At 75.1% G+C, this 55150-nt stretch carries 58 protein-coding genes (2 of these 58 only partly in view); 39 read left to right on the top strand and 19 right to left on the bottom strand.

The genetic code is table 11. The annotated features are described in order from the left end of the window. The 4 genes from MODMU_RS23160 to MODMU_RS23145 all read left to right on the top strand — a co-directional run. Positions 1 to 903: the 3' portion of a DNA-directed RNA polymerase subunit alpha gene (locus MODMU_RS23160; protein WP_014742831.1), read on the top strand. 165 nt of this gene lie to the left of the window's left edge; 903 of the gene's 1068 nt are visible here — the last part of the coding sequence; its start codon lies off the left edge, out of view; it ends in the stop codon at positions 901 to 903. A 166-nt stretch (positions 904 to 1069) separates the two neighbouring features. Beyond that, the gene (gene rplQ / locus MODMU_RS30400; protein ID WP_014742830.1) at positions 1070 to 1864 is read left to right on the top strand and encodes a 50S ribosomal protein L17; all 795 of its coding nucleotides are present in this window, start codon (positions 1070 to 1072) and stop codon (positions 1862 to 1864) included. 28 nt (positions 1865 to 1892) lie between these two features. Continuing rightward, the gene (gene truA, locus MODMU_RS23150) at positions 1893 to 2738 is read left to right on the top strand and encodes a tRNA pseudouridine(38-40) synthase TruA (protein WP_014742829.1); all 846 of its coding nucleotides are present in this window, start codon (positions 1893 to 1895) and stop codon (positions 2736 to 2738) included. 52 nt (positions 2739 to 2790) lie between these two features. Further along, positions 2791 to 3186: a hypothetical protein gene (locus MODMU_RS23145; protein ID WP_014742828.1), complete on the top strand. Its 396-nt coding sequence runs from the start codon at positions 2791 to 2793 to the stop codon at positions 3184 to 3186. Between the two features lie 9 nt (positions 3187 to 3195). On the opposite strand, the gene MODMU_RS23140 is transcribed toward MODMU_RS23145, so the two are convergent. Both MODMU_RS23140 and mobA read right to left on the bottom strand, forming a co-directional pair. Next, a complete protein-coding gene (locus tag MODMU_RS23140) occupies positions 3196 to 3858 on the bottom strand; it encodes an NAD(P)H-binding protein (RefSeq protein ID WP_014742827.1) in 663 nt (220 codons plus the stop codon). A gap of 46 nt (positions 3859 to 3904) precedes the next feature. After that, positions 3905 to 4498 (bottom strand): molybdenum cofactor guanylyltransferase, encoded by a 594-nt coding sequence (mobA, locus tag MODMU_RS23135; RefSeq protein ID WP_014742826.1) that lies wholly within the window; start codon positions 4496 to 4498, stop codon positions 3905 to 3907. Positions 4499 to 4539: 41 nt separating this feature from the next. Between mobA and fdhD the strand changes: the two genes are divergently transcribed. From fdhD to MODMU_RS29190, 3 genes are all read left to right on the top strand, one after another. Then, positions 4540 to 5367, top strand: coding sequence for a formate dehydrogenase accessory sulfurtransferase FdhD (fdhD, locus tag MODMU_RS23130; protein WP_041795563.1), 828 nt, complete (start codon positions 4540 to 4542; stop codon positions 5365 to 5367). A 128-nt stretch (positions 5368 to 5495) separates the two neighbouring features. After that, positions 5496 to 6059, top strand: coding sequence for a hypothetical protein (locus MODMU_RS29195; RefSeq protein WP_014742823.1), 564 nt, complete (start codon positions 5496 to 5498; stop codon positions 6057 to 6059). Beyond that, on the top strand, positions 6014 to 6658 hold the full coding sequence (locus MODMU_RS29190; protein WP_197537362.1) for an integrase core domain-containing protein: 645 nt from the start codon (positions 6014 to 6016) through the stop codon (positions 6656 to 6658). The genes MODMU_RS29195 and MODMU_RS29190 overlap by 46 nt, the downstream gene beginning before the upstream one ends. A gap of 85 nt (positions 6659 to 6743) precedes the next feature. Here the strand turns inward: MODMU_RS29190 and MODMU_RS23120 are convergent, their stop codons facing one another. From MODMU_RS23120 to moeA, 3 genes are read right to left on the bottom strand one after another with little or no spacing between them, the layout of a single operon-like run. Continuing rightward, positions 6744 to 7238 carry a MogA/MoaB family molybdenum cofactor biosynthesis protein gene (locus tag MODMU_RS23120; protein WP_014742821.1) on the bottom strand — a complete coding sequence of 165 codons (495 nt, stop codon included), beginning with the start codon at positions 7236 to 7238 and terminating at the stop codon, positions 6744 to 6746. Continuing rightward, positions 7235 to 7708: a cyclic pyranopterin monophosphate synthase MoaC gene (gene moaC, locus MODMU_RS23115; RefSeq protein ID WP_014742820.1), complete on the bottom strand. Its 474-nt coding sequence runs from the start codon at positions 7706 to 7708 to the stop codon at positions 7235 to 7237. The genes MODMU_RS23120 and moaC overlap by 4 nt, the downstream gene beginning before the upstream one ends. Beyond that, positions 7705 to 8910, bottom strand: a complete 1206-nt coding sequence (moeA, locus tag MODMU_RS23110; protein ID WP_014742819.1) for a molybdopterin molybdotransferase MoeA — start codon at positions 8908 to 8910, stop codon at positions 7705 to 7707. The genes moaC and moeA overlap by 4 nt, the downstream gene beginning before the upstream one ends. An 80-nt stretch (positions 8911 to 8990) precedes the next feature. Here moeA and MODMU_RS23105 point away from each other — a divergent pair, with 80 nt between their 5' ends. The 11 genes from MODMU_RS23105 (at position 8991) to tsaE (ending at position 19287) form a co-directional block, all read left to right on the top strand. Then, on the top strand, positions 8991 to 9545 hold the full coding sequence (locus MODMU_RS23105) for a beta-class carbonic anhydrase (protein ID WP_014742818.1): 555 nt from the start codon (positions 8991 to 8993) through the stop codon (positions 9543 to 9545). Positions 9546 to 9697: 152 nt separating this feature from the next. Further along, the gene (gene rplM / locus MODMU_RS23100) at positions 9698 to 10141 is read left to right on the top strand and encodes a 50S ribosomal protein L13 (RefSeq protein ID WP_014742817.1); all 444 of its coding nucleotides are present in this window, start codon (positions 9698 to 9700) and stop codon (positions 10139 to 10141) included. Next, a complete protein-coding gene (gene rpsI, locus MODMU_RS23095; protein ID WP_014742816.1) occupies positions 10138 to 10557 on the top strand; it encodes a 30S ribosomal protein S9 in 420 nt (139 codons plus the stop codon). Before rplM ends, rpsI begins: the two co-directional genes overlap by 4 nt. An 11-nt stretch (positions 10558 to 10568) precedes the next feature. Then, positions 10569 to 11912, top strand: a complete 1344-nt coding sequence (gene glmM / locus MODMU_RS23090; RefSeq protein ID WP_014742815.1) for a phosphoglucosamine mutase — start codon at positions 10569 to 10571, stop codon at positions 11910 to 11912. 58 nt (positions 11913 to 11970) lie between these two features. Further along, positions 11971 to 13833 carry a glutamine--fructose-6-phosphate transaminase (isomerizing) gene (gene glmS / locus MODMU_RS23085; protein ID WP_041795561.1) on the top strand — a complete coding sequence of 621 codons (1863 nt, stop codon included), beginning with the start codon at positions 11971 to 11973 and terminating at the stop codon, positions 13831 to 13833. 89 nt (positions 13834 to 13922) lie between these two features. Continuing rightward, on the top strand, positions 13923 to 14300 hold the full coding sequence (locus tag MODMU_RS23080; RefSeq protein WP_014742813.1) for a holo-ACP synthase: 378 nt from the start codon (positions 13923 to 13925) through the stop codon (positions 14298 to 14300). After that, a complete protein-coding gene (locus tag MODMU_RS23075; RefSeq protein WP_014742812.1) occupies positions 14297 to 15727 on the top strand; it encodes an NAD(P)H-hydrate dehydratase in 1431 nt (476 codons plus the stop codon). The genes MODMU_RS23080 and MODMU_RS23075 overlap by 4 nt, the downstream gene beginning before the upstream one ends. A gap of 26 nt (positions 15728 to 15753) precedes the next feature. Next, positions 15754 to 16905: an alanine racemase gene (gene alr / locus MODMU_RS23070; protein ID WP_014742811.1), complete on the top strand. Its 1152-nt coding sequence runs from the start codon at positions 15754 to 15756 to the stop codon at positions 16903 to 16905. Beyond that, on the top strand, positions 16905 to 18098 hold the full coding sequence (locus MODMU_RS23065) for an alpha/beta fold hydrolase (protein WP_014742810.1): 1194 nt from the start codon (positions 16905 to 16907) through the stop codon (positions 18096 to 18098). Before alr ends, MODMU_RS23065 begins: the two co-directional genes overlap by 1 nt. Before the next feature lie 113 nt (positions 18099 to 18211). Continuing rightward, complete coding sequence (locus MODMU_RS23060; RefSeq protein WP_014742809.1) at positions 18212 to 18835, top strand: uracil-DNA glycosylase; 624 nt, start codon at positions 18212 to 18214, stop codon at positions 18833 to 18835. Next, positions 18832 to 19287 (top strand): tRNA (adenosine(37)-N6)-threonylcarbamoyltransferase complex ATPase subunit type 1 TsaE, encoded by a 456-nt coding sequence (gene tsaE, locus MODMU_RS23055; protein WP_014742808.1) that lies wholly within the window; start codon positions 18832 to 18834, stop codon positions 19285 to 19287. The genes MODMU_RS23060 and tsaE overlap by 4 nt, the downstream gene beginning before the upstream one ends. A gap of 27 nt (positions 19288 to 19314) precedes the next feature. Here the strand turns inward: tsaE and MODMU_RS23050 are convergent, their stop codons facing one another. Then, positions 19315 to 20280 carry an ABC transporter substrate-binding protein gene (locus MODMU_RS23050; RefSeq protein ID WP_014742807.1) on the bottom strand — a complete coding sequence of 322 codons (966 nt, stop codon included), beginning with the start codon at positions 20278 to 20280 and terminating at the stop codon, positions 19315 to 19317. 96 nt (positions 20281 to 20376) lie between these two features. Between MODMU_RS23050 and MODMU_RS23045 the strand changes: the two genes are divergently transcribed. From MODMU_RS23045 to tsaD, 6 genes are read left to right on the top strand one after another with little or no spacing between them, the layout of a single operon-like run. Next, positions 20377 to 21372 carry a FecCD family ABC transporter permease gene (locus tag MODMU_RS23045; protein WP_014742806.1) on the top strand — a complete coding sequence of 332 codons (996 nt, stop codon included), beginning with the start codon at positions 20377 to 20379 and terminating at the stop codon, positions 21370 to 21372. Continuing rightward, positions 21369 to 22436 carry a FecCD family ABC transporter permease gene (locus tag MODMU_RS23040; RefSeq protein ID WP_014742805.1) on the top strand — a complete coding sequence of 356 codons (1068 nt, stop codon included), beginning with the start codon at positions 21369 to 21371 and terminating at the stop codon, positions 22434 to 22436. Before MODMU_RS23045 ends, MODMU_RS23040 begins: the two co-directional genes overlap by 4 nt. Then, entirely contained in the window at positions 22433 to 23251 is an 819-nt protein-coding gene (locus MODMU_RS23035) for an ABC transporter ATP-binding protein (protein WP_014742804.1), read from the top strand. The genes MODMU_RS23040 and MODMU_RS23035 overlap by 4 nt, the downstream gene beginning before the upstream one ends. A gap of 11 nt (positions 23252 to 23262) precedes the next feature. Then, complete coding sequence (gene tsaB, locus MODMU_RS23030) at positions 23263 to 23922, top strand: tRNA (adenosine(37)-N6)-threonylcarbamoyltransferase complex dimerization subunit type 1 TsaB (RefSeq protein ID WP_014742803.1); 660 nt, start codon at positions 23263 to 23265, stop codon at positions 23920 to 23922. Positions 23923 to 23939: 17 nt separating this feature from the next. Next, complete coding sequence (rimI, locus tag MODMU_RS23025; RefSeq protein WP_166503590.1) at positions 23940 to 24368, top strand: ribosomal protein S18-alanine N-acetyltransferase; 429 nt, start codon at positions 23940 to 23942, stop codon at positions 24366 to 24368. Beyond that, a complete protein-coding gene (gene tsaD / locus MODMU_RS23020) occupies positions 24365 to 25399 on the top strand; it encodes a tRNA (adenosine(37)-N6)-threonylcarbamoyltransferase complex transferase subunit TsaD (RefSeq protein ID WP_014742801.1) in 1035 nt (344 codons plus the stop codon). The genes rimI and tsaD overlap by 4 nt, the downstream gene beginning before the upstream one ends. 16 nt (positions 25400 to 25415) lie before the next feature. On the opposite strand, the gene MODMU_RS30170 is transcribed toward tsaD, so the two are convergent. Continuing rightward, positions 25416 to 26672: a THUMP-like domain-containing protein gene (locus tag MODMU_RS30170; RefSeq protein ID WP_014742800.1), complete on the bottom strand. Its 1257-nt coding sequence runs from the start codon at positions 26670 to 26672 to the stop codon at positions 25416 to 25418. A gap of 188 nt (positions 26673 to 26860) precedes the next feature. Between MODMU_RS30170 and groES the strand changes: the two genes are divergently transcribed. The 3 genes from groES (at position 26861) to MODMU_RS23000 (ending at position 30707) form a co-directional block, all read left to right on the top strand. Further along, on the top strand, positions 26861 to 27169 hold the full coding sequence (groES, locus tag MODMU_RS23010) for a co-chaperone GroES (protein ID WP_014742799.1): 309 nt from the start codon (positions 26861 to 26863) through the stop codon (positions 27167 to 27169). A 110-nt stretch (positions 27170 to 27279) separates the two neighbouring features. Then, positions 27280 to 28920, top strand: coding sequence for a chaperonin GroEL (gene groL, locus MODMU_RS23005; RefSeq protein ID WP_014742798.1), 1641 nt, complete (start codon positions 27280 to 27282; stop codon positions 28918 to 28920). Between the two features lie 212 nt (positions 28921 to 29132). Continuing rightward, on the top strand, positions 29133 to 30707 hold the full coding sequence (locus MODMU_RS23000; RefSeq protein WP_231851711.1) for a GGDEF domain-containing protein: 1575 nt from the start codon (positions 29133 to 29135) through the stop codon (positions 30705 to 30707). Between the two features lie 91 nt (positions 30708 to 30798). Here MODMU_RS23000 and MODMU_RS22995 read toward each other — a convergent pair whose 3' ends face one another. Beyond that, positions 30799 to 31098 (bottom strand): WhiB family transcriptional regulator, encoded by a 300-nt coding sequence (locus tag MODMU_RS22995; RefSeq protein WP_014742796.1) that lies wholly within the window; start codon positions 31096 to 31098, stop codon positions 30799 to 30801. Between the two features lie 380 nt (positions 31099 to 31478). Here MODMU_RS22995 and MODMU_RS22990 point away from each other — a divergent pair, with 380 nt between their 5' ends. After that, complete coding sequence (locus tag MODMU_RS22990; RefSeq protein WP_014742795.1) at positions 31479 to 32240, top strand: response regulator transcription factor; 762 nt, start codon at positions 31479 to 31481, stop codon at positions 32238 to 32240. Positions 32241 to 32324: 84 nt separating this feature from the next. Here MODMU_RS22990 and MODMU_RS22985 read toward each other — a convergent pair whose 3' ends face one another. Continuing rightward, positions 32325 to 32747 (bottom strand): DUF5319 family protein, encoded by a 423-nt coding sequence (locus MODMU_RS22985; protein WP_014742794.1) that lies wholly within the window; start codon positions 32745 to 32747, stop codon positions 32325 to 32327. Positions 32748 to 32932: 185 nt separating this feature from the next. Between MODMU_RS22985 and guaB the strand changes: the two genes are divergently transcribed. The 3 genes from guaB (at position 32933) to guaA (ending at position 37251) form a co-directional block, all read left to right on the top strand. Continuing rightward, a complete protein-coding gene (guaB, locus tag MODMU_RS22980) occupies positions 32933 to 34453 on the top strand; it encodes an IMP dehydrogenase (protein WP_014742793.1) in 1521 nt (506 codons plus the stop codon). A gap of 63 nt (positions 34454 to 34516) precedes the next feature. Continuing rightward, positions 34517 to 35686: a GuaB3 family IMP dehydrogenase-related protein gene (locus tag MODMU_RS22975; RefSeq protein WP_014742792.1), complete on the top strand. Its 1170-nt coding sequence runs from the start codon at positions 34517 to 34519 to the stop codon at positions 35684 to 35686. Then, on the top strand, positions 35683 to 37251 hold the full coding sequence (gene guaA, locus MODMU_RS22970) for a glutamine-hydrolyzing GMP synthase (protein ID WP_014742791.1): 1569 nt from the start codon (positions 35683 to 35685) through the stop codon (positions 37249 to 37251). The genes MODMU_RS22975 and guaA overlap by 4 nt, the downstream gene beginning before the upstream one ends. A gap of 208 nt (positions 37252 to 37459) precedes the next feature. Here the strand turns inward: guaA and MODMU_RS22965 are convergent, their stop codons facing one another. From MODMU_RS22965 to MODMU_RS22955, 3 genes are all read right to left on the bottom strand, one after another. Then, a complete protein-coding gene (locus tag MODMU_RS22965; protein WP_014742790.1) occupies positions 37460 to 37756 on the bottom strand; it encodes a hypothetical protein in 297 nt (98 codons plus the stop codon). Beyond that, the gene (locus tag MODMU_RS22960; RefSeq protein ID WP_014742789.1) at positions 37749 to 38681 is read right to left on the bottom strand and encodes a PspC domain-containing protein; all 933 of its coding nucleotides are present in this window, start codon (positions 38679 to 38681) and stop codon (positions 37749 to 37751) included. The genes MODMU_RS22965 and MODMU_RS22960 overlap by 8 nt, the downstream gene beginning before the upstream one ends. A gap of 128 nt (positions 38682 to 38809) precedes the next feature. Continuing rightward, positions 38810 to 39064: a PspC domain-containing protein gene (locus MODMU_RS22955; protein WP_014742788.1), complete on the bottom strand. Its 255-nt coding sequence runs from the start codon at positions 39062 to 39064 to the stop codon at positions 38810 to 38812. A 133-nt stretch (positions 39065 to 39197) separates the two neighbouring features. Between MODMU_RS22955 and MODMU_RS22950 the strand changes: the two genes are divergently transcribed. Together MODMU_RS22950 and MODMU_RS22945 are read left to right on the top strand one after the other, a co-directional pair. After that, positions 39198 to 40433: an ATP-binding protein gene (locus tag MODMU_RS22950; protein ID WP_014742787.1), complete on the top strand. Its 1236-nt coding sequence runs from the start codon at positions 39198 to 39200 to the stop codon at positions 40431 to 40433. Then, positions 40430 to 41089 (top strand): response regulator, encoded by a 660-nt coding sequence (locus MODMU_RS22945; RefSeq protein WP_014742786.1) that lies wholly within the window; start codon positions 40430 to 40432, stop codon positions 41087 to 41089. Before MODMU_RS22950 ends, MODMU_RS22945 begins: the two co-directional genes overlap by 4 nt. Before the next feature lie 9 nt (positions 41090 to 41098). On the opposite strand, the gene MODMU_RS22940 is transcribed toward MODMU_RS22945, so the two are convergent. The 4 genes from MODMU_RS22940 to MODMU_RS22925 all read right to left on the bottom strand — a co-directional run bounded on the left by MODMU_RS22940 (position 41099) and on the right by MODMU_RS22925 (position 44579). Further along, complete coding sequence (locus MODMU_RS22940) at positions 41099 to 42475, bottom strand: acetamidase/formamidase family protein (protein WP_014742785.1); 1377 nt, start codon at positions 42473 to 42475, stop codon at positions 41099 to 41101. A 110-nt stretch (positions 42476 to 42585) separates the two neighbouring features. Next, on the bottom strand, positions 42586 to 43320 hold the full coding sequence (locus tag MODMU_RS22935; protein WP_051144259.1) for a PIG-L deacetylase family protein: 735 nt from the start codon (positions 43318 to 43320) through the stop codon (positions 42586 to 42588). A 27-nt stretch (positions 43321 to 43347) separates the two neighbouring features. Then, positions 43348 to 44238 (bottom strand): RNA polymerase sigma-70 factor, encoded by an 891-nt coding sequence (locus MODMU_RS22930; protein ID WP_041795559.1) that lies wholly within the window; start codon positions 44236 to 44238, stop codon positions 43348 to 43350. A 62-nt stretch (positions 44239 to 44300) separates the two neighbouring features. Then, the gene (locus MODMU_RS22925) at positions 44301 to 44579 is read right to left on the bottom strand and encodes a chorismate mutase (RefSeq protein ID WP_014742782.1); all 279 of its coding nucleotides are present in this window, start codon (positions 44577 to 44579) and stop codon (positions 44301 to 44303) included. Between the two features lie 256 nt (positions 44580 to 44835). Here MODMU_RS22925 and pcrA point away from each other — a divergent pair, with 256 nt between their 5' ends. Then, entirely contained in the window at positions 44836 to 47127 is a 2292-nt protein-coding gene (gene pcrA, locus MODMU_RS22920; RefSeq protein ID WP_014742781.1) for a DNA helicase PcrA, read from the top strand. 61 nt (positions 47128 to 47188) lie between these two features. Here pcrA and MODMU_RS22915 read toward each other — a convergent pair whose 3' ends face one another. From MODMU_RS22915 to MODMU_RS22905, 3 genes are all read right to left on the bottom strand, one after another. Then, positions 47189 to 47584, bottom strand: a complete 396-nt coding sequence (locus MODMU_RS22915; protein ID WP_014742780.1) for a VOC family protein — start codon at positions 47582 to 47584, stop codon at positions 47189 to 47191. A gap of 31 nt (positions 47585 to 47615) precedes the next feature. Then, positions 47616 to 48572, bottom strand: coding sequence for a M23 family metallopeptidase (locus MODMU_RS22910; protein WP_014742779.1), 957 nt, complete (start codon positions 48570 to 48572; stop codon positions 47616 to 47618). Between the two features lie 262 nt (positions 48573 to 48834). Next, complete coding sequence (locus MODMU_RS22905; RefSeq protein WP_014742777.1) at positions 48835 to 49746, bottom strand: esterase/lipase family protein; 912 nt, start codon at positions 49744 to 49746, stop codon at positions 48835 to 48837. Positions 49747 to 49899: 153 nt separating this feature from the next. Here MODMU_RS22905 and MODMU_RS22900 point away from each other — a divergent pair, with 153 nt between their 5' ends. The 5 genes from MODMU_RS22900 to MODMU_RS22880 form a co-directional block, all read left to right on the top strand. Continuing rightward, a complete protein-coding gene (locus MODMU_RS22900) occupies positions 49900 to 50967 on the top strand; it encodes a hypothetical protein (protein WP_231851710.1) in 1068 nt (355 codons plus the stop codon). Between the two features lie 107 nt (positions 50968 to 51074). Beyond that, a complete protein-coding gene (gene sucC / locus MODMU_RS22895; RefSeq protein WP_014742775.1) occupies positions 51075 to 52238 on the top strand; it encodes an ADP-forming succinate--CoA ligase subunit beta in 1164 nt (387 codons plus the stop codon). 30 nt (positions 52239 to 52268) lie between these two features. Then, positions 52269 to 53147, top strand: coding sequence for a succinate--CoA ligase subunit alpha (gene sucD, locus MODMU_RS22890; RefSeq protein ID WP_014742774.1), 879 nt, complete (start codon positions 52269 to 52271; stop codon positions 53145 to 53147). Positions 53148 to 53277: 130 nt separating this feature from the next. Beyond that, positions 53278 to 53940: a hypothetical protein gene (locus MODMU_RS22885; protein WP_041795558.1), complete on the top strand. Its 663-nt coding sequence runs from the start codon at positions 53278 to 53280 to the stop codon at positions 53938 to 53940. A 52-nt stretch (positions 53941 to 53992) separates the two neighbouring features. Continuing rightward, positions 53993 to 55150, top strand: partial view of a cell division protein PerM gene (locus MODMU_RS22880; RefSeq protein ID WP_014742772.1) — the 5' portion only. 39 nt of this gene lie beyond the right edge of the window; only the first 1158 of its 1197 coding nucleotides appear in the window; the start codon lies at positions 53993 to 53995; its stop codon lies beyond the right edge, outside the window.

The raw sequence follows: 55150 nt of genomic DNA, 5'->3' as shown, positions 1-55150 counted from the left end.
ATCGAGGGCACCCTGCACGAGTTCACCACCGTGCCGGGCGTCAAGGAGGACGTCACCGAGATCATCCTGAACCTCAAGGGCCTCGTGGTCAGCTCCGACTCCGACGAGCCGGTGACCATGTACCTCCGCAAGCAGGGCCCGGGTGAGGTCACCGCCGCCGACATCGCGCCCCCGGCCGGTGTCGAGGTGCACAACCCCGACCTGCACATCGCCACGCTGAACGCGAAGGGCCGGCTCGAGATCGAGCTGGTCGTCGAGCGCGGCCGCGGCTACGTGCCGGCCACCCAGAACAAGCAGCCCGGCCAGGAGATCGGTCGCATCCCCGTCGACTCGATCTACTCCCCGGTGCTCAAGGTGACCTACGCGGTCGAGGCGACCCGCGTCGAGCAGCGCACCGACTTCGACCGCCTCGTGGTCGACGTCGAGACCAAGCCCTCGATGGAGCCCCGGGACGCGATCGCCAGCGCCGGGTCCACCCTGGTGGAGCTGTTCGGCCTGCTGCGCGAGCTGAACGTCGACGCCGAGGGCATCGAGGTCGGGCCCAGCCCGTCCGAGGCCGCCGACATCGCGAACTTCTCGATGCCGATCGAGGACATGGACCTCACCGTCCGGTCCTACAACTGCCTCAAGCGCGAGGGCGTGCACACCGTCGGGGAGCTCGTCACCCGCTCGGAGGCCGACCTGCTCGACATCCGCAACTTCGGTGCCAAGTCGATCGACGAGGTCAAGCTGAAGCTCGCGGCGATGGGCCTGGCGCTCAAGGACAGCCCGCCCGGGTTCGTCCCCACCTCGGTGGAGAGCTACGACGAGGGCTACGAGACCGACGCCTACCAGGGCGACGCCAGCTACGGCGACCCGGCCACGTACGACGAGACCGCGTACCAGGAGACCGAGCAGCTCTGAGCAAGGACCCCGCTGCCCCCACCGCTCGCACGCTCGCGGAGGGCCCCTGCAGCGGGGCCGTCCCGGGGCCAGTCACACTGGCCCCGGGACACACCAGCACGACGCAGCACCGCGATGGACGACGCAGCCGGCACACGCCCGCCCGGCCGCCTGAGGAAGGACCGACATGCCCACCCCCACCAAGGGTCCCCGTCTCGGCGGGTCCCCGTCGCACGAGCGGCTGATGCTGGCCAACCTGGCCACCTCGCTGTTCGAGCACGGGCGGATCACCACGACCGAGGCCAAGGCCAAGCGGCTCCGGCCGTACGCCGAGAAGCTGGTGACCTTCGCCAAGCGCGGCGACCTGCACGCCCGTCGGCAGGTGATGACGGTGATCCGCGACAAGGACGTCGTCCACCACCTGTTCGCCGAGATCGGCCCGCGCTACGAGAACCGGCCCGGTGGCTACACGCGCATCGTCAAGGTCGGTCCCCGCAAGGGCGACAACGCGCCGATGGCCGTCATCGAGCTCGTCGAGGCCCTGACGGTGGCCCAGCAGGCCGTCGGCGAGGCTGAGCGCGCCCGTGGCACCCGGTTCGCCGGGGCCTCCGCCGTCGGTGCCGGTGCCGCCTCCGCCGCCGGTGAGGTCACCGCCGACGCGACCGAGCCCGGCCTGACCGACGACGACGTCACCACCGGCCCCGGTGGCGACACCAGCCCGGCCGTCGTGGCCGACGCCGAGGGGCTCGAGGAGGGGCAGGCCGTCGTCACCGACGTCTTCAACCCCGACGGCGAGCGCCAGGACGACGGCGACGTCACCCCGGAGCCGGCCGCCGAGAACCTGGCCGTCGTCGACGACCCGTCGCTCAGCCCCGACGTGGCCGCCGCGGCCGCTGCCGAGGTCGAGGCCGCCGAGCTCAGCGACGCCGCGACCGCCGGCACGCACGCCCCCGGCGGCGAGCCCGATGTCGACCCCAAGTGACCTCGACCGTCTCCTGACGGTCCGCTCCGTGGAGCACCCGCACGTCGACGAGCCCGCCACCGCTACCGGTGGCGGGCTCGTCCGCGTCCGGCTGGAGATCAGCTACGACGGCACGGCGCTGCACGGCTGGGCCCGCCAGCCCGGTCAGCGCACCGTCCAGGGCGAGCTGGAGCTCGGGCTGGCCACGGTGCTGCGGCACGACGTCGACCTGACCGTGGCCGGCCGCACCGACGCGGGCGTGCACGCCGTCGGCCAGGTCGCGCACACCGACCTGCCGGCCGAGCTCTTCGCGGCGCACGAGAGCCGGTTGCTGCGCCGGCTGCGCGGGGTCCTGCCGCCGGACGTGGCCGTGACCGGCGCCCGCGTGGTCCGCCCCGAGTTCGACGCCCGGTTCGCCGCCCTGGCCCGGCACTACGTCTACCGGCTGACCGACGCCGACTCCGGACCACCACCCCTGCGCCGGGCGGACACGGCCGCCTGGTCACGCCGGCTGGACGCCTCCGCCATGCGGGTGGCCGCGGCGCTGCTGCTCGGCCAGCACGACTTCGCCGCCTTCTGCCGGCGGCGCGAGGGTGCCACGACCATCCGCACCCTGCTGGACCTGGACGTGCGCCGCGCGGGCCCGGTCATCGAGGTGCGCGCCTCGGCCGACGCGTTCTGCCACTCGATGGTGCGCAGCCTGGTGGGCGCGCTCATCGCGGTGGGCGAGGGACGCCGTCCGGCCGGCTGGCCCGCCTCCCTGCTCAGCATGACCAGCCGGGCGAACGACGTCCCGGTGGCACCGGCCGGCGGCCTCACCCTCGTCCGGGTCGACTACCCGCCGGACGACGAGCTGGCCGCCCGCGCCCTGGTCACCCGGGCCAAGCGGAGCTGACCCGGGTGCGGCGACCGCCGGCGCGCCGGTCAGCGCCCTAGGGTCCCCGGTCATGACCGCACCGCGTGCCGCCGGCACGGCCCTGCCCGTGCTGCTGCTCTGCCTGGCGGCGCTCGCCGGGTGCGGGTCGTCGGACGGCCCCCGCGTGCAGCTCGTGGCCTACTGCCAGGGCACCTCGAGCGACGGCCCCGACGGCGACCCGGTCCGGGTGGAGTTCCGCCAGGGTTCCACCGTGGTCGCCAGCGGGGTCGTGGACCGGGGTGCCGCCTTCACCGCCGAGGTGCCGCTGGGCGGGGTGCAGATCTACGTGGACGGCGTCCGGCGGGGCGCCGCCAACGAGGGCGTCCCCACCGACGGGCCCTACCACCCGCCCGCGCCGGACGAGTACGTCTACGTGGCGAACGAGGAGGGCTGCCCGGCCACCCCGCCACCCTGGCCGGGCGGGTGACCGAGGCGGTCAGGTGAGGGAGGCGACGGCGTCGGCGATCGGGGTGTCCCCGCTGACCAGCTCGACGACCTCGCCCCACTTGTCGGCGGCCAGCACCTCGGCCAGCACGGCGGCGACGTCGTCCCGCGGCACCTGCCCCCGCTCCACACCGTGCCGCAGCGTCACCCGGCCGGTGCCCGGGTCGTCGGTCAGCCCGCCGGGTCGCACGATGGTCGTGTCCAGACCGGGGCGCGGCAGGATGTGGTCCTCCGCGGCCAGCTTGGCCTGCAGGTAGGCGGCGAACTGCGGGTCCATGCCCGGCGGCGTGCCCTGGCGGGCCTGCTCGACCCCGATCGAGGAGACCAGCAGGTACCGGCGGACCCCGGCGGCCTCCGCCGCGTCGGCCAGCAGCAGCGCCGCGCCGCGGTCGACCGTGTGCTTGCGCTCGACCCCGCTGCTGGGGCCGCCGCCCGCCGCGAAGACGACCGCGTCGGCTCCCCGGACCACGGCGGCGACGTCCTCGACCGACGCCTGCTCCAGGTCGAGCACGACCGGCTCGACGCCGTCGGACTCGAGGTCCGCGCGGTGGTCCGGGTTGCGGACGATGCCGGCGACGGAGTCGCCCCGGCTGCTGAGCAACCGGCCCAGACGGCGGGCGACCTGACCATGGGCTCCTGCGATGACGACGCGCATGACAGCGGGCTACCCCACCGGCGCCCGGTGCCACACCCGGCAACGCTCAGCCGTGCGCGGGCGGCCGGACGGCCCGGGCGCGGGCGACCCCTGAGGGGGTGTCGCAGTCGGTCCACGGGGCGGGGGAGCCCCCCTTGACGACGGGTCGGTAGCGGCGGACCGCCAGCGGGGCGAGCACCCCGCGCAGCGGGGCGTGCGGCCGGGCGCCGGCGGTGGCTGCGCGGAGCACGGCGGTGCGCCAGACGCCGAGCAGCAGCTGGTCCCGGCCCGTGTCGTCGACGACGAGCACCCCGTCGCCGGTCAGCCGCTCGCGCAGGGCGGTGACCACGTCGACGGTCACGAACGGGAGGTCGGCGGCGAGCACCGCGACGACCTCGGCGTCCCCGGCAGCGACCAGCCCCGCGGCCAACGCCGGCACCGGTCCTCCACCGGGCGGGGACTCGCGCACCAGCAGCACGCCGGCCGGCACCGGCTGCGGCGGCCCGACGACGACGCGGGGCGCGGCGCCGTCCAGGGCGGCCAGGACGCTGTCGAGCATCGTGCGCCCACCGACCTCCAGCTGCGGCTTCGGCCGGCCGCCCAGCCGGGCCGCCTTGCCGCCGGCCAGGACGACCGCGGCGAAGGGTGGCAGCGAGCTCATGCCGGAACGGTAGGTCGCTACCGGTGAGTACCGTCTGCCGCGTGGGAAGAGTCACCAGCCGCACCCCGGTGCTGCGGATCCGTGGACCCGTGCACACCCGACGCCCGGACACGGTCGCCTCCGAGGAGCCGCTGGAGATCCGGCTCGGCGGCACACCGCTCGCGGTGACGATGCGCACCCCGGGTGACGACTTCGACCTGGTGCACGGCTTCCTCGCCACCGAGGGCGTGATCTCCTCGGCCGCCGACATCGCCGGGCTCCGGTACTGCAACTCGGTCGACGACGAGGGGCGCAACACCTACAACGTGGTCGACGTCGACCTGGCCCCCGGCGTCGAGGCGCCGGACACCGCGCTGGACCGGAACTTCTACACCTCGAGCTCCTGCGGGGTGTGCGGCAAGGCCAGCATCGACGCGATCCGCACGAAGACCGCCTACGACGTGGCCGCGGACGGCACCCGGCTCACGCTGGAGACGCTGCTCGGCCTGCCCGACCGGCTGCGCGCCGCCCAGCAGGTCTTCGACAAGACCGGCGGACTGCACGCCGCGGGGCTGTTCACCGCGGGCGGCGAGCTGGTCGCGCTGCGCGAGGACGTCGGCCGGCACAATGCGGTGGACAAGGTCGTCGGTGACGCCGTCCGCGAGGGGCGCGTCCCGCTCGCCGGGCACGTGCTGATGGTCAGCGGGCGGTCGTCGTTCGAGCTGACCCAGAAGGCGGCGATGGCGGCGGTGCCGGTGCTGGCCGCGGTGTCCGCCCCCAGCTCGCTGGCCGTGGAGCTGGCCGCCGACGTCGGCATCACCCTGATCGGCTTCCTCCGCGGCGACGGCTGCAACGTCTACACCCACCCCGAACGCCTCGTCCTGGACTGAGTGGAGTGCCACGGGCGCGGGAACCGCGTGTTCAGTCTCAGGACATGTGTCAGTCCAGGAGTCTCATGACATCTGTCGCTTGATCATCACGCTGCCGTTGAGGTGGTGTGGGGAAGCGAGCGGCAGTCATGAAGCTGCTGGATGCGACGTTGCAGGTCGGGATGCCGATCGAGAACGTCGCCGAGTGGTGTCGGCTCAACGGTGTGAACGAGCGGACGTTCTACCGGCATCGGGCGCGGGTGGTCGCCGAGGGCGCGTGGAGTGAGCGTTCTCGGCGGCCGCTGAGCTCACCGGCGGGCACACCGGAATGGCTGGTCACCCGGATCGTGGCGCTGCGCGAGGAACTCAAGCCCGACAACGGGGCGGACAACATCCACGCCGCCCTGGTCGCGGCGGTTGCGCTGCCGGGGTGGCCGACCGGGGCGGCGGTGCCGGCGCGGGCCACGATCAACCGCGTACTGGGCCGCCAGGACCTCCTGGCGCGCAACCCGGTCAAGCGGCCTAAGTCGTCCTGGCGGCGGTTCGCCTACCCCCGGCCGCAGGACTGCTTCCAGATCGATGGGACCGAGCACACCCTCGCCGATGGCAGCGTGGTGGTGGCCATCGACATCATCGATGACTGCTCCCGGCTCTGGGTGGCCTCCCATTGGCGCCCGCGCTTGAGACCACCGCGGCCGCGATCACCGCGCTGACCGGCGCGATCACCGAGTTCGGTGCACCCGGGCTGGTGCTGGCCGACAACGGCTCGGCGTTCACCGGCCGGATCGGGCAGGCCAACCTGACCCGGCCGGGCCGGTTCGCCGCCACCGTCATCGCCGCCGGATCCCGGTTGATCCACTCCAGCCCCTACCACCCCCAGACGCTGGGCAAGTGCGAGCGGCTGCACCAGACCGCGGACAAGCTGCTCGGCCACTTCTTCACCGGCCCCGCCGCCTCAGCGGCGGAGCTGCAGACCCGGCTGGACACCGTCCGCGCCCACTACAACACCCGCCGCCGGCACTCCGCGGTCGCCACCACCCCGCAGCAGGCCTGGAGGAGTGCGCCGGTGCACGGCGGGCCGGCGCAGCTACCGCTGCAGACCGACGCCACCGTTCACCGGCTCACCGTCATCCCGCACGGCACGGTCACCCTCGGCGCTCACCTGATCCGCCTGGGCGCCCGCCACGGCGGCACCGAGATCACCGCCCTGGTCAACGGCAGCCACGTCAGCTTCCACGCCCTGGGCGGCCAGCTGATCGGCCAGCTGACCCTGGACCCGACCAAGCGCTACGCCACACTCACAGCGGCATAGCCCATCTGCGACAGATGTCCTGAGACATCAGTGCGACACATGTCCGGAGACAGAACAGCGCGGGAACCGCGCCGTGGCACTCCACTCAGCCGTGGTCGCCGCCGCGGAGCTGGGTGACGACGTGGGGGAGCAGCGGGCCGAGCACCGCCAGGCCGTCGCGGACGCCGCCGGTGGAGCCGGGCAGGTTGACGATCAGCGTCCGGCCGGCGGTGCCGGCGATGCCGCGGGAGAGCACCGACGTGGGGACCTTCCCCTCGCCGTACCGGCGGACCGCCTCGGCGATGCCGGGGGCCTCGCGCTCGAGGACCTGGCGGGTCGCCTCGGGCATGACGTCGGTGGGGGAGAGCCCGGTCCCGCCGGTGGTCAGGACGACGTCGGCGCCCGAGGCGACCGCCTCGCGGAGCACCTCGCTGAGGCCCGCGACCTCGTCGCGGCACACGTGCGGGCCGTCGACGGTGAAGCCGAGCGCCTGCAGCCCCTCGGCCAGCGCCTGCCCGCTGCGGTCGGGGTAGACCCCGGCGGAGGCGCGGTTGGAGGCGGTGACGACGACCGCCCGGGCGTCGGCGGGGAGCTCGCTCACCGGACCCAGTCGCCCTTCTTGCCGCCGGACTTGCTGAGCAGCCGGACGTCGGTGATGACCGCCCGCGGGTCGACGGCCTTGACCATGTCGATGACGGTGAGCCCGGCGACGGCCACCGAGGTGAGCGCCTCCATCTCCACCCCCGTGCGGTCGGCGGTGCGGGTCGTGGCGGTGATCTCCACGGCGTCGTCGGTGACCTCGATGTCCACGGTCACCCCGTGCAGGGCGATCGGGTGGCACAGCGGCACGAGGTCCGGCGTCCGCTTGGCGCCCATGATGCCGGCGATCCGGGCCACCGCGATCGCGTCGCCCTTGGGCACGCCCGCCCCGCGCAGCAGCCCGATGACCTCCGGGCTGACCAGCACCCGGCCGGCCGCCGTCGCCACCCGTTCGGTCACCGCCTTGGCGGTGACGTCGACCATCCGGGCGGCGCCCGTCTCGTCGACGTGGGTCAGCCGGGCTTCTGTCACTGGAGTGCTCCTTCGATCAGGACGACGACGACCTCTGCGCCGGCGGGCAGCTCGGTCACGTCCTCGGGGACGACGACCAGGCAGTTGGCCCGCGCCAGGTGGGCGACCAGGTGCGACCCGGGCCCGCCGACCTGGGTGACCACCTCGCCGTCGAAGCGGCCGCGCAGGAACTGCCGGCGGCCGGCAGGGGAGCGCAGCGCCGTGGTCAGCCGGGCGGTGGTGCGCAGCCGGTCGGGGGAGGTGTGACCGAGCGCGCGGCGCAGCGCCGGGCGCACGAACACCTCGAAGGAGACGAACGAGCTCACCGGGTTGCCCGGCAGGGTGACGACCGGGACCCCGTCGACGGTGCCCGCCCCCTGCGGCCCGCCCGGCTGCATCGCGACCTTGGCGAACTCCACCGTGCCCAGCCCGCGGAAGGCGTCCTTGACCACCTCGTAGGCGCCGGCGCTCACCCCGCCGCTGGTGACCAGCAGGTCGGCGCCGGCCAGCTCGGCGCGCACGGTGGTCAGGAACTGGTCGACGTCGTCGGGGACGAAGTGCAGCGTGCGCGCGTCGCCGCCGGCGTCGGCGACCGCGGCGGCGAGCAGCACCGAGTTCGACTCGTAGATCTGCCCGGGCTGCAGCGGCCGGCCCGGCTCGACCAGCTCGCTGCCGGTGGAGAGCACCAGCACCCGGGGACGCCGGCGCACCGGCACGGACGCGTACCCGACGGCCGCGGCCAGACCGAGCTGGGCGGCACCCAGCGCGGTGCCGGCCGGCAGCGCCAGGTCACCGGCGCGGATGTCCTCACCGGCGTGCCGCAGGTGGGTCCCGACGTCCGGGGCGCCGGTGATGGTGACGACGTCGGTGGCGCCGTCGGTGCGCTCGACCGGGACGACGACGTCGGCGCCCTCGGGCAGCGGGGCGCCGGTCATGATCCGGTGCACCGTGCCGGGCAGCAGGGGAGGGACGTCGGTGCGCCCGGCGGGGATGTCCGCGCCGACCGGCAACCGGACCGGTGCCGCCTCGCTCGCCGTCCCGACCTCGGCGTGCCGGGCGGCGTAGCCGTCCATCGCGGAGTTCGCGAAGCCGGGCAGCGAGACCAGCGCGGGCAGGTCGGTGGCGACCACCCGCCCGGCCGCCGCCGCGAGCGGGACGTCCTCGACCGGCAGGGGAGCGAGCAGCCCGGTCACCACCGCCTGGTGTTCCTCGACCGTGCGCACGCCCCCATCCTCACCGATGGGCGCGACCGGGGGCACGGCGGTTAGCGTTCCCGCGGCAGCACAGGAGCCGAGGAGGACGCGTGGCCGAGATCGACCGGATGCTCGAGGCGAACGAGCAGTGGGCAGAGCAGTTCCCGGGCAGCAAGCCCGTGCGCCCGGCGCGCAAGGTCGCCGTGGTGGCGTGCATGGACTCGCGCATCCCGCTCTTCGGCGTGCTGGGCTTGGACATCGGGGACGCGCACGTCATCCGCAACGCGGGCGGCGTCATCACGGAGGACGTCATCCGGTCGCTGACCCTCAGCCAGCACGCGCTGGGCACGCGCGAGATCGTGCTGGTCCACCACACCGAGTGCGGGCTGCAGACCACCGACGACGTCTCCTTCGCCGACGCGGTCGAGCGGGCCACCGGCCGCCGTCCGCCGTGGGCCGCCCGGACCTTCACCGACGTGGACGACGACGTGCGGGAGTCCATGCGGCTGGTCCGGGAGAGCCCCTACCTGCTCTCCCACGAGGTGCGCGGCACGGTCTACGACGTGACGACGGGGCGCCTGCGCGAGATCAAGGACCCTGCTGCCCCCCACCACTCGCAAGCTCGCGGCGGGCCCCTGCAGCAGGGCCAGGACCCGGCTCGCTGACACGCTGGTACTCTCGCTGGCTGGTGCGCGTCGCCGGCTGGTGCGCGCGTGTCCGGGGTCCCGATCGTCATCGGCTCGACCCAAGTCTCCCGTGCTCGGTGAGGCGATCCCACCAGCCGCCCGCCAGACGACGACGAAGGACAGTGAGCCTCGTGCGCACGTACTCCCCCAAGCCCGGTGAGATCACCCGGGCCTGGCACGTCATCGACGCCACCGACGTGGTGCTCGGTCGACTCGCCAGCCAGACCGCGATCCTCCTGCGCGGCAAGCACAAGCCCCAGTTCGCGCCGCACGTCGACGCCGGCGACTTCGTCGTCGTCGTCAACGCGGGCAAGGTGGCCCTCACCGGCTCCAAGCGCGACGCCAAGGTCGCCTACCGCCACTCCGGCTACCCGGGTGGTCTGCGGGCGATCAACGTCGGTGACGAGCTGAAGACCCGCCCCGACCGCGTCATCGAGCGCGCCGTCAAGGGGATGCTGCCGCACAACACGCTGGGCCGGCAGATGCTCTCCAAGCTCAAGGTCTACGCCGGGCCTGAGCACCCGCACGCCGCCCAGCAGCCCCAGACCTTCGAGATCAAGCAGGTGGCCCAGTGACCAGCGCACTGACCGTGACCGACGCCGATGGGCGTCCCATCCAGACCGTCGGCCGCCGCAAGGAGGCCATCGTCCGCGTCCGTCTCCTCCCCGGCACCGGCCAGTTCAAGCTGAACGGCCGCACCATCGAGGAGTACTTCCCCAACAAGGTGCACCAGCAGCTCATCCGTGAGCCGTTCGTGATCCTGGAGAAGGGCGAGCAGTACGACGTCGTCGGCATCCTGCACGGTGGCGGCGTCAGCGGCCAGGCCGGTGCGCTGCGCCTGGCGATCGCCCGCGCGCTCATCGAGGTCGAGCCCGACGACCGCCCGGCGCTGAAGAAGGCCGGCTTCCTGACTCGTGACCCCCGCGTCACCGAGCGCAAGAAGTACGGGCTGAAGAAGGCCCGCAAGGCGCCCCAGTACTCCAAGCGCTGACCGGTACGTCCGTGGGTCGCCTGTTCGGGACCGATGGCGTCCGTGGCCTGGCCAACGCCGACCTGACGCCGGAACTGGCGCTCGCGGTGGCCCGGGCGGCCGCCAGCGTGCTCGCCGACCGCGACGGGACCTCGCGTCCCGTCGCGGTCGTCGGCCGCGACCCCCGCGCGAGCGGGGAGATGCTCGAGGCGGCCGTCGTCGCCGGCCTGGCCAGCGCCGGGGCCGAGGTGCTGCGTGCCGGGGTGCTGCCCACGCCGGCCATCGCGCACCTGACCGGCCGCACCGAGGCCGACCTCGGCGTCATGATCTCGGCCAGCCACAACCCGATGCCCGACAACGGCATCAAGCTGTTCAGCCGCGGCGGGCACAAGCTGCCCGACGCCGTCGAGGCGGCCATCGAGCAGCGCATCGCCGGGCGCGAGGGCATCGACCACCGCCCGACCGGTGCGGCCATCGGCCGGGTCCGCGACCTCGACGGCGCCGCGGAGGACTACACCGCCCACGTCCTGTCGGCGCTGCGCGAGCCGCTGCGCGGGCTGCGCGTCGTCGTCGACTGCGCGCACGGTGCCGCCTCCCGTGCCGCCCCCGAGGTCTACCGCCGGGCCGGCGCCCAGGTGCACGTCATCGGCGGCGAGCCCGACGGCTGGAACATCAACGACGGCATCGGCTCGACCCACCTGGGTCCGCTGAAGGAGGCCGTCGCCCGGTACGGCGCGGACATCGGCATCGCCCACGACGGCGACGCCGACCGCTGCCTGGCCGTCACCGCCCAGGGCGACGTCGTCGACGGCGACGCGATCCTGGCCATCTGCGCGCTCGCGTTGCACGAGAGCGGCAACCTCACCGACGACACCGTCGTGGCCACCGTGATGAGCAACCTCGGCTTCCACCACACGATGCGGCAGGCCGGCATCGCGGTGCAGACGACGGCGGTCGGCGACCGCTACGTGCTCGAGGCGCTGCACGCCCGCGGGCTGTCCCTGGGTGGCGAGCAGAGCGGTCACCTGGTGTTCCTGGACTGGGCCACCACCGGCGACGGGCTGCTCACCGGCCTGGCGCTGCTGTCCCGGATGAGCGCCACCGGCGCCTCGCTGGCCGAGCTGGCCTCCGTGGTGCACCGGCTGCCGCAGACGCTGGTCAACGTCCCGGTCACCGACCGGCTGGCGGTCGCGGCGAGCGACGAGGTCGCCCGGGCGGTCAACGACGTCGAGGCAGAGCTCGGTGACACCGGCCGCGTGCTGCTGCGCCCGTCGGGCACCGAGCAGCTGGTCCGGGTCATGGTCGAGGCCCCCACGCAGGAGCAGGCCGACGCCGTCGCGGCCCGGTTGGCGGAGGTCGTCGCCGCCGAAGGGTGACGACCTCCACCCCAAGGAGGGAAGCTCCGACCCCCGTTCCGCCGGTATCGTCGGGCGAATGTGCGGCATCGTGGGTTACGTCGGTCCGCAGGACTCCCTGGACGTCGTCCTGGAGGGCCTGCGCCGGCTGGAGTACCGGGGTTACGACTCGGCCGGCGTCGCCGTCCTCTCCGAGGGACGGCTGAGCACCGCCAAGAAGGCCGGCAAGCTGGCCAACCTGGAGAAGGAGCTCGCCGACGCGGGGCTGCCGGCCTCGACGATCGGGATCGGGCACACGCGGTGGGCCACCCACGGCGGGCCGACGGACCGGAACGCGCACCCGCACGTGTCGGCCGACGGCCAGGTCGCCGTCGTCCACAACGGGATCATCGAGAACTTCGTGCCGCTGCGCGCCGAGATCGAGGCGACCGGCGTCGAGTTCTCCTCCGAGACCGACACCGAGGTCGTCGCCCACCTGCTCGCCGCGGTGTACGCGGAGACGCCGACCGGCCCGGGCCGGCTGGCCGAGGCGATGCGCGCGGTCAGCCGCCGGCTGGAGGGCGCCTTCACCCTGGTCGCCACGCACGCCGCGGAGCCGGACACGCTGGTCGCCTCGCGGCGCAACAGCCCGCTGGTGGTCGGCGTCGGTGACGGCGAGTACTTCCTCGGCTCCGACGTCGCCGCGTTCATCGCGCACACCCGCGACGCCCTCGAGCTCGGCCAGGACCAGGTGGTCGAGCTGCACCGCGAGCGCGGGGTGACCGTCACCGACTTCGCCGGCACCGTCGTGGAGCCCACCGCCTACAGCGTCGACTGGGACGCCGCGGCCGCCGAGAAGGACGGCTTCGACTGGTTCATGCTCAAGGAGATCGCCGAGCAGCCCAAGGCGGTCGCCGACACCCTGCTCGGCCGGCTCAGCGACACCGGCGCGCTCGTGCTGGACGAGCTGCGGCTCACCGAGCAGGAGCTGCGCGACATCGACAAGGTCTTCGTCGTCGCCTGCGGCACGGCCTACCACGCCGGGCTGATCGCCAAGTACGCCATCGAGCACTGGACCCGGATCCCGGTCGAGGTCGAGCTGGCCAGCGAGTTCCGCTACCGCGACCCGGTGCTGGACCGCTCCACGCTGGTCGTGGTCGTCAGCCAGTCCGGCGAGACGATGGACACGCTGATGGCGCTGCGGCACGCCCGGGAGCAGAAGGCCAAGGTGCTGGCCATCTGCAACGCCAACGGCTCGACCATCCCGCGGGAGTCCGACGCCGTCCTGTACACCCACGCCGGTCCCGAGGTCGCCGTCGCCTCGACCAAGGGCTTCCTGACCCAGGTCGTGGCCTGCTACCTGGTCGGCGCGTTCCTCGCCCAGGTGCGCGGGGTCAAGTACGCCGACGAGGTCGCCGCGATCGTCGACGAGCTGCGCGCGCTGCCGGAGAAGGTGACCGAGGTGCTCGCCACCATGGAGCCGGTCCGCGAGCTCGCCCGCTCCCTGGCCACCGAGGACACCCTGCTGTTCCTCGGCCGGCACGTCGGCTACCCGGTGGCCCTCGAGGGTGCGCTGAAGCTCAAGGAGCTGGCCTACATCCACGCTGAGGGCTTCGCCGCCGGCGAGCTCAAGCACGGCTCCATCGCGCTCATCGACCAGGGCACCCCGGTCGTGGTGATCGTCCCCTCGCCGCTGAGCCGCGAGTCGGTGCACGGCAAGGTGGTCAGCAACATCCAGGAGGTGCGGGCCCGCGGGGCGCGCACCATCGTGATCGCCGAGGAGGGCGACGAGGACGTCGTCCCGTTCGCCGACCACCTCATCCGGGTTCCGCGGACGCCGACCCTGCTGGCCCCGGTGGTCACCACCGTGCCGCTGCAAGTGCTGGCCTGCGAGATCGCCGCCACCCGCGGCCTGGACGTCGACCAGCCGCGCAACCTGGCCAAGTCCGTCACGGTGGAATAAAGGACCCGACTGCCCCCCACGACACGCTCCGCGCGCCGCGGGTCCCTGCAGCCGGGCCGCTCCAGCACGTCACCAGGCAGACTGGGGGCGTGATCATCGGGGTCGGGATCGACGTGTGCCCGGTCGAGCGGTTCGCGGCGTCGCTGGTCCGGACGCCGGGGCTGCGCGACCGGCTGTTCACCGCCGCGGAGCAGCGGACGCCGTCCGGGACCGAGCGCAGCGGTGAGTCGCTGGCCGCCCGGTTCGCTGCCAAGGAGGCGCTCGCCAAGGCCCTCGGGGCGCCCGGCGACATGCTCTGGCACGACGCCGAGGTGGTCGTGGGGGAGCGGGGGCGGCCGCACCTGGAGGTCCGCGGCACCGTCGCGCAGCGGGCCGCCGAGCTCGGCGTCACCACATGGCACGTCTCGCTGAGCCACGACGGCGGCCTGGCCTCCGCCGTGGTGATCGCCGAGGGCGGCACGCCGTGACCGGGCTGTTCACCGCCGCCCAGGTGCGCGGCGCCGAGCGGGCCGCGATGGCCGGGTTGCGCCCCGGCGTGCTCATGCAGCGGGCCGCCACCGGGCTGGCCGCGGTCTGCCTCGGGCTGCTCGGCCGCGCGCACGGCGTCCGGGTGGTGCTGCTCGTCGGCTCCGGGGACAACGGTGGCGACGCGCTGTTCGCCGGCGCGGTCCTCGCCGTCCGGGGAGCGCAGGTGACCGCCGTCCTGCTCGCCCCCGACCGGGCGCACGCCGACGGGCTCGCCGCCCTGCTGCGGGCCGGTGGCCGCACCGGCGGCGCCGAGTCGCTGGCGCGCGCGGACCTGGTGCTCGACGGGATCGTCGGCATCGGCGGTACCGGGGGGCTCCGGGACGACGCCGTGGCGCTGGTGCACGCCGCGGTGGCCGGGCCCGGCCTGCTGGTGGCGGTCGACGTCCCGAGCGGCGTCTCCGCGGACACCGGGGAGGTGGCCGGGGAGGCGTTCCCCGCCCAGCACACGGTGACCTTCGGCGCGGTGAAGACCGGGCTCGTCGTCGGCGCGGGCCGCGGCGCCGCCGGCACGGTGCACCTGGTCGACATCGGCCTCGGCCCGCACCTGCCCGCGCCGGACGCCGAGCAGCTCACCGACGCCGACGTCGCCGTCCACCTGGACCCGCCCGGCGCCGGGGACGACAAGTACTCCCGCGGCGTGGTCGGCGTCATCGCCGGCTCGGCCACCTACCCCGGCGCCGGCGTGCTGTGCACCGGTGCCGCGCTGCGCGCCCGCCCGGGCCTGGTCCGCTACGCCGGCACGGCCGCTGAGGGCGTGAAGGCGGCCTGGCCCGAGGCGCTGGTCACCTCCGGGCGCCCGGGCGCGGCCGGCCGGGTGCAGGCCTGGGTCGTCGGGCCCGGGATGGGCACCGACGAGGCCGCCCGCAGCGTGCTCGCCGAGGTGCTGGCCACCGACCTGCCGGTGGTCGTCGACGCCGACGCGCTCACGCTGGTCGCCGCGCAGCCCGGGCTGGTGGGCGACCGGACGGCGCCCACCGTGCTCACCCCGCACGACCGCGAGTTCGCCCGGCTCTTCGGCGAGGTGGGCGGCGACCGGGTCGCCGCCGCCCGCCGCGGCGCCGCCGCGCTCGGCTGCACGGTGCTGCTCAAGGGTGACGCGACCGTGGTCGCCGACCGCGACGGGGCCGCCTTCGTCAACGCCACCGGCACCTCGTGGCTGGCGACCGCCGGCACCGGCGACGTCCTCGCCGGCGTCCTCGGCGCCTTCCTAACCGGCGGGCCGGCCGCCGCGGAGGCGGCGGCGGTCGCCGCGCACGTGCACGGCCGGGCCGGGCAGCTCGCCGCCGAGCAGGGCCCGCTGATCGCCGGTGACCTGGTGCGCGTCCTGCCCCGGACGCTGGCCCGGCTGCGCGGCGCCGACGGCTGATCGGCACCGCCTGGGAGAGTGGGGCCGTGACACAGGTGCAGCAGGGGCTCGACAGCCGGGCCGAGGTGGTCGTCGACCTGGACGCGATCGCGGCCAACACCGCCGCCCTCCGGGACCGGGTGGGCCGCCCGCTGATGGCGGTGGTCAAGGCCGACGCCTACGGGCACGGACTGGTGCCCGCCGCCCGCGCGGCGCTCGCCGGCGGCGCCGACGCGCTCGGGGTGACGGTGCTGGAGGAGGCGCTGGCGCTGCGCGCGGCCGGGGTCACCGCCCCGCTGCTGTCCTGGCAGCACGCCCCCGGAGAGGACTACGCCGCCGGGCTGGCCGCGGACGTCGAGCTGTCGGTGAACGCCGAGTGGGCGCTCGCCGAGGTGGTCGACGCCGCGCGCGCCACCGGCCGGACCGCGCGGGTCCAGCTGTTCGCCGACACCGGGCTCTCCCGCGAGGGCGCGACCCCGGAGGCATGGCCCGGCCTGGTCGCCGCCGCGGCCCGCGCGCAGGCCGACGGGGAGATCGCCGTCACCGGGCTGTGGAGCCACATGGCCTACGCCGACGCCCCCACCCACCCGACGATCGGCGCGCAGGTGCGGGTGTTCGAGGAGGCCGTCGCGCTGGCCCGGCGGGCCGGGCTCACCGAGGCCCGCTGGCACCTGGCCAACTCCGCGGCCACCGTCGCGCTGCCGGAGACCTGGTACGACATGGTCCGCCCGGGGGTCGCCGTCTACGGCCTGGACCCGCTCGGCGGCGACCCGGCGCGGCACGGCCTCCGCCCGGCGATGACCGTGCAGGCCCGGGTCGCGCTCACCAAGCGGGTGCCCGCCGGCACCGGCGTCTCCTACGGCCACACCTACACGACGGGCGCGGAGACGACGCTGGCGCTGGTGCCGGTCGGCTACGCCGACGGCGTGCCCCGGGCGGCCGGCAACCGCGCCCCGGTGCTCGCCGCCGGCGTGCAGCGCACCATCGCCGGGCGGGTCTGCATGGACCAGTTCGTGCTCGACGTCGGCGACGACCCGATCGACCCCGGGGACGCGGTCGTGCTGTGGGGCGCGGGCGACCACGGGGAGCCGACCGCCCAGGAGTGGGCCGACGCGCTGGACACCATCCACTACGAGCTGGTCACCCGGGTCGGTGGCCGGTTCCGCCGCCGCCACGTCGGCACGGCAGGGCTGGTCTGATGGCCCGGGGGAGCCGCGTCGACCACCACCTCGCCCGCACCGCGGGCCTCATCGGCGCCGCCGTCGGCCTGGCCGCCGCCGGGACGGCGGTCGGGGTCGCGGTCACCCGGTCGGCCACGTCCGCGGTGCGGGCCAACCAGCTCGCCGGGCAGGCGGGGGACGACGGCCGGCCGATCGCCGCCGTGCCGGCCGGTGAGCTGCGCCAGCAGGACCCGCTGGGCAGCGAGAGCCGCACCGCCGACCGGACGGCGCTGGTGCAGACCGACGACGGCGTGCTGCTGTCGGTCGAGGAGATCGGGCCGCTCGACGCCCCGCTGACCGTCGTCTTCGTGCACGGCTACGCGCTGTCGATGGCGTCCTGGACCTTCCAGCGCCGCGACCTGGCCGCCGAGGTCGCCAGCGCGAACGGCCACCGCCCCCGCGCCCGGCTGGTGTTCTACGACCACCGCGGGCACGGCGGGTCCGGCCGGGGCGACGCCGCGCACGCCACCATCGAGCAGCTGGCCGCCGACCTGGAGCGGGTGCTCGACGCGCGCGTGCCGCGCGGGCCGGTGGTGCTGGTCGGGCACTCGATGGGCGGCATGACGGTGCTGACCCTGGCGCAGCGGCGCCCCGAGCTGTTCGGCACCCGGATCGCCGGCGTCGCGCTGGTCTCCACCTCCAGCGGCAACCTCGCCGACCTCGACTTCGGCCTGCCGCAGCTGCTGACCCGGCTGCGGGCCGCGGTGCTGCCGGTGGCCGCCTGGACGATGCGCCGCCGGCCGGTGTTCGCCGAGCAGACCCGCAGGCTGGCCAAGGGGATCGTCTCGGCGGCCACCTGGTCGCTGTCGTTCTCCTCCACCGACGTCGACCCGGCGCTCGGGCGCTACGTGGACGCGATGATCGGCGGCACGCCGGTCGACGTGATCGCCGAGCTGTACCCGGCCATCGCCGGCCTGGACGCCAGCGGGGCGATCGAGCCGCTGCGCCGGGTGCCGACCCTGGTGCTCACCGGCGACGCGGACAAGATGATCCCGGCGGCGCACAGCGAGGAGCTGATCAGTGAGCTCCCGGACGCGGAGTTCGTCCTCGTCCCCGGGGCAGGGCACCTGGTGCTGCTGGAGAAGCCCGCCGAGGTGACGGCGGCGCTGTCGGAGCTGCTCCGCCGGGTCGCCGCCGCCGAGCGGGGCTCCGTCCGTTCCCCCGGAGCCTGACGGTCCTCTCGCCACCGAAGGCGCGCCTTCGGCGGTGGCCTGCGGCGCCTGGAGGGCGCCTGGAGGGCGCCTCGGGCGGAGGGCCCGGGGCGCCTGCTCCTAGGGTGCTGGGCGTGGCTCTCCGACCGCCCCGCCTGGACGCCGCCGCCGACGAGGTCGCCCGGACCGCCGCGGCGGCACCGGACTGGACCGCGCTGGCCGACGTCGCGCGCTCCTGCGTCGCCTGCCCGGAGCTCGCGGCGACCCGGCAGCACGTCGTCGTCGGCGACGTGCCGACCGGGGGCCGGCCCCGGTTCGTGGTGGTCGGCGAGGCGCCGGGCGCCACCGAGGACGAGACCGGCCGGCCGTTCGTCGGCCGGTCCGGCGCGCTGCTGGACCAGCTGCTCGCCGAGGCCGGGCTGGACCGGGGGCAGGCCGCGGTGCTCAACATCGTGAAGTGCCGGCCGCCGGGCAACCGCACGCCGAAGACGCCCGAGGTGGCCCGGTGCAGCGGCTGGCTGCGCCGCCAGCTCGACCTGCTCGACGTCCCGGTGGTGGTGGCGCTGGGGCTGTCCTCGGCCAAGTGGTTCCTGGGGCCGCGCACCAAGCTCGCCGAGGCGCGCGGCCGCGCGCACCAGGTCGACGGGCGTGCGGTGTGGGCGACGTACCACCCGTCGGCGGCGATCCGGTTCGGGCCGAACGGCGCCCCGCGCGCCGCGCTGCTCGCCGACCTGACCGCCGTGGCCGGCACGCTGTGAGGCGCGAGCGGGAGCTGCCCGCGATCACCGACACCCAGGCGTTCGGCCGCGAGCTCGCCGAGCTGCTGCAGCCCGGCGACCTCGTCGTGCTGGCCGGCCCGCTGGGTGCGGGGAAGACCGCGCTGACCCAGGGCATCGGGGCCGGTCTCGGCGTCCCCGGGCCCATCACCTCGCCGACGTTCGTGCTGGCCCGGGTGCACCGCGGCGGCCGGGTGCCGCTGGTGCACGTGGACGCCTACCGGCTCGCCGGCATGGCCGACGTCGACGACCTGGACCTCGACGCCACCACCGAGGAGGCGGTGACCGTCGTGGAGTGGGGGCACGGGCTGGTCGAGCAGCTCGCCGACGAGCACCTCGTGGTCGAGCTGGACCGGCGGGACGACGACGTCCGCACCGTCCGGCTCGTCCCGGTCGGGCCCGGCTGGGAGCAGCGGCTGGCCGACGCGGCGTGACGCCGGCCGGCCGCTCTCCCGGCCGGGTCAGCTGACGGCGGCCTCGATGTCGTCCATGACCCGCTCGGCGGCGATCGGACCGGAGCTGCTGCTCCACACGCCGCCGTCGACGTCGGTCGCGGCACCGGACTGCACGGCCTGCAGCCGGGCGAACGCCGGCTCCGCCTTCGCCGCGGCCAGGGCGCCGGCGCCCTCGGCGCCGAACGCGGCGAGGAAGACCCGGTCGGCGTCGACCTCGCCGAGGTTCTCCAGCGACAGCGGGTCGCTGTGCGGGGAGTCGCCCAGGTCGACGGCGGCCTGCACCGGCTCCGCGCCGGCCGCCTGCAGCAGCTGGCCGGGCATGTTCCCGGCGTTCATGACCAGCGGCCCGGTGGCCGACCACCGCACGACGGCGACCGTGCCGGCGAGCGCACCCTCGTCGGCGAGGGCGGTGGCCCGCTCGGTGACCCCGTCCAGCCGCTCGGTCAGCTCGTCGTCGGCGCCGAGGGCCTCGGCGTAGGTGTGCAGCGGCGCCGCCCACTCGCCGGTGGCCGCCGCCTCCGGCACGACCGTGGGGGCGATGGCGCTGAGCGCGTCGTACTGAGCCTGGTCGAGCCCGCTCGCGGCCAGGATGAGGTCCGGCTCGGCCTCGAGAACGGCCTCCAGGTTCGCCTCGCGGACCGTGCCCACGACGGGGATCGCCGCCGCGTCGTCCCCCAGGTAGGCCGGCGGGGCGTCGCCGCCGCGGCTGGCCGTCGTGCCCACCGGCGTGACGCCGACGCCGAGGGCGACGTCCAGCGCCGGCTCGGACAGCGTGATGACGCGCTCGGGCTCGGCAGGGACGGTGACATCGCCGAACGCGGTGGCCACGGTGGTCTCGGTCGGCGCGCTGGAGGGGGCCTCGGCACCGGCGGTGTCCTCGGTGGACCCGCCGCAGGCGGACAGGGCGAGGGTCAGCGCGGCGGTGGCGGCCAGGGTCGCCGCGCCGCGGCGCCGGGCGGTGGGGGTGGTCACGGGGGGTCCTCCAGGGGTGACGGGCGGTGTCGGTGCGAGAGGTAAGGTAAGGCTCACCATCATCGAGTGGTCGCGCGGGGTGTCAGGGAGGTCGGGGTGGACGGGGTGCTGCTGCGCCGTGGGCTGGTGCCGGCCGCGATCGCCCTGGCCGTCGCCGGGGTGGGCAGCCTGGCGCTGGGCGCCGGGGACGTCGGCCCGCTGCGGGCGCTGTCCGTGCTGCTCGGCGGCGGGGACGACGACGCCCGCTTCGCCGTCCTGCAGCTGCGGGTGCCGCGCACGCTCGTCGCGGTGGCGGTCGGCCTGGCGCTCGCCCTCGCCGGCGCGGTGCTGCAGGCGGCGGCCCGCAACCCGCTCGCCGAACCAGGGCTGCTCGGGGTGAGCGCCGGGGCGTCCTTCGCCGTCGTCCTCACCATCGCCGCCGGCGCCGGGGCGGCGACCGTGGGCCCCGCGGTCGCGGTGCTCGGCGCGGCCGCCGGCTGCCTGCTCGCCCTCGGTGCCGCCCGGCTGCGCGGGACCGGGGACGACCCGGTCCGGCTGGTGCTGGCCGGGGCCGCCCTCTCCGGCCTGCTCGGTGCCGGGACCTCGGTCGTGCTGCTGCTGGACCAGCGGACCGCCGACGAGGTGCGGTTCTGGACCGTCGGTTCGGTCGCCGGCCGCGACCTCGACACGCTCGGCCAGGTCGGTCCGGTCCTGGTCGCCGGTGCCCTGGTCGCCTGGCTCGTGGCCCGGCCGCTGTCGGCCCTGGCGCTCGGTGACGCCACCGCCCGCAGCCTCGGCCACCGGCCGGCCCGCGCGCGGGCGCTCGGCGTGGCCTCGGTCGCGCTGCTGGTGGGCGGCGCGGTGGCCGCGGCCGGGCCGATCGCCTTCGTCGGGCTCGTGGTGCCCTTCCTCGCCCGGGCACTCGTCGGGCCGGACCTGCGCCGGGTGCTGGCCGTCTGCCTGCTCCTCGGCCCGGCCGTCGTGCTCCTCGCCGACGTCGCGTCCCGGCTGCTCGTCCGGCCCTACGAGATGCCGCTCGGCGTGGTCACCGCGCTGCTCGGGGCACCCGTGCTCGTCGCCGTCGTCCGCTCGACCCGGATGCCCGCGCTGTGACCGCGACGACCCGGCTCGAGCCGGCCACCGCCCCACCGGGCACCTGGCGGCTGGCGGCCGCCCGCCGCTCGGTGCTGGTCGACCGCCGGGCCGCCCTGGCGGCCGCCGTGCTGGGCTGCCTGGTCCTGCTGGCCGTCGCGCTCGGCCTGGCGGTCGGGACGGCCCGGATCGGCGTCGCGGACACGCTGCCGGCCGTGCTGGGGCGGGGAGAGCCGCGTGACGTCCTGCTCGTCCAGCGGTTGCGGCTGCCCCGGGTGGTCGCCGGCCTGCTGGTCGGTGCCGCGCTCGGCATCGCCGGCGTGCTGCTGCAGACGCTGGCCCGCAACCGGCTGGCCACGCCGGACACCGTCGGGCTCAACGACGGGGCGACCGCCTTCGCGGTGGCCAGCGTCGTCGCGGTGCCCACCAGCCTGGCGCCGCCGGCGCTGGCCCTGGTCGGGGCCGCGACGGCCGCGTCCCTGACGCTGGGCCTGGCCGGCGGCGCCGGGAAGCGGGGCTACCGGTTCCTGGTGGTCGGGCTCGGGGTCGGCGCGGCCCTCGGGGCGCTGACCCAGCTGATGCTCGCCCGCGCGCCCATCGACGCCGCCAACCAGGCGTTCCCCTGGACCGTCGGCAGCCTCAGCGCCCGCTCCCCGCTGGCCGTCGCCGTCCTGGCCGCCGGGCTCGCGGTGGCGCTGCCGGTCGCGGTCGTGCTCGGCCGCCAGCTGGGGATGCTCCGGCTGGCCGACGCGGTCGTCGTCGGGCTGGGGCTGCCGGTCGGCCGGGTGCGGGTCGGCGTGATCGCCGTCGCCGTGGTCACCGCCGGTCTGGCGATCGCCGCCGCCGGCCCGCTCGGCCTCGTGGCGCTCATCGCCCCCGAGGTCGCCCGCAAGGCCGCCGGCCCGCGCTCGGTCGCCGTCGTGGGGTCGGCGCTGGCCGGCGCGCTGGTCGTGCTGCTCGCCGACCTGCTCGGTCGCACCGTCGCGGCCCCGCTGGAGCTGCCGGTCGGCATCGTCACCGCCGTCATCGGCGGCCCGTACCTGCTCTGGCTCCTGCTGAGCACCCGCACCCGGAGGATGCCGTGACGACCGACCTGCGCACCGAGGCGGTGAGCCTCGGCTACGGGGACACCCCCGTCGTCCACGACCTGGACGTCGTCCTGCCGGCCGGCCGGGTGACCGCGGTGGTCGGCCCCAACGGGTGCGGCAAGTCCACCCTGCTGGGTGCGCTGGCCCGGCTGCACGCGCCCCGGTCGGGTGCGGTCGTCCTGGACGGACGGGTGCTCGCGACGCTGCGGCCGCGGGAGGTGGCACGCCGGGTCGGCCTGCTGCCCCAGGACGCGGACGCCCCCGACGGGCTCACCGTGCGCGACCTGGTCCGGTACGGCCGGCACCCGCACCAGGGGCTGCTGCGGCAGTGGTCGCCGGAGGACGCCGCCGCCGTCACCCGGGCACTGGTCGCCGCCGACCTGCTGGAGCTCGCCGACCGGCCGCTGGACACCCTGTCCGGCGGTCAGCGTCAGCGGGCCTGGATCGCGATGGTCGTGGCCCAGGAGACCGACGTCGTCCTGCTCGACGAGCCGACGTCCGCCCTCGACCTCGGGCACCAGCTCGAGGTGCTGGAGCTGGTCCACGACCTGGCCCGGGCCGGCCGCACGGTGGTGCTGGTGCTGCACGAGCTGTCCACGGCCTGCCGGTACGCCGACCACCTGGTCGCGATGCGCGACGGGCGGGTCGTCGCCGAGGGCCCGCCGGCCGCGGTGGTGACCACCGAGCTCGTGCGGGACCTCTACGGCGTGGAGGCGGTGGTGCTGACCGACCCGGTCGCCGGGACGCCGGTGGTCTGCCCCGTGCGCCGGCTGCCGCAGTCCGACCGGACCGCGGTCACCGCCTCGGCCTAGGCTGGTCGATCGTGCTCGTCCTCGCCCTCGACACCGCCACCCCGACCCTCGTCGCCGGCGTGGCCGAGGTGACCTCGCGCACCGTCGACGGCGCGCTGGTGCTCCCGGCGCAGCGGTCGGTGCGGGTGCTCGCCGAGCGCGCGCTGCCCTCGGGCAACCGGCACGCCGAGCTGCTCACCCCGGCGGTCCGCGAGGTGCTGGCGGAGGCCGGGCTGCGGGTGCGCGACCTCGGTGCCCTGGTCGTCGGGCTGGGCCCCGGCCCGTTCACCGGGCTGCGGGTGGGGATCGTGACCGCCGCCGCCCTCGGGGACGTCGTCGGACCGGTCTACGGGGTCTGCTCGCTGGACGCGGTCGGCGACGGCGCCCGCTCGGTCGTCACCGACGCCCGGCGCAAGGAGGTCCACTGGGCGGTCTACGACGCCGACGGGCAGCGGGTCGCCGGACCGGGCGTCGACCGGCCCGAGGAGGCCCCGGTGACCGAGCCGGTGGTGGGCGACGACCGGTTCGCCGAGCGGCTCGGCCGCCCGGTCACCCCGACCGAGGTGACGACGGCGGGGCTGCTGCGCGCCGCCGCACCGCTGTTCGACCGCCCGCCGGCCCCGCTGGAGCCGCTGTACCTGCGCCGTCCGGACGCCGTCCCCCCGGCCGCCCGCAAGGCGGTGAGCCGGTGACGGTGACGCTGCGGCCGATGACCCGGGACGACCTCCGCGCGGTGATGCGGCTGGAGGAGGAGCTCTTCGCCCCCGACACCTGGACCCGGTCGATGTACCTGGAGGAGCTGGGGCTGACCGACACCCGCTGGTACCTGGTCGCCGTCGACGCCGACGACGTGGTCGGCTACGCCGGCCTCATCGCCTACCCGGAGGAGGCGCACATCGCCACCATCGGCGTCACCGCGGCGCGGCAGGGCGAGGGGATCGGCGGGACGCTGCTGGACGCGCTGCTCGCCGAGGCCGACCGGCGCAGCCCGGTGGTGCTGCTGGAGGTCCGGGCCACCGACGAGGCCACCCAGGGGCTGTACCGGCGGCGGGGCTTCCAGCCGATCGGCGTGCGCCCCCGCTACTACCCGTTGAGCGGCGAGGACGCCGTCGTGATGCGCAGGGAGCTGCTGCGATGACCGCCCCGTTGGTGCTGGGGTTCGAGACCTCCTGCGACGAGACCGGGATCGGCCTGGTGCGCGGGCAGACGCTGCTCTCCGACGCGCTGGCGACCTCGATGGCCGAGCACGAGCGCTTCGGCGGCGTCGTCCCGGAGATCGCCAGCCGGGCGCACCTGGAGGCGATGGTCCCGACGGTGCACCGGGCGCTGTCCGACGCCGGGGTGGGCCTCGGTGACGTCGAGGCGATCGCGGTGACCGCCGGACCGGGGCTGACCGGGGCGCTGCTGGTCGGTGTCGCCGCGGCGAAGGCCTACGCCCTGGCTCTCGACGTCCCGCTGTACGGGGTGAACCACCTGGCCGCGCACGTCGCCGTCGACGAGCTGGAGCACGGCCGGCTGGCCGAGCCCTCGATCGCCATGCTCGTCTCCGGCGGGCACAGCTCGCTGCTGCTGGTGCCCGACCTCGCCCAGGACGTCACCGAGCTCGGCCGGACCATCGACGACGCGGCGGGGGAGGCCTTCGACAAGGTCGCTCGGGTGCTGGGGCTGCCCTTCCCCGGCGGCCCGCACATCGACCGCGCCGCCACCGAGGGCGACCCGGGGTCGATCGCCTTCCCGCGCGGCCTGACCGGCCCGCGGGACGCGGCCTACGACTTCTCCTTCTCCGGCCTGAAGACGGCGGTCGCCCGCTGGGTCGAGGCCCGGGAGCGGGCCGGCGAGCCGGTGCCGGTGGCCGACGTGTCCGCGGCGTTCCAGGAGGCGGTCGTCGACGTGCTGACCGCCAAGGCGGTGCGGGCCTGCCGCGACCACGGCGTGGACCACCTGGTCATCGGCGGCGGGGTGGCGGCGAACTCGCGGCTGCGGGCGCTGGCGCAGGAGCGCTGCGACGCCGCCGGCATCGTGCTGCGGGTGCCCAGCCGGCGGCTGTGCACCGACAACGGCGCGATGGTCGCCGCGCTGGGGTCCCGGCTGGTGGAGGCCGGCGTCACCCCCTCCGCCGTCGACCTGGGTGCGGACAGCTCGCTGCCCATCGAGGTCGTCAGCCGCTGAGCGGAGTCCCAGCGCATCACCTCCCGAGCGCTGGGACTCCACCGCAGAGCAGCACGGTGGGGGCGCCGGCGACGCGGGTGACGACGACGACCGCCGTCCCCGCGCCCGGGCCGCGCAGCTGCCGGGCCAGGGTCTCCGGCTCGATCGGCGAGCCCCGCTTCTTCACCGTCACCCGGCCGACGTCCCGGCTGCGGAGCAGCGCCTTGAGCTTCTTGAGGTTGAACGGGACGACGTCGGTGACCGGGTAGGAGGTCACCCACGGGGAGACGGCGGGGGCGTCGCCGGTCAGGTAGGCGATCGTCGGGTCGACCAGCGTCGCGTCCAGCTGCTCGGCCACGAGGGCGACCAGGCCGGAGCGGATCACCGCCGGGTCGGGCTCGTGCAGCCAGCTGCGCACCGGGCCGGCCGCGGCGCCACCCGGGTCGGTGTCGGCGGTCAGCTCCTGCACTGCGCCGTCCCGGCCGACGACGGTGGCCCGCCGCCAGGTCGCCGAGGGTGCGCGGCCCCACAGCAGCGCCTCGACGATCGAGCCGCCGACCGACACCCACTCGGCCTCGACGCCGGCCGGCACCCGGTCGTGGTCGAGCCCGGGTGCCACCTTGACCACGCACCGCGGGACGGCGTCGAGCAGGGCGCGCACCGTCGACCAGGGCGGTGACCAGCGGTCCGGGTCGAGCAGCCGGCGGCCGCCGGCGCGGCGGGCGGGGTCGAGCACGGCGGCCTCACAGCCGGCCACCCGGCCGCCCTCGGCCGCGGCCACCAGGTCGACGACGTCGGCGTCGCGCACCTCGACGCCGGTGAGCCCCAGCGCGGCAGTGTTGAGCCGGGTCAGCTCGCGCGCCACCGGGTCCCGGTCGACGGCGACCACCCGGGCGCCGGCCCGGGCCAGCGCAACCGTGTCGGTGCCGGCCGCGCAGCCGAGGTCGGCGACGGAGGCGGCGCCGGTGGCGAGCAGCCGCGCGGCGCGCCGGTCGGCGAGGACCGGCCGGCCGGCCTGCTCGAGGGTGTCCCCGGTGAACAGCAGCCGGTCGGTGTCGGCGCCGAAGACCGGCCGGGCCCTCTCCCGCTGCCGGGCGGTGCCCCAGGCCGGACCGGCCAGCTCGACGCCGACCTCGCCGCGAAGCCGGGTCAGCGCCGTGACCGCGTCGGTGCGCGCCGCCAGCAGCTCCGCCGCCCGGGCCAGCGCCGCCCGGCCGGCGTCGGTGGCCAGCGCCTGCAGCTGCCGCACCGTCTCGGCGGCCTGCACGGGGTCCTCGGAGTCGGCGGCGGGCACCTGCACAGCCTGGCCCATCACGGTGGGGGACGGCGCCGGGGACCCGGTTGAGCGGCTGGCACTCACGTGGGTAGAGTGCCAATCGACACGGGTTGGACCTGACCCCCGCGACGGCAGGCCCGACCCCCGTGCCACAGCATCTGCACCGTCTCCGAACACCCGTCCGACAGTGAAGGGGGCGTCACCCCGTGACGACCGCTACCAAGGTCAACATCAAGCCGCTCGAGGACCGCGTCGTGGTCCAGGCCAACGAGGCCGAGACCACCACGGCCTCCGGTCTGGTCATCCCGGACACCGCCAAGGAGAAGCCCCAGGAGGGCACCGTCATCGCTGTCGGCCCCGGCCGCGTCGACGACAACGGCAACCGGGTCCCGCTCGACGTGAACGTCGGCGACGTGGTCATCTACTCGAAGTACGGCGGCACCGAGGTGCGCTACGGCGGCGAGGACTACCTCGTCCTGTCCGCGCGCGACCTGCTCGCCGTCGTGGAGAAGTGACCTCACCTCTCCGCTGAACCACAGCACGACACCGCCCCGGCGACCCGAGACACCGGGTCCCGGGGCGGTCGTCGTCTGCCCCTCGAACACCCTCTGAGAGAGGTCTGGCAATGGCCAAGATCATCCTGTTCGACGAGGACGCCCGGCGCGCCCTCGAGCGCGGCGTCGACAAGCTCGCCGACGCCGTCAAGGTCACCCTCGGCCCCCGCGGCCGCAACGTGGTCATCAACAAGAACTTCGGCGCCCCGACGATCACCAACGACGGCGTGACCATCGCCCGTGAGATCGAGCTCGAGGACCCCTACGAGAACCTCGGCGCCCAGCTCGCGAAGAACGTCGCCACCAAGACCAACGACGTCGCCGGCGACGGCACCACCACCGCCACCGTGCTGGCCCAGGCGCTGGTCCACGAGGGCCTGCGCAACGTGGCCGCCGGCGCCAACCCGATGGCCGTCGGCCGCGGCATGCGCGCGGCCGTCGACGCCGTGCACGAGGCGCTGGACAAGGTCGCCATCCCGGTCGACGAGCGCAGCGCCATCGCCGAGGTCGCCACCATCTCCGCCCAGGACGCCACCGTCGGTGAGCTGATCGGCGAGGCGATGGAGCGGGTCGGCAAGGACGGCGTCATCACCGTCGAAGAGGCCAACGGGATGACCACCGACCTCGACGTCACCGAGGGCGTGCAGTTCGACAAGGGCTACCTCTCGCCCTACTTCGTCACCGACTCCGAGTCCATGGAGGCCGTCCTCGAGGACGCCCTCGTGCTGCTGGTGCAGGGCAAGGTCGGCGCGCTGGCCGACCTGCTCCCGCTGCTGGAGAAGGTGCTCTCGACCGGCGGCCGCCCGCTGCTGATCGTGGCCGAGGACGTCGAGGGCGAGGCGCTGTCGACGCTGGTCGTCAACTCCATCCGCAAGACCATCAAGGTCGTCGCGGTGAAGTCGCCGTACTTCGGTGACCGGCGCAAGGCGTTCATGGCCGACCTCGCCGTCGTCACCGGCGGCCAGGTGGTCAGCGAGGACGTCGGCCTCTCCCTGGAGAGCGTCGGCCTCGAGGTGCTCGGCACCGCCCGCCGGGTCACCGTCACCAAGGACGACACCACGCTCGTCGACGGTGGCGGCACGTCCGAGGGCATCTCCGACCGGGTCGCGCAGATCCGCCGCGAGATCGAGGACACCGACTCCGACTGGGACCGCGAGAAGCTGCAGGAGCGGCTGGCCAAGCTGGCCGGCGGCATCGCGGTCATCCGGGTCGGTGCGGCCACCGAGGTCGAGATGAAGGAGAAGAAGCACCGGATCGAGGACGCCATCGCCGCCACCCGCGCCGCGGTGGAGGAGGGCGTCGTCCCCGGGGGTGGCTCCGCGCTCGTGCACGCCGCCGAGGCCATCGACGCCCTGACCCTCACCGGCGACGAGCTGGTCGGGGCCCGGTCGGTGCGCAAGGCGATCGACTCCCCGCTGTCCCTCATCGCCTCCAACGCGGGGTTCGAGGGCCCGGTCGTCGTCGGCCGGGTGCGTGAGCTCGGCGTCGGGCAGGGCTTCAACGCCGCGACCGGCGAGTACGGCGACCTGGCCGCCCAGGGCGTCATCGACCCGGTCAAGGTGACCAAGGCCGCGCTCGCGCACGCCGCCTCCATCGCCGCGATGGTGCTCACCACCGACTCGGCGATCGTGGAGAAGCCGGCCGAGGAGGAGTCCGAGGGTGGTGGCCACCACACCCACGGCCACTCGCACGGGCACGGCCACAGCCACTGACGAAGGACCCCGCTGCCCGCAGCGGGGCCGTTCCCGCAGGTCACCTGCCCCCGTCGCCTCCCGGCGGCGGGGGCAGGCCCGTCCCCAGCACCTCACCCCTGGGGTGAGGCGGCAGGTGCTGCAAGGCTCAAGTTGTCGGATGCTGTGCCGATGTGGTCCATGTGATCCAGGACGGGGAGGTCGGCGGCGGTAGCGCCCCGACCCTGTGGGCGGTGGCGGCCGTGAGCGACGCCGCCGTCGCCGCGCTGTCCACGAGCCTGGACGAGCTGGAGTCGCTGTCCCGCTTCGACTCCGCCGCCGCGGCCGAGCGCGCCGAGCAGGCGCTGGTCACCGCGCGCGAGCTGGGCCTGGTGGAGTTCGAGCTGCGCGCCCAGCTGGTGCAGGCGGACCTGGTGCGCCGGCGCGGCAACGTGTCCGAGGCCGGCCGGGTCGCCCAGGACGTGCGGCGCTGGGCGACCGAGCACGACTCCCGGCACCTGCTCGCCCGCAGCCACTACCTGCTCGCCGCGGTCTTCCAGGAGCTGGGCGACCTGTCCGCCGCCCTGGAGAACGCCGTCCAGGCCATCGACCTGCTCGACGACGACGCGGTGCCCGCCCTGCGGATCGACCACCTGGCCCGGCTGGCGGACTGCCTCGGGCTGCAGGGCGACCTCGGGGCGCGGGAGCGCTACGCCGAGGTGCTGCAGCTGGCCGAGGAGCAGGGCGACGTCGACCGCCAGCTGCTGGTGCTCAACAACCGCTCCTACGTCGAGATGCTCGCCGGGGAGTTCGAGACCGCCCTCGGTCTGGCGACCCGGCTGCAGACCCTGGCCGGCGAGCACGGTGTCGCGCTGAGCATCGGGCGGCTGGACACCGTCGCCCGGGCGCTCATGGGGCTGGGCCGGCTGGCGGAGGCCGAGGAGGTCCTCCTGCCCGGGCGCAGTCCCGAGGTCCTGGACGCCTCCCCGGACGGCGACGCCGGAGCCGACTTCCTGCTCACCCTCGCCGAGATCCAGCGCCGGCAGGGCCGGGTGGCCCAGGCGCAGGCGACGCTCGACGAGTGCGTCGCCCGGTGCGAGGCCAACGGCCTCACCTCGATCCGGGTGCGGGCCCGCCGCGAGCAGGCCGAGCTGCACGCCGCCGGCGGTCACTTCGAGGCGGCCTTCACCGAGCACAAGCTCTACTCGCAGGAGGCGCTGGACCTGCAGTCCGCCCAGCGGGACGCCCGTGCCCGGGCGCTGCAGGCGATGTACGAGACCACCGAGGCCCGCCGGCAGAGCCGCCGGTACCGCGAGCTCTCGCTCCGCGACCCGCTGACCGGGCTCTACAACCGGCGGTACGTCGACGAGCAGTTCCCCCGGCTGCTGGAGGCGATCGCCGGGCGGGACGAGGCCGTCTCGGTGGCCCTGCTCGACCTCGACCACTTCAAGCGCGTCAACGACACCTTCTCCCACGACGTGGGCGACCAGGTGCTGCGCATCGTCGCCGACCTGCTGGAGCAGGCGACCCCGGACGCCGACACCGGCGGCTCCTTCGCGGCCCGGATGGGCGGCGAGGAGTTCCTGCTGGTCCTGGTCGGGGCCGATCCGCGCACCGCGGCCGACCAGCTGGAGCAGGTGCGGCGCTCGGTCGCCACCCACCCGTGGGGCGAGCTGGTGCCCGGCCTGCCGGTCACCGTCAGCGCGGGTCTGGCCAGCAGCGTCGGCGTCCTCGCCCCGGCGCTGGCCGAGCTGCTCGGCCGTGCGGACGCGCACCTGTACCGGGCCAAGCGCCAGGGGCGCGACCGCGTCGTCGGCGATCCCGGCTGACCTGGCCGCGAACGCCGAGAGGGCCGGTCCGACGTCGTGTCGGACCGGCCCTCTCGGCGTGCGTCGCGGGTGGAGGCCCCCCGCCTCGTGCTCAGACCCCGGCAGCGATGGCCGCGGGCTCCGCGGCGATCAGGCGTGCCCGTTCCTCTTCGCTCATGCCGCCCCAGACCCCGTAGGGCTCGCGGACCGACAGTGCGTGCTGCAGGCAGGACTCCAGGACAGGGCAACGTCCGCAGACCGCCTTGGCGGCTGCCTGCCGCCGGGCCCGGGCTGGACCGCGCTCGCCGTCGGGGTGGAAGAAGAGCGACGTGCTCTCGCCCCGGCAGCTGCCGTGCAACTGCCAGTCCCACACCTCGGCGACGGGGTTGGGCAGTCGGCGGATGTCAGCCATTGGACCTCCTCGGCTCGGGTGCACCGGGGGGTCTGCCCGGTCACTTCCGGGCCGATGCCCGCTGCCGACGAGACGCAAACACGACCCTGTGCGCTCGTGGTGCGGAATCCGCCCGGATGTGCCTATCCGCTCGGGCGCCTCGTCCGGGTCGTCCCGGGCCTCACCCGGCGGGGTGACGGCCGCTGGGCAGTAGCTACGCAGGGGATCAAGGTGGTCACAGGGAGTGCCGACGACGGTGAGGTGGGGGTCACCCGACACCCGTCCGGGACACCGGGCGACGTCGGCACCCCCTGGGCGCGGGGCACATCCCGTCCCCAGCACCCGCCCGGGCGACGCCCGGACGGAACGTCGCCGGCCCGCCGGCGCAGACGGGAGCAACGGTGATCGAGGACAGGATGCGCGGCAACGGCAACGGTGGGGCCGTGGTCTGGGTGTTCGACGAGCGACGCCGGGTCCGCGACGAGGTCGCCGGCCGGCTGCTCGCGCTGCCCTTCGTCAGCCGGGTCGAGGCGGTCGGTGACGCGGTCTCGCTGCGCACCCGGCTGGACAACCGGCTCCCGGACGTCCTGCTGGTGGGCACCCAGCGCGCCACCGACAGCGGGTTGTCCGTCGCCACCCAGGTGCTGCGCTCGCACCCCTCGGTGCCGGTGCTGGTGCTCGGCGCCCCCGACGACGCGGAGACCGTCCGCGCCGCCGTGGCCCTCGGCGCCCGCGGGTACCTCCGCTGGGACGCCAGCCCGCTTGAGCTCGGCCTCGGCCTGTCCCGCACCGGGATGCGCCCGGAACTGTCCGGCCGCCCGCAGCTGGCCCCCGCGCCGCGTGCCCCCCAGCACGCCGTCGCGCTGGCCGGTGGCGCGCCGTCCGGCCCGTCGCCCTGGGGCGGTGCCAGCCCGCTGGCCGCGGCCGCTCCGACCACCGTCCGGTCCACCGTCCCCGAGACGCCGCAGGTCGCGCTGTCCATGCGCGAGATGCAGGTCCTGACCGGCATGAGCCAGGGCAAGAGCAACGCCCAGATCGGCCGGGAGCTCTACCTGTCCGAGGACACCATCAAGACCCACGCCCGCCGGCTGTTCCGCAAGCTGGGCGCCAAGGACCGCGCCGAGGCGGTCGCCACCGGCTTCCGCCGCGGCATGATGAGCTGATCTCGCGGTCCTGACTGCTGGAACGGCCCCGTCGCAGGGCCCCGCGCTGAGCTTGCGAAGCGTGGGGGGCGACGGGGTCCTTCGTCAGTCGTCGCGGGCGTGCCGGCCGGTGGAGCCGTGCCGGCCGCTGGGCTCCTCGCGCTCGGCGAGCGCGGCCACCCCGTCGGCGTAGCCGCTGGCGTAGTCCCAGCTGACGTAGTCGTCGGGGTCCGGGTCGAACGGCGGCTCGTGCCGGCCGGTCTGGCCCTCGTCGAGCAGCTGCCGCAGGTTGGCCTGCATCAGCGCCCAGTCGACGTGGTGCTCCTCGTCGCAGTCGGGGCAGTCGACGACGATGCCCTTGACCCCGGTCGGCTCCAGCAGCGTGCGGAAGACCTCCAGCTCCGCGAGGTCGTCCAGCACCCCGGCGCGCTCTTCCATGGTCAGCGGCGGCTGCCCCGACCGGTCGTCCGGCCCGAAGTCCGGGTCACGGTCAGGGGAGGCGCCGAATGCGTCGTCCCACGCGTCCACGTGTCCTCCTTGCCGGGATGGCCGGCCTGTTCGGGGCTGCTGGTCGCTCAGCAGTCGGAGCGGGCGTGCCCGCCAACCCACAACGGTAACGGGGGGACGGCCTCCCGGGGGCTCCGCCTACCATCAACACGTTCCCTGCGCCGTCTGCGGCGCTCCCACCGATGGAGTCGAGAGGGTGGCGGCACATGCAGCCCGACGAGCGCGTCCCCGAACTGCCGGCCAAGTTCGCCCCGCTGGGCCTGACCTACGACGACGTCCTGCTGGTCCCCGGACCCTCGGACATCGTGCCCACCGAGGTCGACACCAGCACCCGGCTGACCCGGGGCATCCGGCTGGCCATCCCGCTCGTCTCCTCCGCGATGGACACCGTCACCGAGTCGCGGATGGCCATCGCCATGGCCCGCGCCGGCGGCATCGGGATCCTGCACCGCAACCTCGCCGCCGAGGACCAGGCCGGCCAGGTCGACCTGGTGAAGCGCTCCGAGGCGGGCATGGTCACCAACCCGGTCACCTGTTCCCCGGAGAACACCCTCGCCGAGGTCGACGCCCTCTCCGCCCGGTACCGGATCTCCGGCGCCCCGGTGGTCGACGCCGAGGGCGTGCTCGTCGGCATGGTCACCAACCGCGACATGCGCTTCGAGACCGACCAGGCCCGCCTGGTCCGCGACGTGATGACGCCGATGCCGCTGGTCACCGCCCCGGTCGGCGTCGACCCGGAGGACGCCCTCGCCCTGCTCAAGCAGCACAAGATCGAGAAGCTGCCGCTGGTCGACCCCGCCGGCCGGCTGCGCGGGCTGATCACGGTCAAGGACTTCGTCAAGCGCGACCAGTTCCCCAACGCCACCAAGGACGTCGACGGCCGGCTCACCGTGGGCGCCGCGCTCGGGGTGGGCGAGGACGCCTACAAGCGCGCCGGCCTGCTCGTGGACGCCGGGGTCGACGTGCTCGTCGTCGACACCGCCCACGGCCACCAGCGCGCGGTGCTGGACATGGTCGCCCGGGTGAAGAAGGACTTCGCCACCGTCGGCCACGGCGTGCAGGTCGTCGGCGGCAACATCGCCACCCGGGCCGGCGCGCAGGCGCTCATCGACGCGGGCGTGGACGCGGTGAAGGTCGGCGTCGGGCCCGGCTCGATCTGCACCACCCGCGTGGTCGCCGGCGTCGGCGTCCCGCAGGTCACCGCCATCTACGAGGCCAGCCTCGCCGCGCGGCCGGCCGGGATCCCGGTGATCGCCGACGGCGGGCTGCAGTACTCCGGGGACATCGTCAAGGCGCTGGTCGCCGGCGCGGACACGGTGATGATCGGCGGCCTGTTCGCCGGGGTCGAGGAGGCGCCGGGCGAGCTGGTGTTCACCAACGGCAAGCAGTACAAGACCTACCGCGGCATGGGCTCGCTGGGCGCGATGCAGAAGCGCGGCAACCAGTCCTTCAGCCGGGACCGCTACTTCGCCGACGACGTCCTCTCCGACGACAAGCTGGTGCCCGAGGGCATCGAGGGCCAGGTGCCCTACCGCGGCCCGCTGTCCGGGGTCGCCCACCAGCTCGTCGGCGGTCTCCGGGCCGGGATGGGCTACGCGGGCACCGCGACCGTCGCCGAGCTCCAGGATCGCGGCCAGCTCACCCGGATCACCGCCGCCGGGCTGACCGAGAGCCACCCGCACGACATCCAGATGACCACCGAGGCCCCGAACTACCGAGGTCGGTGACGATGAGCGTCACCTTCATCCGCGAGACCACCACAGCCCCCAACTACCGAGGTCGGTGACCCGTTGCCCGTACGCGACAACGTCGAGATCGGCCTGAACCGCTTCGCCCGCCGGGGCTACGACCTGGACGAGGTGTCGATCGTCCCCTCGCGGCGCACCCGTGACCACGACGACGTCTCGACCTCCTGGCAGATCGACGCCTTCCGGTTCGACATCCCGCTGGTCACCAGCCCCAGCGACGCCGTCATGAGCCCGGCGACCGCGGTCGCCGTCGGCCAGGCCGGGGGCCTGGGGGTGCTCAACGCCGAGGGCCTGTGGACCCGGTACGACGACCCGACCGACGTCTACCGGCAGCTCCGCGACGCCGCCTCGCCGGAGACCGGCCCGCCGACGGCGCTGCTGCAGCAGGTCTACGCCGAGCCGGTGAAGCCGGACCTGGTCACCGCGCGGATCAAGGAGATGCGCGACTCCGGCGTCACCACGGCGGTGCGCGTCTCGCCGCAGCACACCCTGCAGCTGGCTCCCACGGTGCTCGCCGCCGGGGTCGACCTGCTGGTCATCCAGGGCACCATCGTCTCCGCCGAGCACGTCAGCAAGGGCGGGGAGGCGCTGAACCTCAAGGAGTTCATCGCCGACCTCGACGTCCCGGTGATCGTCGGGGGGGCCGCGGACTACCAGACCGCGCTGCACCTGATGCGCACCGGCGCGGCCGGCGTCATCGTCGGTGTCGGGGCCGACAGCTGGTCGACCGCCGACGCCGTCATGGGCATCCGGGTGCCGCTGGCCAGCGCCATCGCCGACGCCGCCGCGGCCCGCCGCGACTACCTCGACGAGACCGGTGGCCGGTACGTGCACGTGATCGCCAACGGCCGGATCGAGACCAGCGGTGCGATCGCCCGCGCGCTGGCCTGCGGCGCCGACGCCGTCCAGGTGGGGGAGCCGTTGCGGGCCGCCACCGAGGCGCCTGGCGGCGGCGTGTGGTGGGACTCGGTCGCGGCGCACCCGCGGCTGCCCCGCGGGGGCACGTCGGCCCCGGCGACCGCGCGCGGCACGCTCGAGCAGGTGCTGCTGGGCCCGGCCGAGGCCGCCGACGGGCGCACCAACCTCTTCGGCGCGCTGCGCCGCACGATGGCCAAGACCGGCTACCGGGACCTCAAGGAGTTCCAGCGGGTCGATCTGGTCCTCGGCGGCAACGGCGCCGGGACCGCTGCCGAGGGGCACCTGCTCGGATGACCATGGACTTCCCGACCGTCCTGGTCGTCGACTTCGGGGCGCAGTACGCCCAGCTCATCGCCCGCCGGATCCGCGAGGCCGGGGTCTACTCCGAGCTCGTCGGCTCCGACGTGCCGGTCGAGGAGCTGCTGGCCCGCAAGCCGGCGGCGATCGTGCTCTCCGGCGGACCGTCCAGCGTCTACGCCGAGGGCGCCCCGCAGGTCGACCCGTCGGTGTTCGAGGCCGGGGTCCCGGCGTTCGGCATCTGCTACGGGTTCCAGGCGATGGCGGCCAGCCTCGGCGGCACCGTGGCCCGCACCGGCGACCGCGAGTACGGCGGCACCCCGCTCACCGTCACCACCCAGGCCCGGCTGTTCGGCGACCTGCCGAACGAGCAGTCGGTGTGGATGAGCCACGGGGACGCCGTCAGCGCCGCGCCGCCCGGGTTCACCGTCACCGCCACCTCCACCGGTGCCCCGGTCGCCGCGTTCGAGGACGTCGACCGCCGGCTGGCCGGGGTGCAGTTCCACCCCGAGGTCCGGAACACCCCGCACGGCCAGACGGTGCTCGAGCACTTCCTGTTCGACATCGCCGGCCTGGAGCCGAGCTGGACGATGGCCAACGTCGTCGACGAGCAGGTGGCCGCCATCCGCGAGCAGATCGGCGACCGGCGGGCGATCTGCGGGCTGTCCGGTGGGGTCGACTCCGCGGTGGCCGCGGCGCTCGTGCAGCGCGCCATCGGTGACCGGCTCACCTGCGTCTACGTCGACCACGGGCTCATGCGGCAGGGCGAGACCGAGCAGATCGAGCGCGACTTCGTCGCCGTCACCGGCGCCGACCTGCGGGTCGTCGACGCCAGCGACCAGTTCCTCTCCGCGCTCGCCGGGGTCAGCGACCCCGAGCAGAAGCGGAAGATCATCGGCCGGGAGTTCATCCGGGTCTTCGAGCAGGCCGCCCTCGACGTCATCGCCGACGCGAAGGAGCACGGCGAGACCGTCGACTTCCTGGTGCAGGGCACGCTCTACCCCGACGTCGTCGAGTCCGGTGGCGGCACCGGGACGGCGAACATCAAGAGCCACCACAACGTCGGCGGGCTGCCCGAGGACCTCACCTTCACCCTCGTCGAGCCGCTGCGCACGCTGTTCAAGGACGAGGTGCGCGAGGTCGGCCGCCGGCTGGGCCTGCCGGACACGCTGGTGCAGCGCCAGCCGTTCCCCGGGCCCGGGCTGGGCATCCGGATCGTCGGCGAGGTCACCCGCGAGCGGCTCGACGTGCTGCGCCAGGCCGACGCGATCGCCCGCGAGGAGCTCTCCGCCGCGCACCTGGACACCGAGATCTGGCAGTGCCCGGTGGTGCTGCTCGCCGACGTCCGCTCGGTCGGCGTCCAGGGAGACGGGCGCACGTACGGGCACCCGATCGTGCTGCGGCCGGTGTCCAGCGAGGACGCCATGACCGCGGACTGGACCCGGCTGCCCTACGACGTGCTGGCGAAGATCTCCACCCGGATCACCAACGAGGTCGCCGAGGTCAACCGCGTGGTGCTCGACGTGACGAGCAAGCCGCCGGGCACCATCGAGTGGGAGTGAGGACCCCCTTCTGCCCACCACGAGCAAGCTCGCGGCGGGGCCCTGAAGGGGGCCTGACCGCTCCTCGCTGGCGCTCGTCGCGGGCACCAGAGCCACGTGGGTGATCTCGGACCTCACGTGAGTCCCTGAAGCGACGGACCGTTGACGCGCGACGAGGGCCCGGGGAGCAGTGCTCCCCGGGCCCTCGTGGGTCCGCTCCCTCCGGTGGTCAGCGTCGGCGGCGGGCTCGGCGTAGTTCGTTGACCAGCAGGCCGACGCCGGCGCCGATCAGCAGGATCCAGGCGATGCCGTGGCCGAACCAGTCGAGGGAGACGTCCACGCCGGACATCAGCAGCACGGCCAGTGCGATGAACAGCAGACCCGCGACCAGCGAGACCGGGTCCGTGGCCCGTCGCCGGGCCGGCGCGGCGGTGGCGCCGGTGGGCTCCACGGTGGGCTCCGGCTCGGGCATGAAGTTCTCGTGCCAGCGAGTGGGTGTGGTCGGGAACTCGCTGTAGTCAGCCACGGGACACCTCCACGTCACCCGCACCGGAGTCGATGGTGATGCGGAACTCGAGCCGGTCGTCCCCGGACCAGGGGGCGCCGAGGCCCGGGAACGTGCCGCTGTCGGCGCTGTCCCCGAACAGCTCGGTCTCCCCGATGCCGGTGTCCGAGGTGACCCGGACGTCGGCGGAGCGGGGCACCAGAACGTCGACGTCCCCGATGCCGTGGTCGATGCGGGTCACGATCGGCGAGTCCAGGTCGGTCAGGTCGACGTCCCGCAGGTCGATGGTGAGGTCGCCGGCCGCGTGCTCGTAGACCCCCTCGACGGCGGACGCCGTGGCGGGCCGGTAGGTGCGGTCGCCGACGGCGCCGTTCGGCAGGTCGATCGAGGTGACGGCGGCCAGGGCGGCGGTGAGCACGACACCCAGCCCGATGAGCACGCCCTTGGCGCCGCGGCCGGCGCCGGTGACGGCCCCGACGACCAGGCCCACGCCCACGATCAGCAACGCCGTGCCGAGGAAACCGCGGGCGCCGAGGTCGAGGTCGGTGAACTGGGTGAGCAGGACGCCCAGCCCGATGACGATGAGCAGCGCCGCGACCGTCACCCCCGGGACCGCGGACCGCGGGCCGGTGCGGACCCGCTCGACGGCGGTCGGGTCGCCGGGCTGGGCGGGCGCCCCGGCCGGCATGAGCAGCCAGAGCAGCAGGTAGATGACCAGGCCGCTGCCGCCGGCGAGGGTGAGCGCGATGGCGCCGACCCGCCAGAGCAGCGCGTCCACACCGGTGTACTCGGCGAGGCCACCGGCGACGCCGCCGATCACCTTGTCCGAGCGGCTGCGGCGCAGCGCCGGGCGGGGAACGGGACCGGCCGGCGGCGGGGGCGGAGGGGTGCCCCACGGCTGGTCGGGGACCGGCGGGGGAGCGGAGGGAGGGAGTGCTGAGGTCATGCCACCAGCCTGCTCACCGGGCGGCCCCGGCGGTATCAGGGAACGCCCCGGTTCGACCCTGATCCGCCCGCGGTGCCGGACCCCGACCCGGCGCACGACGAGGGCCGGGGGAGTGGGGGAGGGCGGGGTCAGACCCGCGCCTCCGGCGCCGGCATCAGCAGCCAGAGCAACCCGTAGACCAGGATGCCGCTGCCCCCGCCGGCGAGGGTCAGGGCGATGAAGGCCACCCGCCACAGGACGGCGTCCACGCCGGTGTGCTCGGCCAGCCCGGCGCAGACGCCGGCGATCTTCTTGTCCCGGTCGCTGCGGGCCAGCCGGGGCGGGGCCGGCGGGGTGCTGGTCGCGACGGGAGGGAGGGCGGCGGGGGTGGTCGTCGAGGTCATGCCATGAACCTGCGCCGTCCGGGCGCCCGGCGGTATCCGGGAACGCCCCCGTCCGACCCCCATCCGCCCCGGCCCCCGCACTCCGGGTGATCACCGGTGTGCCGCGGGCGGGTGCGGTGACACCATCGACGTCGTGACCACCAGCACCGCTCCGCCGGCCGGGCCCGCGGAGCGGCTCCCCGACGGCCGCGCGCCGCGGCCCCCGCTGGTGCGCCCGCGCGACGGCCGGCTGCTCGCCGGCGTCGCCTCGGGGACGGCGACCCACCTGCGGCTGGACCCGATGGCGGTCCGGGTCGTCTTCGTGGCCCTCGCGCTGACCGGCATCGGGGTGGTGGCCTACGCGCTGCTCTGGCTGACCATGCCGGTCGCCTCCGCCGACGGCGGCGCGGCCGAGGCCGGGATCGTCGGGCAGCGCCCCAGCCGGCGGCAGCTGCTCGGGCTCGCGGTGCTCGCGTTCGTCGCGGTCGGGCTGGTGTCCCGGCTGGCCAGCTTCGCAGGCAGCGAGATCGTGCTGCCGCTGGTGCTCGCCGGCATCGGGATGGCGGTGATCTGGCGCCAGCTGGACGCCGACCCCCGGGAGTCGCTGACCCGCGGCTCGGCCCGCTGGGGCCTGGTCGGCGGCGTGGTGCTGGGCGTCGCCGGGCTGACCCTGCTGCTGGCCACCACCGGCCAGCTGGCCAACGCCCGCAACGGCTTCACCGGCACGGTGGTCATCCTGGTCGGGGTGACGCTGGCGACCGCGCCGCTGTGGCGCCGGCTGCTGGACTCCCGCAACGCCGAGCGCGCCGCGCTGATCCGCTCCGAGGAGCGCGCCGCGGTCGCGGCCCACCTGCACGACTCGGTGCTGCAGACCCTCGCGCTCATCCAGCGGCACGCCGAGGACCCGACGGTCGTCGGCCGGCTGGCCCGCAGCCAGGAGCGGGAGCTGCGGGCCTGGCTGTACGAGCCGACCGTCGCCACCGGCGGCACCTGGGCCGGTCTGGTCGCGCGCCTGGTCGCCGAGGTGGAGGCCGACCACGCCGTCACGGTCGACCCGGTCGTGGTCGGCGACCTGCCGGTCGACGACGCCGTGGCGACCCTCGGCCAGGCCGCGAAGGAGGCGGTCGTCAACGCCGCCAAGCACTCCGGTGCGGCCAGCGTCTCGCTGTACAGCGAGGTGACGGCCGGCTCGGTCACGGTCTTCGTGCGCGACCGCGGCACCGGGTTCGACCCCACCGTCGTCCCGACCGACCGGCGGGGGCTGCGCGACTCGGTGGTCGGCCGCTTGACCCGGCTGGGCGGCACCGCCCACGTCCGTTCGGCACCAGGAGAGGGGACCGAGGTGGAGCTCTGCCTCCCGCGCGGCGAGCACGTGGAGGCGTCGGCGTGAGCCGCACCCGGGTCTACCTGGTCGACGACCACGCCATGGTGCGCGCCGGGGTGCGCGCGGAGCTCGGCGACGACGTGGAGGTCGTCGGCGAGGCCGCCGACGTGGCCACCGCGGTCACCGGCATCCGGGAGACGACGCCGGACGTCGTCCTGCTCGACGTCCACCTGCCCGGCGGTGGCGGCCACGCCGTCCTGCAGTCGCTGCGCGCCGAGCTGCCGGGCACCCGGTGGCTGGCGCTGTCTGTCTCCGACGCCGCCGAGGACGTCATCGCCGTCATCCGCGCCGGTGCCCGCGGCTACGTCACCAAGACGATCTCCGGCGCCGACCTGCGCGACGCCGTCCGCCGGGTCGCCGAGGGCGACGTCGTGTTCAGCCCCCGGCTGGCCGGCTTCGTGCTGGACGCCTTCGCCGCCACCGGGCCCGCCCCCGCGCCGGCCGCCGACCCGGCGACCGACCCCGGGCTGGACCTGCTGTCGGCCCGCGAGCGCGAGGTCATGCAGCTGCTCGCGCGGGGCTACACCTACCGGGAGATCGGCGGGCGGCTGTTCATCTCGGTGAAGACGGTGGAGTCCCACGCCTCCAACGTGCTGCGCAAGCTGCAGCTGTCCAACCGCAACGAGCTCACCCGCTGGGCGGCGACCAACCGCCTGCTGTGAGGTCCGCCCTCACCGGAAGTGGCACTTGGGGATGACGCCGTGCACCCCGACGGTCCGGTCGACCACCTGGGAGACCTCGAAGTCGGCGGCCGCCGACAGGTAGGCGTAGGCCACGGCGCGGTCCATGCCCAGGTCGGTCTGCAGGAAGTCCAGCGCGTTGACCACCGCGCGCCGGGAGGCGACGTCGAGGTCGCTGCCCTGCCCGTCACGGGCACCGTCGGGGTCGGACAGGCCGATCGGCACCCAGGCGTCCGGGGTCTCGCCGAACGGGTACCGGAAGGCGACCGACGGGGCGTCCCCGGACCCGGGACGGCACACCGTCAGCCGGTAGGTCAGCCGCAGCGAGCCCTCCATGGCGGTGAGCGCGACCTCGCCGTTGCCCATCGACATGTGCGGGTCCCCCGTGGAGAACAGGGCTCCCTCGGCGACGACCGGGAGGTAGAAGGCGGAACCGACGTTGAGCAGCCGGACGTCGATGTTCCCGCCGCCGACCGTCGGGGGGATCGAGTTGAGCAGCGGGTCGTCCAGCGCGCCGGCGTCGCCCACGGTCGCCACGGCCATCAGCCCGGCGAAGGGGTCCAGCGGCCAGGACACCTCCCCGCTCGTGCCGACCGGCAGGTGCGCGCTCGCGCCCCGGGAGCCGCCGCGGACCGGGGTGAAGACCGAGACGTTGCCGTACCGCAGCGGGTCCTTCGTCGCCCGGCCGTCCGGGGTGGCCGGCATGACCTCGGCGGAGGTGATCCCGCCGGCCGCGGTCGCGAAGGACGCCGACAGGGCGCCCTTGCCGTGCCGGCTCGAGATCACGCCGTAGGGGACCCGGGGCAGCGCGGACAGCGGCTCGATCTTGAGCACGTCACCGGGGCGGGCGCCCTCGACGTGCACCGGCCCGGTGATCACGTGCGGTCCGTCGGCGTCGAAGTCGCGCCGGTGGCGGTCGTACCCGGCGGCGACCGCGACCGCGTCGTCGAGGACCTGCTCGCGGGGCACCCCGTGGCCGGCGAACCAGGCCGCCGGGTCCCGGCCCTGGTCCTCCAGCAGCCCCTCGTGGCTGACCGTGTCGATGGTGATCGTCTGCCCCGAGCGCACCCGTGCCACCGGCGCGTCGGTGGTCCGGGGGAGGTAGCCCCAGAGCACCTCGTCCGGCCGGGAGGGCAGGTAGACGTCGCCGTCGATCGGCCCGGTGCCCGGCTGGAGGACCTGGCCGGGCAGCCGCGTCGCCCCCCTGCCCGCGGCGGCCGCGGACGGCGCGGTGGCGATCCCGGCGGCCAGCACGGCGCCGGTGGCGAGCGCCGCCTGCACGAAGGTCCGGCGTCCCAGGCCCCGTTCCAGCAACGTGGCGGCGACCTCCGGGTCCGGTCGCTGAGCGGGGTGCGGTGCGGAGGTCATGCGCTCTCCCGGGGCTGAGGGGCGGTCCCGGGAGGTCTACGCGGGCTGTGTTGCCGCTGTGTGCGGCCGGCGCCCCTGCGTTGCGGGGCGGTTACGCCACGGGGTGGCGGTCACCCGGTGTGGACGACGTGGAACGCCTCGGCGAGCCGCCCGGCCGGGAGGCTGTGGGTGCGCGCCGTCTGCTGCATCCAGGCGCCCACGAACTCCTGCAGCTGACCCGGCGGCTGGTGGCTGACCTGGGTCACGTGGCTCATCAGCGCCGTCCACTTCTGCTCCACCACGTCGGTGACGTCGACGGCGTGGTCGGCGCGCGGGCTGGCACCCAACCAGACCTCCGACACCGTCCACGCCTCGAGCCCCTCGTCGGCCAGCAGCTCGGGGAAGGCGAAGGGGTTGCGGGCATCGGGGTACACCGCGCGCAGCGTCGACTCGCCCACGGTCATGTGGTCGGGGTGGCTCGCGCCGATCCGCTCCCACATCCGCTCCGGTGAGCTGGTCAGCACCCGCTGCGGGCGGACCTGGCGGATGACCCGGCTGATGTCCCGGCGCAGGTCCAGGGTCAGCTCGACCCGGCCGTCGGGGTAGCCGAGGAACCGCACATCGGTGACGCCGACCGCCGCCGCCGCGGCCCGCTGCTCCTCCCGGCGGAGCGGGCCCATCCGGTCGCGCGGCGTCTCGTCGAACCCGCCGGCGTCCCCGTCGGTGACGATGCAGTAGGTGACCTCGGTGCCTGCCGCGGTCCAGGTGGCGACGGTGCCGGCGCTGCCGAAGTCGACGTCGTCGGGGTGGGCGAGCACGCACAGCGCGCGCTCGACGTGGGCGGCCGGTCCGGAGGGCAGTGGCATCACCCGGCGGAGCCTAGTGAAGGGCGATCAGCCCACCAGCCCGGCCAGCTTGTCCGGGTTGAGCACCACCAGGGCCTGCTCCACCCGGCCGTCGGCCACCACCAGCGAGACGGCGATCGCCGGGCCCGCCGGGCCGTCGACCACGACGCCCGGTGCGCCGTTGACGTCGACGAGCCGCACGGTCAGCCCCGGCTGGGAGAGCCCCTGCGACGAGACGGCGACCAGGAACCGGGCGGCCTTGTCCGCGCCGACGATCGGCCGCAGCGCCGCCTTGGCCTGCCCGCCGCCGTCGGTGAGCAGGACGACGCCGGGCGAGAGCACCGCCAGCAGCGCGTCGACGTCCCCGCCCACGCAGGCGGCCAGGAACCGCTCGGTCACCTCCCGCTGCGCCCGCCGGTCGGTGTCGAACCGGGGCCGCCGGGCCTGCACGTGCTCGCGCGCCCGGTGCCCCAGCTGCCGGACGGCCGCCTCGGACCGGTCCAGGACGCCGGCGACCTCGGCCCAGCTCATCCCGAAGACCTCGCGCAGCACGAACACCGCCCGCTCGGTCGGGGAGAGCGTCTCCAGGACCACCAGCACGGCCAGCGACACCTGCTCGCCCAGCTCGGCGGCCTCCTCGGGACCTCGGGCGTCGTCGGTCAGCAGCGGCTCGGGCAGCCACGGCCCGACGTAGGTCTCCCGGCGGGTGCGGGCCGACCCCAGCCGGTCCAGCGCCAGCCGGGTGGCGACCCGGACCAGGTAGGCCCGCGGGTCGGCGACGTCGCTGCGGTCGGCGGCCGACCAGCGCAGCCAGGCGTCCTGCACGACGTCCTCGGCGTCGGCGACGCTGCCGAGCATCTGGTAGGCCACGCCGAACAGCAGCCGCCGGTGCTGGTCGAAGGCACGGAGCCCGGCGTCCGGTGCGGCCTCGGGTGTCATGACGGGCTCCTCCTCCACGGGGTGTGCCAGGGAGACGGAGCAGCCCCGCCGGACGTGACAGCTCAGAGCCGGCCGCGGCCCTGGCGGAGCAGCATCATGCCGAGCGCGGCGCCGTCCGGGCCGAGCGCGGCGCGGAACCGGGAGAGCACCCGCTGCTCGCGGGACAGCGACAGCCGCATGCCGCCGGCGGCGGTGCGCAGCGCCCCGATCTGCTGCGAGATGGCGACCCGGCGCTGCACCAGCTCGATGATCTGGGCGTCGCAGGCGTCGATCTCCGAGCGCAGGGCGTCGATCGGGTCGGTGCCCTCGGCGGCGGGCGTGGGGGCGGGGCTGGTGCTCATGGTTCCTCCGGGCGGGGAGAGGCCCGCGACCCAGGAGACGAGGAACGCCCCGGGCCGTGGGCCCGGGGCGTCGTGGGGAGTGGCTGCTCAGCCAGCTGTCACGGACACCGGGACCCGGTGGCCGTAGGAAAACTCGCGGCTGCGCAGCACGCCGGGGAGTGTGCCACAGCACGTCGGCCGGCGGCCAGCCCCGCCGTCCCCAGGCGACACGCGGGGCGCCGGACCTGTCGGTGCCGCGGCCTAGAGTGGCGGGGTCATGAGCAGCCCCCAGCGCACCCTCCCCGGCACCGCCGCGATCCCCCGGCACACCTCCGGCCAGACCGGTCGGGAGCTGGACCGGATGCTCGCCGGGCTCAACGGCCCGCAGCGCGACGCGGTGGTCCACGAGGGCAGCCCGCTGCTCATCGTGGCCGGCGCCGGGTCGGGCAAGACCCGGGTGCTCACCCACCGCATCTCCTACCTGCTGGGCGCCCGAGGGGTGCAGCCCGGCGAGATCCTGGCGATCACCTTCACCAACAAGGCCGCCGGTGAGATGAAGGAGCGCGTCGCGGCCCTCGTCGGCCCGCGCGCCCGGGCGATGTGGGTGTCGACGTTCCACTCGATGTGCGTCCGGATCCTCCGCGCCGAGGCCGCCAAGCTCGGCATGAAGAGCTCGTTCACCATCTACGACCAGGGCGACTCGGTCCGGCTCATGACGATGGTCGCCCGGGACCTCGACCTCGACGCCAAGCGCTACCCGGGCCGCAGCCTGGCCAACCAGGTGTCGAACCTGAAGAACGAGCTGGTCGACGAGGAGTCCTACAGCCCGCTGACGGCGCCGGAGAAGGTGCTCAAGGAGGCCTACACGCTCTACCAGCGGCGGCTCCGCGAGGCGCACGCGATGGACTTCGACGACCTGATCATGACGACGGTCCACCTGCTGCAGGCCTTCCCCGACGTGGCCGAGCACTACCGCCGCCGTTTCCGGCACGTGCTGGTCGACGAGTACCAGGACACCAACCACGCCCAGTACGTGCTGGTCCGGGAGCTCGTCGGCACGGCCGGCGGCCCGGTGCCCCCGGCCGAGCTCTGCGTGGTCGGCGACGCCGACCAGTCGATCTACGCCTTCCGCGGCGCGACGATCCGCAACATCGACGAGTTCGAGCGCGACTACCCCGAGGCGACCACCATCGTCCTGGAGCAGAACTACCGCTCCACCCAGCGCATCCTGCGGGCGGCCAACCAGGTCATCGCCCGCAACACCTCGCGCCGGCCGAAGAACCTGTGGTCCGACGCCGGCGACGGCGAGCTGATCGAGGGCTACGTCGCCGACAACGAGCACGACGAGGCCGCCTGGGTCGCCGAGCAGATCGACGCGCTGACCGACGAGGGGCTGGCCCAGCCCAAGGACATCGCGATCTTCTACCGCACCAACAACGCCTCCCGGGTCTTCGAGGAGGTGTTCATCCGCGTCGGCATGCCCTACAAGGTCGTCGGCGGGGTGCGCTTCTACGAGCGCCGCGAGGTCCGGGACGCGCTGGCCTACCTGAAGGTGGTCGCCAACCCGGCCGACGTGGTGAGCCTCCGCCGGGTGCTGAACACCCCGAAGCGGGGGATCGGCGAGCGCGCCGAGTCGGCCGTCGAGCGGTTCGCCGACCGGGAGCGGATCCCGTTCGCCAGCGCCCTGCGCCGCGCCGCCGAGGTCGGCGAGCTGGCCACCCGGTCGCTCAAGGCCATCCAGGAGTTCGTCGCCCTGCTGGAGGAGTTCGAGCAGCTGGTCGAGACCGGGTCCGGCCCCGCCGCGCTGCTGGAGAGCATCCTCGACCGCACCGGCTACCTGACCGAGCTGTCGGCGAGCACCGATCCGCAGGACGAGGGGCGCGTCGACAACCTCAACGAGCTGATCTCGGTCGCCGCCGAGTTCGAGGCCGGCACGCCCGGCGGCACGGTCACCGACTTCCTGGAGCAGGTCTCCCTGGTCGCCGACGCCGACCAGATCCCGGTCACCGGGGACGACGCCGGCGTGGTCACGCTGATGACCCTGCACACCGCCAAGGGGCTGGAGTTCCCGGTCGTCTTCCTCACCGCGCTGGAGGACGGCGTCTTCCCGCACCTGCGCGCCCTCGGCGACCCCCGCGAGCTCGAGGAGGAGCGCCGGCTGGCCTACGTCGGGATCACGCGCGCGCAGAAGCGGCTGTTCCTCTCCCGCGCGACCGTCCGCACCAGCTGGGGGCAGCCGGCCTACAACCCGCCGTCCCGCTTCCTCGACGAGCTGCCGACCGACGCGGTGCACTGGGCACGCACCGAGCCGGCGCACACCACGCCGATGAGCTCGGCGCAGGCGCGGGTCGCGGCCACCGGGCTGTCCACCGGCGGCCTGCGCGGCGGCGCCGGCAACCGCGCGGTCATCAGCGTGGACGTCGGCGACCGGGTCAGCCACGACGCCTTCGGCCTCGGCACGGTGGTCGAGGTCACCGGCATCGGGGACAAGGCCCAGGCGACCGTCGACTTCGGCTCCGGCGGCACCAAGCGGTTGGTCCTCCGCTACGCCCCGCTCGTCAAGCTCTGAACGGCCCCGCTGCAGGGTCCCGCGCCGCGCGAAGCGTGGCGTGGGGGGCAGCGGGGTCCTTTCACTCGAAGCCGATGAGCCAGTGGACGCCGAACCGGTCGACGACCTGCCCGTCGGAGGCGCCCCACGGGCGCTGCTGCAGGTCCTCGACGACCCGCCCGCCGGCCGCGAGGTCGGTGAACCAGCCGCGCAGGGTGGCCGGGTCGGCGGCACCCAGCAGGGAGAACATCAGCCCGGCGCACCGGAGGGGCGGCTCGTCCCCGGCCACGTCGGCCGCGAAGAGGGCGACGGGTCCGTCGACCAGGTAGCCGTGCGCGACCGCGTCGGCCGGACCGTCCTGGCGGCCGAACTCGGCGAAGGAGTGCGCTGCCACGCGGCCCCCGAACACCTCGCCGTAGAACGACAGCGCCTCACGCGCGGTGCCGGGCAGGTGCAGGTAGGGCGTCGGAGCGGTCATGCGCGGGGATGCTAGAGGCGAGCCGGGTGAATCAGCGTACGGACAGACCGCGGTCGGCGAGCCACTCCTCGGGGTCGGTCGGTTTGCCGCTCATCCCGCCGAGGTGGATCTGGAAGTGCACGTGCGGGCCGGTCGACTGTCCCTCGTTGCCGACCTTCGCGATCTGGTCGCCGGCCGAGACGACGTCCCCGGCCCTGACGTTGTAGTACTTCATGTGGCCGTAGACCTCGACGTTGCCGTCGGCGTCCTGGATGTAGACGGCGTTGCCGTAACCGGTCGCCGGGCCGGCCCGCAGCACGACGCCGTCGGCAGCGGCGTAGATCGGGGTGCCGAGCGGGGCGGCCAGGTCGAGCCCCCAGTGCATGGTGCCCCAGCGCTGGCAGAAGCAGGTGGTGAGCCGGCCGTCGGTGGGGACCACGAAGTCGGGCTCGCGCGCCGCGCGCGACGCGGCGATCTCGCTGAGCCGGGCCTGCGCCTCCGCCTGGCTGATCTCCGCGCGGGCGCCGGCGTCGTCCACGCCGCCGGAGAAGCTGGAGTCGGAGACGCCCAGGCCGTAGTCCTGGCCGGAGGCCAGCGGGGAACCGGCGTCCGAGCCGAACCCGCCCAGCCCACCCAGGACGCCGGTGAGCACCGCGCCGACCACGGCGGCGGCCAGCAGCATCGGGGTACGCCGGCGCGGCGGGCGGCGCAGCGCCGCGGGCACCGGGACGGTCGGCCGGCGGCGGGCGGGCCGGAGCTCCTCTGCCGGCTCGTCGAGCGGGGCAGGGACGACGGCGGGGGAGTCGGTGCCGGCCGACGGGGCGACGTCGGCGGTGGCCGGGGCCTCGGCGCCGTCGCCGTCCACGCCGGGCTCGTCGGACTCGTCCACCTGGGAGGCCGCCCAGGCCGCGTCCCAGTCCCAGGCGCCGTCCGGCGCCACGAACTCCGTGCTGGCGGGACCGGCGTCGAGGACGGCGGCGAGGCCGTCCTCGGACCGCGTACGGCCCACGAGCTCACGGAGACGGGACAACGGGCACCTTCCGGGGGCAACACCACGGGGGGAGCCGTGGGGTCTGACGTGCACCAGACGGTCATGGGATCGGCAGGTGCACCACGCGACGGGACCACTCTCGGGAGGTGAAATCCCACCGGTGTGGTTCGGACGCTAACGACGGCCCGTGCCGGGTTCAACGACCTGACAGCGCGTGTTGCACCCGGCTGCGCTGCGTAGCGACACCCGCAGAAACCGCCGCGGAAGGCGTCTCGGCTGGTCAGGCGGCGGTGGCCGGCCGATCGGTCGACCCGTCGCGCAACCCGGCGAGGGTCACCGCGACCTCGTCCAGCACGCCGCGGTGGATCGGCAGCGACATGTGCCCGACCCCGCGGACCAGCACGTTGCGCGCCCGCAGGTCCGGGTGCTCGCACCGGCCGGCGACCGAGGGCACCACCATCTGGTCGAGGTCGCTGTAGATCGAGGTGATCCTGGTGCGGCAGCCCGGTGCCGGCTCGGCCAGCTCGCGCAGCAGCGGTGAGCCGGGGCGCAACTGGCGGACCAGCGACGTCGGGAGGCAGTGCGCCCAGCGGGAGCCCTCGTGCGGCGTCCCGAGGGTGACCAGGGTGTCGACCCGCTGGTCACCGCCCAGCCGCTGCACCAGGTAGCGCGCCACCAGGCCGCCGAGGCTGTGCCCGACGACGTGCACCCGTTCGTGGCCGGTCTCCCGGCACACCCGCTCCAGGTGCCGGCCGAGCGCCTCGGCGGCGCCCTGCACGTCGCGCTGCAGCGGGCTGTAGTTCCAGGTGCACACCGAGGCGAACCCGCGCCGCCGCAGCGCGCGGCGCATCACGGTGAACACCGACCGGTTGTCGACCAGGCCGTGCACCAGCACGACCGGGACGTGGGCGGCGAGCGGGTCGTCGGCGAAGAGCGCGCGGACCCCGGGCGGCTGGGTGCCGGGCCGGAACCGGCCGTCGACCTGCAGCTGCTCGGTCCGGGCGCCCAGCGGGTAGAGCAGCGCGTGCGCGCCCACCCAGGCGAGCTCGGTGAGGCCGCCGGTGAGCAGGGCGGGGGAGACCAGCGAGCGCAGCCCGCGCCCGGCGCCGGAGGGGGCCGCCGGGACGTCGCTCCCTGCCACCACGGCCGGGGCGTGCCACGCTGGTACGGAGGAGAGCTCGGGTGCGTGCACGCCGGTCCTCCTCCAGTCCGTGCCGGTCGGGCGACCGGTGCGACAGAGCACCAGGTGTGCTCGCGCCCGGGACGTTAATGCCCCGGTGTGCTGGACGTCACACACCGGACACACAACACGCCTGACGGCGACCACGACCCGAGGAGGGGACCAGTGCCCGCCCGTGACCGGATCCCTGCCCGCTCCCGCACGGGTGGGGGGCCGGCGGCGTCCGGACCCCGTCGTGCGCCGGCGCAGGCGGGTCGCGCCGGGGCCGGTCCCGCCCGCCGGGCGGGTTCCCCGGCGCCGGTCGACCAGCTGGTGGTCGGGCCGGTGCCGCTGCTCGCCCGGGTCGTCGGCGCCCTGCTCGCCCTCGCCGGGCTGGTGGCCGCGATCGCCGCCTTCCCGACCTACCTCGTGGTCGGCGGCTCGGCCGTCGCCCCGGTGTCCGGACCGGTCGACGCGCTGGTCGCCCTGCTGGCGCCGGCCGCCGCGGTGGTGGTCGGCGCCGGACTGCTGCTCGGTCGGGTGCCGCGTCTCGGGCTGGCCTACGCCGCGGTCACCGGCGCGCTGGCCGTGGGCCGCCTGCTGATCGAGCTGTACGAGGGGCGCGGGTCCACGACCCGCCCGGCGGTCGAGGTGCTGGCCGGTGAGCGGGTGGTCACGAGCTCCGTCGACATCGGCACCGGGTGGGTGCTGGGGGTGGTGGCGCTCTCGCTGGCCGTGCTCGCCGGGGTCCTGGCGATGGTCGCTTGGGGCCGCACGGTCATGGAGGACGGCGGGACGCTCGACCCGCTGCGACCGGCGCTGGCCGGCTGCGCCGTCGTCGTCGGGGTGGCCGCGGCGCTGTGCCTGGCCCTGCCCGCCGCCGACGTCCCGGACCGGGTGGTCACCGACCCGACCACCGGGCTGGAGACGGTCGTCGCGGGAGAGGGGGCGCAGCCGCTGCTCGAGCGCCCCGGGCTGGCGCTGCTCGGCGGGTTGCTGCTGGCCGTCGCGCTGCTGCTGTGCGCGGTGACCGCCCCGTCGCTGCGGCCACGGCTCGGCGCGGTGGGGGGCCTGCTCGGGGTCACCGTGTTCCTGCTCGCCGCCGCGCTGACCGGGTGGCGCGACGGGGTGCGCGGCCCCGCCGTCGACTGGACCCTGCCCGGCGTGGGCCTGCTGGTGCTCGGCCTCGCGGCGGCGGCGCTGACCGTGCTCGCCTGGCGGTGGCGGTCCGGGAGTGCGCCCGTCCCGCGGTGACCCCGGCCGGTCGCGGACGCCGCTGAGCGGAAGAGACGTGTGATACGACCCACCCTCGCCGAGGCGCGTGCGGCGACCCGGTGACGGGAGAGCTACGGTGCCTGTTCGTGGATCTCTTCGAGTACCAGGCCCGTGACCTGTTGGCCGCGCACGGCGTTCCCGTGCTCCCCGGCGGCGTCGCCGAGACACCCGAGCAGGCCGAGGCGATCGCGCGCGAGATCGCTGCGCCCGTCGTCGTGAAGGCCCAGGTCAAGGTGGGTGGCCGCGGCAAGGCCGGCGGCGTCAAGCTCGCCGACGACCCCGAGAGCGCCAAGGCGCGGGCCCAGGACATCCTCGGGCTGGACATCAAGGGGCACATCACCCACCGCGTGATGGTCGCCCAGGCCAGCGACATCGCCGAGGAGTACTACTTCTCGTACCTGCTCGACAGGTCCAACCGCACCTTCCTGGCCATGGCCTCGAAGGAGGGCGGCATGGAGATCGAGCAGCTCGCCGTCGAGCGGCCCGAGGCGCTGGCCCGCATCCCCGTCGACGCCAGCGTCGGCGTGGACGAGCAGAAGGCCGCCGAGATCGTCGACGCCGCGGGCTTCCCCGCCGAGGTGCGCGACCAGGTGATCGCCATCGCCGTCCAGCTGTGGGACGTCTTCACCAAGGAGGACGCCACGCTGGTCGAGATCAACCCGCTGGCCAAGGCGCCCGACGGCACCGTCCTCGCGCTCGACGCGAAGGTCACCCTCGACGAGAACGCCTCGTTCCGGCACGGCGACCACGACGCCCTCGAGGACGCCGCCTCGGCCGACCCGCTGGAGGCCGCGGCCAAGGAGAAGGACCTCAACTACGTCAAGCTGCAGGGCGAGGTCGGGATCATCGGCAACGGTGCCGGCCTGGTCATGAGCACGCTGGACGTCGTGGCCTACGCCGGTGAGGAGTTCGGCGGGGTGCGCCCGGCCAACTTCCTCGACATCGGTGGCGGTGCCTCGGCCGAGGTCATGGCCAACGGGCTGGGCATCATCCTGTCCGACCCGGCCGTGAAGAGCGTGTTCGTCAACGTCTTCGGTGGCATCACCGCCTGCGACGCGGTCGCCAACGGCATCGTCCACGCGCTCGGCATCCTCGGCGACGAGGCCACCAAGCCGCTGGTCGTCCGGCTGGACGGCAACAACGTGGAGGAGGGCCGGCGGATCCTCGCCGAGGCCGCCCACCCGCTGGTGACCGTGGTGGACACCATGGACGGCGCCGCCCGCCGCGCCGCCGAGCTCGCCGCCGCTTGACCTCCCCTAGCTGAGACAGGACCCAGAGAGATGTCGATCTTCCTCACCGAGAACAGCAAGGTCATCGTCCAGGGCATGACCGGGTCCGAGGGGCGGAAGCACACCCAGCGGATGCTCGCCTCGGGCACCGCCGTCGTGGGTGGCGTGAACCCCAGCAAGGCCGGCCAGGACGTGGACTTCGACGGCGCCTCCGTGCCCGTCTTCGGCTCCGTCGCCGACGCGATGAAGGAGACCGGAGCCGACGTCAGCGTCGTCTTCGTGCCGCCGAAGTTCGCCAAGGACGCCGTCCTGGAGGCCATCGACGCCCAGATCGGGATGGCCGTGGTCATCACCGAGGGCATCCCGGTGCACGACTCGACCTACTTCTGGGCGCACGCCCAGGGCGGCTCGACCCGGATCATCGGCCCCAACTGCCCCGGGCTGATCAGCCCCGGGCGCTCCAACGCCGGCATCATCCCGGCCAACATCACCCAGGCCGGCAAGATCGGGCTGGTCAGCAAGTCCGGCACGCTGACCTACCAGATGATGTACGAGCTGCGCGACATCGGCTTCTCCACGGCCGTGGGCATCGGCGGTGACCCGGTCATCGGGACGACGCACATCGACTGCCTGCAGGCCTTCCAGGAGGACCCGGAGACCGAGGCGATCGTGATGATCGGCGAGATCGGCGGCGACGCCGAGGAGCGGGCCGCCGACTTCATCAAGGCCAACGTGACCAAGCCGGTCGTCGGCTACGTCGCCGGCTTCACCGCACCCGAGGGGAAGACGATGGGCCACGCCGGCGCCATCGTGTCCGGCTCGGCCGGGACCGCCGCCGCCAAGCAGGAGGCCCTCGAGGCCGCCGGCGTCCGGGTCGGCAAGACCCCGTCGGAGGCCGCCCGCCTCATGCGGGAGATCGTCGGCGCCTGAACAAGGACCCCCTCGCCCCCCACGCCTCGCTCCGCTCGGCGCGGGACCCTGCGAGGGGGCCGGACTGCCCGGCTCCCCGTGAAGGGGGCCGGGCAGTGCCGTCCGTGCGGGGTCGAGGAGGGGGAGCCGGATGACGTCGAGCGGTCCGGAGCAGGTGACCGGCGACCCGGTGGGGCGGCGGCCCCGTCGGCCGGTGCTGGGCCGGGTCGCCCTCGCCGACCGCGTGGTGGTCGGCGGGACGCTGCTCTACCTGCTGTTCGCGCTGCTCCCCTGGTACCGCGTCGACGCCTTCGACCTGGGGCAGGGCTACCGCTTCCCCCAGGCGTCGGCCCACGGCCTCGACTCCGGCCTGGTCGTCGTCGCGCTGGTGCTGCTGCTGGCGGCCACGGCCTGGGCGGTGCTCCCCGCCGTCGCCGACGTCCCGGTCAGGTTCCCCCGGTCGCTGGTCACCGTCGGGCTCGCCACCGCGGCGCTCCTGCTGACCCTCGTCGAGTGGCTGTCCGACCTCGACATCGGGTTCAGCCTCGTCGGCCTGCTGGCGCTCCTCGCCGCCGTCGCCGTGCTCACCGGTGCGGTGCTGCGGCTGCTGCCCGAGCTGCGCCGGACCGCCGCTCCCGGCGTGGCCCCCGCCGAGGCCCCGGCGCCCGAGCCGTCGCCACCCCGGGTCGAGGCACCGCCGCCCGACGACCCGGCACCGGTCGACGAGTCGCCCTACCGCGGACCCCCGCCGACCCGGCCGCCCGCGGACCCGCCCGCCCCGGCTCCCGACACCACCGGGGACACCGAAAGCTGACGGGCCGACCCCGGTACGTGCGCCCGGCGCCCGGCCTTGCGACAGTGGTCCGGTGACCTCCTTGCTCGCGCGCCTGCCGACCCTGGCGCCGGGTGCACCGGGCGAGCGCCGGGGGCCGGCCGCGGGCTGGCTCGCCGCGGCCACCACCCTCGCCGTGTCCGTGGTGGGGCTGCTCGGCCTGGGGCTGGCCCTCGTCGTCGTCCAGACCCTGGACCCCGACGGCGGGCTGCCGGTCGGGTCCTCGGCGCGGCTGGCCGGACAGCTGTGGCTGCTCGCCCAGGGCGGCGAGCTGGAGCTCCCGTCCGGCCCGCTGCGGCTGGCCCCGCTGCTGCTGACGGCCGGCGTCGCCTGGGGGCTGAGCCGGGCGGCGGGGTCGGTGGTCGCGCTGCGCGAGCTGTCCGGCCCGGGTCCGCTGGCCCGGGTGCTCGCCGTCGTCGTCGTCCTGCACACGGCCGCGACCGCCGCCCTGGCGCTGGCCGTCAGCACGCCGGGCGCCTCGGTCGCGCTGCTGCGGTCGGTGCTCGGCGCCCTGGTCCTCGCCGTGCTCGCCGGTGGGCTGGGTGCGGTGCGCGAGTCCGGGGCGGGCGCCGGCCTCGCCGACCGCTTCCCCGGGCCGGGCCGGGCGCTCGTCCGGGCCGCCGTCGCCGGCACCCTGGCGCTGGCTGCCTGCTGCACGGCGGTGGTCTCGGTCGCCCTGGTCGACGACGTCGACGGCGCCGGCCGGCTGGTCAGCGGGCTCGGGGGCGCCAGCGCCGGTGCGGCGGGCCTGGTCGGCCTCAGCGTGCTGCTGCTGCCCAACGCCGCCGCCGCGGTCATGGGGCTGGCCGCCGGACCGGGCTTCCTCGTCGGCGCCGGCACGTTCGTGTCCACCGGCGGGGTCACGCTGGGCAGCGTGCCGGCGCTGCCGCTGATGGCCGCGCTGCCCGACACCCAGGCGGTGCCGCTGCTGGCCTTCCTGGCCCAGGCGCTGCCGGTGGTCGCCGGCCTGGTCGCCGGCCTGGTGCTCGGCCGGCGGCTCGGGGACGCCGACGGCGGCGCCCTCACCGCCGGGTTGTGGGGGGTCGTCGCCGGGGTCGGGGTCGGCGTCCTCTGCGGCCTCTGGGTGCTGGTGGCCGGTGGCCGGCTCGGCGACGCGGGCCTGGCCGAGGTCGGCGCACCGGCGCTCGCGACCGGGCTGTCGATCGCCGCGCAGGCCGGCATCGCCGCTGCT

Source organism: Modestobacter italicus (assembly GCF_000306785.1).
In the GTDB taxonomy this organism is placed as follows: Bacteria; Actinomycetota; Actinomycetes; order Mycobacteriales; family Geodermatophilaceae; genus Modestobacter; species Modestobacter italicus.
Note: the sequence above shows the minus strand (reverse complement) of the source record. Positions and strands in the feature narration are given on the sequence as shown.

Excerpts from the sequence above, each read along its gene's own strand:
- rplQ (WP_014742830.1), top strand. The coding sequence starts at position 1,070 with ATGCCCACCCCCACCAAGGGTCCCCGTCTCGGCGGGTCCCCGTCGCAC.
- MODMU_RS23145 (WP_014742828.1), top strand. The coding sequence starts at position 2,791 with ATGACCGCACCGCGTGCCGCCGGCACGGCCCTGCCCGTGCTGCTGCTC.
- MODMU_RS23140 (WP_014742827.1), bottom strand. The coding sequence starts at position 3,858 with ATGCGCGTCGTCATCGCAGGAGCCCATGGTCAGGTCGCCCGCCGTCTG.
- mobA (WP_014742826.1), bottom strand. The coding sequence starts at position 4,498 with ATGAGCTCGCTGCCACCCTTCGCCGCGGTCGTCCTGGCCGGCGGCAAG.
- MODMU_RS29195 (WP_014742823.1), top strand. The coding sequence starts at position 5,496 with ATGAAGCTGCTGGATGCGACGTTGCAGGTCGGGATGCCGATCGAGAAC.
- glmS (WP_041795561.1), top strand. The coding sequence starts at position 11,971 with ATGTGCGGCATCGTGGGTTACGTCGGTCCGCAGGACTCCCTGGACGTC.
- MODMU_RS23065 (WP_014742810.1), top strand. The coding sequence starts at position 16,905 with ATGGCCCGGGGGAGCCGCGTCGACCACCACCTCGCCCGCACCGCGGGC.
- rimI (WP_166503590.1), top strand. The coding sequence starts at position 23,940 with ATGACCCGGGACGACCTCCGCGCGGTGATGCGGCTGGAGGAGGAGCTC.
- tsaD (WP_014742801.1), top strand. The coding sequence starts at position 24,365 with ATGACCGCCCCGTTGGTGCTGGGGTTCGAGACCTCCTGCGACGAGACC.
- groL (WP_014742798.1), top strand. The coding sequence starts at position 27,280 with ATGGCCAAGATCATCCTGTTCGACGAGGACGCCCGGCGCGCCCTCGAG.
- MODMU_RS22995 (WP_014742796.1), bottom strand. The coding sequence starts at position 31,098 with ATGGCTGACATCCGCCGACTGCCCAACCCCGTCGCCGAGGTGTGGGAC.
- guaB (WP_014742793.1), top strand. The coding sequence starts at position 32,933 with ATGCAGCCCGACGAGCGCGTCCCCGAACTGCCGGCCAAGTTCGCCCCG.
- guaA (WP_014742791.1), top strand. The coding sequence starts at position 35,683 with ATGACCATGGACTTCCCGACCGTCCTGGTCGTCGACTTCGGGGCGCAG.
- MODMU_RS22960 (WP_014742789.1), bottom strand. The coding sequence starts at position 38,681 with ATGACCTCAGCACTCCCTCCCTCCGCTCCCCCGCCGGTCCCCGACCAG.
- MODMU_RS22955 (WP_014742788.1), bottom strand. The coding sequence starts at position 39,064 with ATGACCTCGACGACCACCCCCGCCGCCCTCCCTCCCGTCGCGACCAGC.
- MODMU_RS22940 (WP_014742785.1), bottom strand. The coding sequence starts at position 42,475 with ATGACCTCCGCACCGCACCCCGCTCAGCGACCGGACCCGGAGGTCGCC.
- MODMU_RS22935 (WP_051144259.1), bottom strand. The coding sequence starts at position 43,320 with ATGCCACTGCCCTCCGGACCGGCCGCCCACGTCGAGCGCGCGCTGTGC.
- MODMU_RS22930 (WP_041795559.1), bottom strand. The coding sequence starts at position 44,238 with ATGACACCCGAGGCCGCACCGGACGCCGGGCTCCGTGCCTTCGACCAG.
- MODMU_RS22925 (WP_014742782.1), bottom strand. The coding sequence starts at position 44,579 with ATGAGCACCAGCCCCGCCCCCACGCCCGCCGCCGAGGGCACCGACCCG.
- pcrA (WP_014742781.1), top strand. The coding sequence starts at position 44,836 with ATGAGCAGCCCCCAGCGCACCCTCCCCGGCACCGCCGCGATCCCCCGG.
- MODMU_RS22915 (WP_014742780.1), bottom strand. The coding sequence starts at position 47,584 with ATGACCGCTCCGACGCCCTACCTGCACCTGCCCGGCACCGCGCGTGAG.
- sucD (WP_014742774.1), top strand. The coding sequence starts at position 52,269 with ATGTCGATCTTCCTCACCGAGAACAGCAAGGTCATCGTCCAGGGCATG.
- MODMU_RS22885 (WP_041795558.1), top strand. The coding sequence starts at position 53,278 with ATGACGTCGAGCGGTCCGGAGCAGGTGACCGGCGACCCGGTGGGGCGG.